This is a genomic window from Cupriavidus sp. 21MJTG02-4, from assembly GCF_057798975.1.
In genome coordinates, this window is the sequence record NZ_JBYOJP010000006.1 from 115,344 (window position 1) to 170,372 (window position 55,029).

Genomic DNA, 55,029 nt, shown 5'->3' on the forward strand with positions numbered 1-55,029 from the left:
AGCTACCGCGTGCCGTTCGTGCCGGGGCTGCGTCTTGGTGTCGATGGCAAGTACACCGGCAATATCAAGGCCAACGCGACCAATACGCTGCAGGCGGGCGGCTATACGGTGTTCAATCTCGGGGCGACCTACAGCACGCGCGTGGCTGGCAAGGACGTGACGCTGCGTGCGGCGCTGAACAACGTGACCAACAGGCAGTACTGGGGGTTCCAGTATGAGAACTACCTGCAGCCGGCGGATCCGCGCAGTGTCAGCCTGACGGCGCGTGTGGCGTTTTGAGTGTTGTGAAGGATGGGGGCGGGGGGTGCGTGGCGTGTCGCGGTTTCGCCCGGGTTAAAGAGATTCCTTCGGCGAATTGTGGCGAGGTCGTTCTTGGCAAGCGCGGCTGTTTCGCAGGCGTAGCCTGCGAGTCACTTTTTGTCCGAGCGACAAAAAGTAACCAAAAAGCGCGTTTACTTGCCCTAACGGGCGAATATTGATCGTAGTGTGCGACGAATTTCGTACGGGTACTCGCTTCAGAGAATGCCCGGCTGCCTGCCGCGTGGTGCGCGTCCGTCTGCAGGCTCTCCAGCAATGATTGAACGAGCCCCGAACCTGTCCGTGGCCCGGCAGTGGCCGCGCTATCGCATCATCGCCTTCGGCTGCTGCGCGGCTCAGTAGTTAGAACGGCAAAACATTGCGCCCGTATCACGCTCGCGAACTAGACTGGTTAGCGTAGCGACGGGGGCTGTCGCCCCCTGCCGGAGACGCCCATGTCTGACCCCGCAAACCGCGCAATCCCCGCTTCCCACCATTCCACGCTCGCGTTCGGCCGCCTGTACGCCGATGCATCCGGCGAATCGCATTTCGGCGCGTTGTCGATGGAAATGTCCGAGCGCAATTTCGCGCCGCCTGCCCCATCGTTCTGGGTTTCACCGATGCCGCCTGCCGTCCGCCAGGGTTTCCTGGTGGTGCCTGCCGGCTGGGCAGGAGACCTGCATACGACGCCGTTGCGAATGTGGATGTTCATGCTGGACGGCGAGATGGAGTTCGAAGCCTCCGACGGCGAACGCCGTTCGCTGGTCCCCGGCAGCGCGCTGCTGCTGGAGGATACGACTGGCAAGGGCCATCGCAGCCGCGTGCTGGGCGGCCTGGTTGCAACGGTGGCCGTGGTCGAACTGCCCTCGACGCAACCATAAGGCCGCCAGACATGGCCCCGCCGGATATCCCGCCGGATATCCCGCCGCAGATGGTGCCCGCAGGCTATCGCCAGGGCATCATCACGGCCATCACCGTGCTGCTGGGCTTTTCGCTCGCCTTCTGGCGCTTCTGGGGCTTCGAGAGTCCGGGGCACTGGAACGCGCGCGCGCTGTTTGCCGCGCTTTCACTGGTCGGGGCGGTCGTCTTGCAGATCGTGGCACTGTTCCGCGCCTTGCGCATCGAGGACGATGCCGTCAGCGAGTATCGGCAGACCGTGCGCTGGTTCATCGCGTCGGCGGTGGCGCTGCTGGTCGGGCTTGCCATTGCCATGCTGGACGCCGCGCTCGGTTAGCCGGCGGACCGAACGCGCCGCCGTCACGGATTTCGCGAGGCTGAAGCCGGCCACGCAGTAGCGGCGCCCACATGGGGGTACGTCCGGCGCTGCCGGTATCTGCCCGGCGCCAACAGCAATGCGGCGCACGATTCAATCGCCGCACAAGCAAGGAAGCAGAGCAAGGCCACGGCGACGAACACTTCGGCGGCATAGCTCATATTGCGCCCGTTGACCTGTGCCGCCAGCGTCGACAGCTCGGTGAAGCCGACGATATAGGCCAGCGACGTATCCTTGGTCATAGACACCCACGTGTTGGCCAGCGAAGGCAGCATCGCGCCATGAATGGCGGGGTTTCTCGGAGCAAATCTGATGAATATGTCGCAACGCCGTCGCGGCGCGGCAACGAAGCCATGACTCGCGTCAGGGCCTTGCGGGGGTCGGCCACCGCACCCGTGCGAAAATACGGCTTCGCGCATCCGCAGTTGCAACCGCGAATTGCGCACCGACTGAGTTTTCCCGGAGGACGGCGCATGTATCGCGGCGAACGATTCAACGGTTACAGCCACCTTGCCGGCGCCATCCTGGCAGCCGCCGGCATGGCGGTGCTGGTGACATCCTCGGCCCTCTACCACGACGCGTGGAAGGTGGTCAGTTCCGTGGTCTACGGCACCACGCTGGTTTTGCTCTACTCCATCTCCACGCTGTACCACAGCCTGCGCGGCCCGGCCAAGGACGTATTCCAGCGGCTCGACCATTGCGCGATCTATTTGCTGATTGCAGGCAGCTATACGCCCTTTGCGCTGGTCACGCTGCGCGGGCCGTGGGGATGGGCACTGTTCGGCATCAACTGGGGACTCGCGGTGATCGGCATCGTGCAGGAACTCTGGATCGGCCGGCGCACGCGCGTGTTTTCGTTGTCGATCTACGTGGTGATGGGATGGCTGGTGCTGATCGCGTTCCAGCCGCTCGCGGCCGCGTTGCCGGCAGCGGGCTTGTGGTGGCTGGTGGCGGGCGGCGCGCTCTATACGGCCGGCATCGGGTTCTTTCTGTTCGACGAGAAGGTCCGGCACTTCCACGGCATCTGGCACCTGTTCGTGCTGGCGGGCAGTACATGCCAGTTTGTCAGCATCCTCTGGTACGTGGGCTGACGCGGCCGGCTAGTAGACGTCGCGCCGGTAGCGCCCCTGCTCGGTCAACTGTCGCAAGACCTGCGCGCCGAGCACGTCGGCCAGCGCATCATTGACGCCGCCTGCCATGCCCTGCAGGCTGCCGCACACATAAATGGCCGCCCCGGCATCGACCCATTCACGCAGCAACTGCGCGCGTTCGCGCAGCGCATCCTGCACGTAGCGCACGGCGCTGCCATCGCGCGAATAGACAAGCTCCAGCCGCTCCAGCACGCCGTCGGCCTGCCACGCAGCCAGTTCATCGGCAAAGAAATCGTCGTGACGCGCCGAACGCTCGCCGAAGATCAGCCAGTTGCGATGCCGTCCGGCCAGCGCACGCGCCTTCAGATGTCCGCGCAGGCCGGCCAGCCCCGTCCCGTTGCCAATCCATATCAGCGCGCAATCCTCGACCGGAGGGTGGAAGCTGCGATTGGTGCGGATGCGCAGCGCAATGCGCGCGCCCACCGGCGCATGGCTGGTCAGCCACCCCGACGCCAGCCCGAGCCGCCCATCGGCATGCCGAGCCTGCCGCACCAGCAAGTCAAGCTGCCCGTCCTGCGGCAGCGAGGCAATCGAATACTCGCGATGCGGCAGCGGCGACAGCGCATCGACAAGCTGTTGCGGCGGCACGGCGCGCATCGTCGCCAGGTGCCCTTCCGGCAGCAGCAGGCGCGTGGCGAGCGCCTCCGACAGCGACATCGCCTGGCCATCGCAGCGAACGGGCGTGGCACCGTCCATCGCCAGCTTGTCGAGCAGCTTGCCGATGTCGGCGGGGTCATGGCGAGGGCCGATCTCGGCGATGTCGCCGGGCTGCCAGTCCGGCATGGCGGCCTCGGGCTTGAGCACGAGGTGGAACGCCGGGGCGCCCTGGCTGCCGGGATTCAAGTGATGGCGCGCCGAAAGCTGCCACCTGCCGTAGCGGGGACGCTCCCAGTCGGCGATCTCCGCACCGCCACTGAGCGCCGACAAATGGTTCTGCCAGTGACGCAGCGCGCCGGCATCGCCATTGTCGACCTCGATCAGATCGAACAACGGACGCGCATGGTGGCGCTGCAGCCAGGCGGACAGCACGTGGCCAAACGCGCAGAAGCGCGCGTAGCTGCTGTCGCCAAGGGCCAGCACGCCATAACGAAGCTGCCGCAATGCATCCGGTCCTGCGCCGGCAAGCAAGCGGCGCGCAAACCCCGAGGCGCTGTCTGGCGCATCGCCTTCTCCGGTGGTGCTGACCACGAACAGCGCCTGCCGGAAGCTGGCGAGGCGGCGCGCATCCAGGTCCGCGAACGAGAGCAGGTGCACCGGCATGCCGGCCCCCTGCAGCGCCGTGGCGGTCTGCATGGCCAGCTGCTCGGCAAAGCCGGTCTGGCTGGCATAGGCCACCAGCGTGGCATCGTCCCGGTCCGTGAACGGGGCAAGCGACGAGACGCGTGCGCGGCGACGGCGGTGATGATCGAAAACAGCGCCACAGAAGCCCGCATAGGCGAGCAACACGCCTGCCACCATGCCGATGCGCGAAGCGCTCAGCATGGCCAGGCAGACGCCGGCCACTGCGGCCAGCCAGCATGTGACAAAGCGATTCACGCCAGCATCGCGGCGAAGGCCGGGGAAAGATGTTCGTCAAAGCCGCCCGGCGTGCGCACCAGGAAGCGTGCGGCAATGCCATGCCGGCGTGCGTGCGCCATGCCGGCCTGCGGGCCAAGCACGGTCAGGGCGGTCGAAAGCGCATCGGCCATCATGCATTCGGCATGCAGCACCGTGACCGAGGCCAGCGCATGGCTGGCGGGATAGCCGGTACGCGGGTCGATGGTGTGCGCATAGCGGCGGCCTTCGCTGTCGAAGAAGCGCCGGTAGTCGCCCGAGGTGGCAACCGACAGGCCGTGCAGCGCCACCAGCGTCTGTTCGTGCGTGGCGGCGCCACCGTCAGGCGGCGTTTCCAGCGCCACCCACCACGGCATGCCGTCCGGCTTGACGCCGTGGCCGCGCAGTTCGCCGCCGATTTCGGTCAGGTGGTGCGCCACGCCGTGGGCTTGCAGGTATTGCGCGACGGCGTCCACCGCGAAGCCCTTGGCAATCGCGCAGAAGTCGAGCGATACGCCGCCGGGCTGCAGCGCGCGCCCCCCGTCGGCATCGAGCTGGACACGGCCCCAGCCGCATTGCCGTCTGGCCTGCACAACCTGGTCGTGTGCCGGCGGCGCGCTGCGCCGCGGCGCAGGGCCGAAACCCCACAGGTCGACCAACGGCCCGGCACTCGGGTCGTAGGCGCCACCACTGTCGCGAGCCACCTGCAGCGCGCAGGCGAGCACGCGCAGGCAGTCTGCCGGCAGCGCGACCCACGTGCCGGCGGCAGCGCGGTTGAAGCGGCTCACGTCCGAGTCCGGCGCCCAGTTGCTCATCTGCGCGATCACGCCCTCCAGCACGGCGCGGATGCCCTGCTCCAGCGCGTCGGCATCGGCCTGCGGCGACAGCATGGCCACCACCGACCACGTCGTGCCCATGGTCTCGCCGGCCCAGCGCTGCGCGCGCGCCTGCACGCCGGGTGGCACCGGCGGCGCGGACAGCGATAGCGGGATCAGGACGCGGTTCAAGCTGGCAAACCCTTCCGGCCGCTTATTGCGGAAGCACTTCGACCGTCACCGCGTAGGTGGCGCGGCGGGTCTTGGCGGCCTTGACCGAGGTCTTCTCGTCGCGGACCTCGGCTTCCATCCAGTACATGCCCGGGGCCGGCCACTTGACGCTGAACTTGCCGTCGGCGTCGGTGGTGGCGCTGAACTCCTGCAGCTGGTCGCGATAGCGGATGCCGCCCGGCACCACGGCCACCTTCAGGTTGGACGCCGGCTTGCCGTCCAGCAGCAGGCGGAAGCTCGCCGTGTCGCCGGCCACGAGGTCGTTCGGATGCGTGATGGGGGCCAGTTCCAGGCCGCGGCCGCTGGCGGCCAGGCTCTTGCTGCTCGGCTTGCCGTTGGTGACGAAGGACTCGACGCGGCCTTCGGCCTGCGTCACCTGCAGGTCCGTGGCGTTAGCGGGCACTTCCTTCGCGAACGCCTCGGCCGTGCCGCGCCAGCGCCTGGTCTGGCCGTTTTCCTTGTAGCTTGCAAACAGGCCCTGGTTGAGCACCGCCACGCGGTAGGTGCCGGGCTGGGTCAGGTGCACGTCGAAGGTGCTGCGGTAACGTCCGGTCGAGGCGTTCTCCGCCTTCAGGGCGGTGCCGTCCGGGCCGGTTACGACCAGGTTGTCCAGGCGCAGCGGCACGTGCTCGAAGTAGAACAGGTCATTGGAGACCGCGGCATCCACGGTCACCCAGGTGTCGTTGCCGGACAGCACGGTGGCCGAGGGCAACAGCCATTGGCGGTGCGCATGGGCGGCCAGCGGGGCCAGGGTCGCCAGGGCCAGCACGGCCAGGCGGGTGGACAGGCGCGCTTGGAAGGTCTTCATCGTCGGTCTCCGGTTGGGATCAGGCATCACGGGCATCAGGGCTTCAGGTCGACGGTCACGCCGCCCAGTTCATGCTCGCCCTTGGCGCGGGCGGTCCGGGCCGATTGCGGCGGCCAGGTGAACGGCACGCGCACCAGTTCGCGGCCACCGACCTCACGCGCGGCCTCGACCACGAGCTGGTAGTCACCTGCCGGCAACTTGCCAAGCGGTGCCTTGCCATCCGTGAAAGTGAGCGTGTGCTCGCCTGGCGCGCGCGTGGCGCCGGAAATGCCATCGGCGGGCATCTGCGTGTCGCGCCCGGCCTTGCGCCACCACTGGCGCATGTCCTTGAGCCACTTGGTGCCTTCCTTGTTCTTGACGTCGTACCAGACCGCCAGCGTCGACACCGGACTCTGGTCGGCGCGCTCCACCCAGACCGAGACATAGGGGCGGTGATACTCCGCCACGTTCAGGCGCGGAATTTCCACCTTCACGTTCATGTCGGCCGCGAAGGCGGGGCCGGCCAGCGGCACGGCGGCCATGCCGGTGAGGGTGACGGAGAGCAGTCGGCGCATATCGGAAAACCTCTTCAGGAAGATGCAGGAAAGATGGGTACGGTGCCGATCGATCAGGTCAGTGGATGAACAGGATGGCCAGCAGCAGCGGCACCACCAGCCCCAGTCCCACCAGCGGCCACGTGGCCACGCGGCCGGCAGCATGCAGCTTGAGCAGGACAAGGCCGGTCACGCAGAAGACCAGGCAGGCCAGCGCGAACACATCCAGGAACAGGCTCCACGCGCGGCCGGTGTTGCGGCCCTTGTGCAGGTCATTCAGGTACGAGATGGCGCCACGCGCGGTGGTCTCGTACTGGGTCTCGCCGGTATCCAGCGCCAGGCTGACCCAGGCGTCGCCGCCCGGACGGGGCAGCGAGACGTAGACCTCGTCGGCGGACCATTCCGCCTCGCGCCCTTTGGCGTCGATAGCGAGTTCGCGCGACAGCCAGTCGGCCAGCACAGGCGGCACGACACTTTTGGCATCGCGCCCGCTGCCCGAGGCCGCCGGCATGGCAGATTTCAGCGCCGAAAGCAGGCTCGCCGGCGCGGTGGACTGGCGCGTCACCACGCTGGGCGACGCCTCGATCTGGGCCGCATGGTTCAGCGTGAAGCCGGTCGCGGCGAACAGCAGCATCCCGATCAGGCAGATCGCGGAACTGATCCAGTGCCACTGATGGAGATGCTTGAGCCAGAAGGCACGTCGCTGCTGGCCGGACGCCGGCTCGGTTTCGGTCATTGCTGTGGACGGGCGGCGCAGGCCGCACAGAGACTGTGACACTGAAGTCACAAATTAATCGCAAGCAAAAAGGATAATCGTTCTCATTTAAAATCGCAACGAGGCGATGCCGGCGACTGTTTACAGCCCGTTACAGCAAGTGGATCTGGAGGGTCAAGCGTTCGCGCCCGGCGCGGGGAGATGGTCGAGATAGCCGCCGACCACGCGCTCCAGCGCGCCGAGCTTTCCGGTAAAGAAGTGATTGGCGCCCGGCACCACCACGACGGGCAGTTCCTGCGGGCGGGCCCAGTCGAGCACGGCGCCGAGGGTCACGCGCTCGTCCTTCTCGCCATGCACGACCAGTGCGGTCGATGGCACGTTTGGCGTCTCGTAGCTCCGGTGCCCGGGAATGGTCCCCCACGGCATGCCGGCGAGGATCAGGAGCGGGCACTGCAGCCCCTCGCCGCTCAGCACTTCCACCGTGCGCGCGATAACGTACGCGCCGAATGAAAATCCTGCGAGGACCAGGGGCAGTCCCGGGTATACCTGTCGAAGGTGATGGATGACGCCAACCGTGTCGGTGGTCTCGCCGTCTCCGTTGTCATGCTCGCCCTCGGTATCGCCTACGCCGCGGAAATTTGGCCGCACCGCGACATAGCCTCTTGCGGCCAGGGCCTTCGCGAGCACGTGCGGGACCTTGTGCGTGGCCGTGCCGCCCTGCAGCGGATGCGGGTGCCCGATGACGGCGATCCCATGTGCCTGCGTGCGCGGCGTATCGACGATCAGTTCGATCTTGCCCGCCTCGCCCGCCATGAACATCTTTCCTGCCTGCAATACCATGCCCTTCCCCACGAATTTCCCGCCGCCGCGCCAGGCGGCCAAGATGCGATGGTACAGGTTGGCGTCCTTCTCCGCTCTCGCGTCATGCTTGCGAAAAGGGGCAGCGAACAGGCGTTGCGAGACGAGCCATTTCGCTACAATCGTCGCCACCGCGTGGCCTTCCAGCGGCTCCGCGGACACGACCCCACAGACGCAATCAGGCGATGGACATCAAGCACCTGCAACTGTTATCCGACATCGTCGAAGCCGGCAGCCTGAGCAAGGTCTGCGCGTCGCGCGGCATCGCGCAGTCCGCGCTCAGCAAGCACATTGCGGGACTGGAGAGCGAGTTCGGCGCGAAGCTGTTCTATCGCACCGGACGCGGCGTGGTGCTGACGGAGTTCGGGCAGTCGATCATGCCGCGCGTGAAAGCGTTGCTCGGCGAATTCGAACTGCTCCGGAACGATATCCGCGACCGGGCCGAAGTCCCGAGCGGCCCCGTCAGGCTCGCCTTGCAGGCGTCGATCACGCAGCAGATCGTCGGCCCGCTGTTCCAGGTCGTGCGCGCGGATTTCCCGAAGATCGAGCTGCGCCTGATGGAAGGGTTCGCGGGCAATATCGAAGAGGCGCTGGCCAGCGGCCGCACCGACGTGGGCGTGTTTTCGCGCTATGGCGAACGCATTCACAAGACCGACGAAAAACTCGCCACCGACGAGCTGTACCTGATCGCGCGCGCGGGCGATCCTAATGTCGCAAAGCCCAGTTGCCGGTTTGCCGATGCCGCGGCGTTGCCGCTCGTGCTGCCCGGCGCGCCCGACGGCTTCCACATGATGCTGCTCGACGAGGCGAAGAAGGCGGGCGTCCACCTGAACACCCAGATCGAGGTCGATTCGCTGACCGCCATGCGCGAGATCGTCGCGAATGGCGCCGCGTACACGATCCTGACGCGCCAGGCCGTGGCCGTCGAGATGCAGCTCGGGCGCATTGCCGTGAGCCGCATCACCGACCCGGTCCTGACGCGCACGCTGGTGCTGGCCACCAGCACGCAACGTCCACTGACCTACGCCAGCCGGACCGTGATCGACCTGATCCGGAAGCTGACGCGCAAGGACTGAGCCCGACGCCCGTTCAGTTCAAGGCAAAGGCCGTGCGGACGATGCCGAGGCCTGCGATGGTGGTGTCGATGACATCGCCGGGTGCAACGGTCACCATCGGCCCGAGCGCGCCGGTCATGATGACGTCGCCCGCGTGCAGCGGCCGGCCCACTTCGGCCATCTTGCGGGCCAGCCACAGCGCAGCGTTGAGCGGATGGCCCAGGCAGGCCGCGCCCACGCCAAGCGAAACGACTTCGCCCTTTCGCTCCATCAGCATGCCGCACGTGCGCAGGTCCACCTCCGAAAGTTTCTTCGGCTGCGTCCCAAGTGCGTACAGTCCGGACGACGCATTGTCCGCCACCGTGTCGAGCAGGCGGATATCCCACTCGCGAATACGGCTGCCGACGATCTCTACGGCAGGCAGTACATAGGCAATGGCCGACATCAGCTGCGACAGCGTGACCGGTTCATGCTTCAGGTCGCGCTCCAGTACCACGGCAACTTCGGCTTCGACCTTCGGCTGCAGCACGCGGCCGAGTGCCACCTCTTCATCGGGCGCCAGTTCCATGTCGGCGAACAGCATGCCGAAATCGGGCGCATCGACGCCAAGCTGCTGTTGTACGGATTTCGACGTCAGGCCGATCTTGCGGCCCGTCAGCCGCCGTCCGGTATCAAGGTAGTAGGCCGTATTGATGTCCTGAACCGCATAGGCGCCCTCGACGCCCATATCGGCCAGTGCTTCACGCACCGGCGCGATCGGCTGGCGCTCCTGTGCCGCATCGCGCAGCGACGTGGCCAGTCTTTGCAGGATGGTGTTATCCATGCTCATGTTCGATCTCACAGTGCAAGGGTCAGGTTGTCGGTGCTCGCGAACACGAGCTTCCAGGGCTTCATGACGATGCCCCTGAACAGCGACGCCTTCGCGAACGGATCATTGGCCGCCAGCTTGCTGGCCTCGTTTTCATTGGCGGCCTCGTACACGAACAGGGCGCCGCTGCCGTCGGCGAACGGACCGGCAATGACCAGGCGTCCCCGTTGCAGCAGGTCCTGCAGATAGGCGCGATGGGCGGGCCGGAACTGCGCGATGCGCTCGGGCTCGTTGGCGTACTCGACGAAGGCTGCGAATTTCATGGGCAATCAGTGATGGAGGAAACCGGTGGAGATCCAGGGCACGGCCGCGACCACGACGGTGCCGATGAACAGGAAAGCCATGTAGCGCCAGATATGCCGTACGCCCTCGCTCGGCTTCGTGCGGCTGATGGCGCAGGCGGCGTAGTAGCCGACCCCGAACGGCGGCGCGAACAGGCCGATGCCCATGGCCAGCACAACCACCATCGAGTAGTGGACATCGTGGATGCCGAGCTGGCGCGCGATCGGGAACAGCAGCGGCCCGAACAGCACGATGGCGGGAATGCCTTCCAGCACGCTGCCCAGCAGCACGAAGGCAAGGATGGAGACCGCCAGGAATGCCGGTGCCCCGCCTGGCAGCTGCGCCATGGCCGCAGCCAGATCGCCGGAGAAGCCGGACTGTGTTAGCGACCAGGCCATGCCGGTGGCGGTGCCGATGATCAGCAGGATCGCGCCGGACAGCGCGGCCGTATCGACCAGCGCCGGCCAGAGCTGGCGCAGATCCAGTTTGCGATACACCAGCAGGCCGACGATCAGCGCGTAGACGATGCCGATCGTCGAGACCTCGGTCGCCGTTGCCACGCCTTCCACCACCGCTGCACGCACGACGAACGGGAGCGCCAGCGCGGGCAGTGCCACCACCAGGCTCTTGCCGATCATGGCGCGCGTGGCTTTCGCACTGCACGCGGCACCCGACTTGCGCGCCTTCCACCAGACCACGAGACCCAGCACCAGGGCCAGCACGATGCCCGGCATCAGGCCCGCCGTGAACAGGTCGGCAATCGAGATGCCCGTGACGGACCCGATGGTGATCAGCACCAGGCTCGGCGGCACCGTCTCGGTCTGCGCGCCCGTTGCGGCGAGCAGCGCCACCATGTCGCCATCATCGGCGCCGCGCTTCTTCATCTCGGGAAACAGCGCCGGCGCGACAGCCGCCATATCCGCCGCCTTGGAGCCCGAGATACCGGAGACGAGATACATCGCCCCGATCAGCACATACGACAGGCCGCCGCGGATATGGCCGAGCAGGTTGGCCAGGAACTGCACCATGGCGCGCGCCATCGAGGTCATCTCGATCAGCACGCCGAGGAACACGAACATCGGCACCGCGAGCAGGATCAGGTGCGACATGCCTTCATCCATGCGGCCGATGACGACGATGGTCGGCGTGGAGGTGGTCAGCGACAGGTAGCCGAAGGTGGCCAGCCCGAACGAGAACGCGATCGGCACGCCGGTGAAGACCAGCAAACCCACGATGCCGACAAAGAAGACCAGCAGGTTGGCATTGCCGAGCCCCTGTAACACGGGCTGCAGCATGACCAGGCCGCCGACCACCGCGCCGCACGCAAGCAGAGCCAGCAGCGCCACACGCAAGGTCGACGTAGACAACAGCCGCACCACGCTCATCAACAGGATCAGCGCGATGCCAAGCGGCAGCGCGGCGGCACGCCAGGCATTGGAGATATCCAGCGCCGGCATGGTCACCACCGCTTCCTCGCTCGCGAACTCCCACGCCGGATGCGCAACCAGCGCGAGCCAGGTCAGCGCGGCGACGGTCGCCACGAGTTCGAACACGGCGCGCCACTTCGGTGTCGCCGCGTCGACGAGCGCGGTCATGCGCATGTGGCTGCCGCGCCGGAACGCGACTGCGGCACCGAGCATGATGAGCCAGATAAACAGCAGCGAAGCCAGTTCATCGACCCACACCAGCGGCGTGTGCAGGACATAGCGGCTGAGCACGCCGCTGAACAGCACGCCGATCTCGGCCACCACCAGCAGCGCGGCCGGCACTTCGGTCATCACACCCAGAGCCCTGTCGGCGAACCGCAGTACGCGCGCGGGGGTGCTGCCCGGTAGTGCCCCCGCATCGGGCTCCATGCGCGGGGCATTGATATCGACCATATGCGTGGACATGTCCCGCCTCCGTCATTGCTGCGGCAAGCCAAGTACGTTGGCCTGGATTTCAGGATCGACGAAGCGCTCCAGCCGTTGCGGGTAGACCGTGACGGTGATCTCGCACGATCCAGTGCCAACGGTCAGCCCGAGCAGGTGGCCGCCGGCGCCCTGGAAGGTGCCATCCGTCACCGTGCCGTGCGCGTGGATCGAAGGCTTGCCTTCCTTCCAAGCGATGGAGCCGGTCATATTGGCCATCTCGACATTGCGGTACGTCTTCGGGTCGAACTGCTTGCGGCCGAAGTCGTAGAAGCCGAACGTGGCCTCCTGCATGAAGCCGATGCCGACGAAGCTGGCGCTCGGGATCTTCTCCTCGCGCGCCAGTTGCTCCAGGTTTTGCAGCACGTTGTCGCCATGACGCAGCACCATCAGGTAGCCGGTCGGCGTCTTCATGTACTTGCCCCTGGTCTCCTGCGCCGCGGCACTGTGCGTGCCCATGCAGGAAAGGGTGAAGCCCAGCGTGATGAGCGATGCCACGCGCGCGATGAATGCCATGATGTCTCCAGGTTTTTTGTGTGTGAGCGCCGGCATGGCGGTGGCGCAGCGCCACCGGCCAGCGGATACCGACAGGGGAACGTTGCCGTGGCTAGACCAGCTTGCCGGCGTACTTTTCGAGCATCGCCCAGGTCTCGGCCGGGAATTTCTTCTGCCAGTCGCGGTAGAAGCCGGCCTGGCTCAGGTAGTCGCGGAAGGCCTTCACGTCCGGCTGGTTGAAGACCATGCCGCGGCCCTTCAACTCTTCGCGCAGGCGGGTATTGAGCGCATCGACGGCCTGGCGTTGCTTGACCGCGTAGGTATCGAACGTGGTGGCGGCGAGCTGGCGCAGGTCATCGGGCAGCGCGTTCCATGTGCGCAGGTTGGCTACGAGCCAGAAACCGTCCCAAACGTGCGATGTCAGCGAGCAGTACTTCTGCACTTCATAGAGACGCTGTGTGCCGAGGATCGTCAGCGGGTTCTCCTGCCCGTCTACGATCTTCGTCTGCAGCGCGGTGTACGTCTCCGCCATATTGATGCCGGCAGGCGCGGCACCGAAGGCCTTGAACATCGACGTGAGCGCCGGGCTAAGCGGCACGCGGATCTTGAAGCCGCTCAGGTCCTGCGGCGTGTTGATCTGCCGGTTGCTGCTGGTGACCTGGCGGAAGCCGTGGTCCCAGATCTTCGGCAGCGGCATCAGGTTGACCTTCGCGAACGCGCCGCGGATATGCGCGCCGAGTTCGCCGTCCATGGCCTTCCAGACCTGCTCGTAGCTCGGGAACGCAAAGCCGATGCCGCTCACGGAAGCGGCCGGCACCAGCGTGCCCCAGATCAGGCCCGCCGTGCTGACAAGGTCGATGGCGCCCGAACGCACCTGCGACACCATGTCGGTGTCGCTGCCGAGCTGGCTGTTGGGAAATACGCGGATGTTCAGGCGGCCGTTGGAGACGCGCGCAATCTCGGCGGCGGCAGCGGTCAGGTTGACCGTGGTCGGGTGCGTCGCGTCCAGCGCGATCCCGAGCTTGTAGTTGTAGGTCTGCCCCGCCGCGCGGGCGGGGGCGTGGAGCATCAGGCCAGAGGCGGCAGAGGCCGCCGCCAGCGCAATACCCTGCTTGAGCGCCAGGCGGCGCCCGCTGTTGATACCGCTCATTCTTTGTCTCCTGCGGTCGGTCTTGTAGTGTCCTGCGCTGTCGCGCGGCGGCGGCCCCGGGGGCCGCCAGGGCGGGTGGCTGCCCGCCTATGCTGCCTTCAACTGCCGGCCGCTGAGGTATTTCGAGAAGCTGCGCGCGCCGTCCCAGTCCTGGATCAGCGTCAGGCGGCGCTTCAGGAACAGCCCGTCGGCCACGCGTTCGGCGAAGGCCTCGAAGGTCTCGGTCGGATCGTCGATCTCGAACACGAAATAGACCTTCGCCTCTTCATTGGACAACCACGGGCCCGCGAGCAGCTTCAGGTCGCCGGGCAGGTTGTGCGGGCGCACGCCCTGGCGCAGGTTTCCGAGGAAGTCCACGACCCCTTGCATGGTCTTGGGCGACATATCGCGCAGCCACACTTCATTGAAAAACTTCGGCATGTTCGTTCTCCTTGTTTCGATGTGGATCAGGCGCTGGCGACGCGGTCGGTATAAGCCTTCATCTGGTCCCAGCCGGACAGCAGCGTCAGCTTGCGCCGCGCGAACAGGCCGCTGACCACGCGTTCGGCGTAGGCATCGAACATCGTCGACGGGTCGTCGATCTCGAAGATGAACATCACCTTGGCCTCCTCGGCCGAGAGCCAGGGGCCGGCGATCATGCGCAAATCGGGCGGGAGGTTGTCGGGCTTGGTGCCGACGCTCAGGTTGCCGAAGAAGGTCACGGCCTCTTCGATCAGTTCGGGCTTGATATCGCCAAGCCAGACTTCGTTCAGGAACAAGGGCATTGATGTCTCCAGTCATCGTTCTCGCCGCGTTTGGAAGGGTGCAGCGCGATGACCGAAGCATATGAAAACGCGAGACCGCGTCCTATGCGAAAAGCGAGATATCAGCCTTTCCGGAGTAGTGGGATGGGGCAAGCCGCAGGCCGCGCGCATGGGCTGCGTGCGCGCGGCTGGTCCGGTGGAAAGGGAATGGAATGTTCTGTGAGACAGCACCCGACAGCCTGCGCCGGGTGCCACATGGACTACGCAAAGTCTGCGTAGCGGTCCGGATCATCCGGCATCGTCCACTTGGTGAACTCCGCCGGCTGCGGTGCTTTCGGCGCGTGGTGCGCTTCGTCCTCCGCGAGCTGCGCAACCTGCGCGGCCAGCGTGGACTGGGGAACGTCGATGACCTCTTCGCCATCTTCCGACCAGCACCTGAGTTTGACCGACATGGCAACCTCCTTCAGGTGATTCCAGGCATGCTCGGGCCCAGGGAAACCCTGTAGCGCCAGGTTTTGACCCTAGGTCAGGTTGTTGACAATTCGCTGACAGGGATGGTTCCGACGAAATCGGCGACGTCGACGGCGCCCTATCCGGCACTCAGAGCCCGCTGGCCCAGCCCACAGCAGCGGCCACCGCCACCACGAGCCAGGGCGGGATGCGCCAGAATACGAGCGCCACCAGCGCCACCACGGCCAGCCCGAAATCAAGCGGCGCATGGACCGCGCTGGTCCACACCGGCTGGTACAGTGCGGCCAGCAGCAGGCCTGCCACGCCGGCGTTCACGCCACCAAGCGCAGCCTGCGCGCGCCGGTTGCGGCGCAGGCTTTCCCAGAACGGCAGCACGCCGATCACGAGCAGCACACCCGGCAGGAAGATGGCCACCAGGCACAGCAGCCCGCCGCCCCAGCCGGACGGCTCGATCTGCATGGCCGCGCCCAGGAATGCGGCGAACGTGAACAGCGGGCCGGGCATGGCCTGCACCACGCCGTAGCCGGCCAGGAACGCATCGCGGCCGACCCAGCCGGTCGGCACCACCGCGGCGTCAAGCAGCGGCAGCACGACATGGCCGCCGCCGAAGACCAGCGCGCCGGAGCGGAAGAACGCATCGAACATCTGCAGCCCGCCCGCGCCCGCTTGCCGCGCAAGCCATGGCAGGCCGGCCATCAGCACCGCAAAGAGCACCAGCGCGGCAAGGCCCGCGCGGTGGCTGACAGGCATCGGCAACGGGTCATGCGCCAGGTCCGCTTGCGGGCGCATCAGCACGAGGCCGGCGATCGCCGTGGCGGCAATGACGGCCACCTGTATCCACGGGCCCGGCACCGCCACGGCCAGGCACGCCGCCATCGCCATGATGGTGACGCGCAGCGTGTCCGGGCACAGGCTGCGCGCCATGCCCCAGAACGCCTGCGCCACCACCGCCACGGCCACCAGCTTGAGGCCGTGGAGCAATCCCGCCGGAACGGCCGCTCCCCACGCCGACAGTCCTCGCGCGAACAGGATCATGGCCACTGCCGACGGCAGCGTGAAGCCTGTCCATGCCGCCAGCGCCCCGGCATAGCCGGCACGCGACAACCCGAGCGCCACGCCGACCTGGCTGCTGGCCGGTCCGGGCAGGAACTGGCACAGGCCGACGAGATCGGCGTAGGCGCGCTCGCTCATCCAGCGCCTGCGCGCCACGAACTCGGCGCGGAAGTACGCCAGGTGCGCCACCGGTCCGCCGAACGAGGTCAGCCCCAGCCGCAGGAACACCAGGAACACCGACAGCGCACCGTGATGGTGCGTGTCGTCGTTGTGCTCGCTGCTGTCGACTGCATCGGGTTGCGTCATCGGGTTGCGTGGCGGCGCTGCCATGCTTTCTCCTTGCCGGAACGTTTGTGATCCGCCAGTTGCGGACCGACGCCGATTGTAGGCGACGCTCGCAGCCTTTGCCGTGACGACGTCTGCACTTCTTGCCGTGCAAATAGACCCTCCCCCTTCCATGGGTGGTTTTACCCCAATCAAGTTAGTAGGACGGCCGCCGATATCGCGGTGACGGACGGCAAAAAGTCCGACTCACCGAGCGTATGGAGGAAGCAAGGCAATGCTGCAAAACATGAGTCTGAGGAAAAAACTACTGCTGCCACTGGTGCTGAGCTGGGTCTGCCTGCTTGGCATCACGCTGTGGAATGCGTGGGAGATGCGTGCGCTGCGCCTTGAGGAGCGCCGCCTGGACCTGGCCCACGTGACCGACACCGCGGTGTCGGTCGTGGCCGAGTATGAAGCGCTGGCCCGGGCCGGCAAGTTGCCGGAGGAAGAGGCACAGCAGCAGGCGTTGGCGCGCGTGCGCGCCATGCGCTTTGGCGCCGATGGCTACTTCACGCTGATGCGCTCCGACACACAGGTGCTGATGCATCCATTCAAGACCGAGATGAACGGCAAGAAGATGGAGGACACCAAGGATGCCAACGGCACCTACCTGTTCCGCGACATGGCCGCGATTGGCAAGGGCGCCGGCAAGGGCTTCGTCGAGTATCTCTGGCCCAAGCCCGGCGCCGCGGAGCCGCAGGCCAAGCTCAGTTATGTGGCGAACTTCCGCCCATGGGACTGGATCTTCGTCGCCGGCTTCTACCTGGACGACATCCAGGCCGAGTTTCGCGTCGCGCTGTACAAGGCGCTGGGCCTGCTGCTCGGCGTGGGCGCGCTGATGACGGTGGTCATGCTGCGCGTGGCGGGCAGCCTGCAGAAGCAGCTCGGCGGCGAGCCCGCGCTCACGTCGCAGATTGCCGCGCGCATCGCCGAAGGCAACCTGGCTACCCACGTCGACGTGCGTCAGGGCGACGAACACAGCGTGCTGTTCGCCATGCAGCAGATGCAGTCTCGCCTGACCGGCGCGATCGGCAGCATCCGCGGCTCGGCGGACGCCATCGCCGGGGCGGCCAAGCAGATTGCCACCGGCAACTCCGACCTGTCGCGCCGCAGCGAGGAACAGGCGGCCTCGCTGCAGGAAACCGCGGCCAGCATGGAACAGCTCACCAGCACCGTGCGCCAGAGCGCCGACAATGCGCGCCAGGCCAGCCGGCTGGCCGAGGGCGCGTCGGAGATCGCGGTGCGCGGCGGCGGCATCGTCAGCCAGGTGGTGACGACCATGGGCGACATCAAGGACGCCTCGGGCAAGGTGGTCGACATCATTGCCGTGATCGAGGGCATCGCGTTCCAGACCAACATCCTGGCGCTGAACGCCGCGGTGGAAGCCGCGCGCGCCGGCGAACAGGGCCGCGGCTTCGCCGTGGTGGCCGGCGAGGTGCGCACGCTGGCGCAGCGCAGCGCCACGGCCGCCAAGGAAATCAAGGCGCTGATCGGCAACTCGGCGCAGCGCGTGGCAGACGGCGCCGTACTGGTGGAAGGCGCCGGCAAGGCCATGGACGAGATCGTCGAGGCGGTCAAGCGCGTCACCGACCTGATGGGCGAAATGCGGGCCGCGACCGAAGAGCAGACCGGCGGCATCGAACAGGTCAACCAGGCGGTGTCGCAGATGGACCAGATGGCGCAGCAGAATGCCGCGCTGGTCGAAGAAGCCGCGGCGGCGGCAGCGTCGCTGGAAGACCAGGCCGCCGCCCTGCACCACGCGGTGAGCCAGTTCAGGCTGGCGGGCGGCTGAACGGCCGAGGCCCCGCAACAGCGCGGACATGCTGCCCGCCTTGGCCGCGTCTATTATGGATCGCAGCGGGCGCCGCTAATGGACCCGGTTCGGACCCGGTTCGGACCCGGTCCGGACCAGGTTTGGACCAGCGCCGCCCCGATCCCTTCCACAAGCCGGAGCAGATCATGATGGCATTCCTTGGCACCGTGTTCGTTGGCCTGATCGTGGGACTGATTGCACGGGCCATCAAGCCTGGCGACGACAAGATGGGCTGGATCATGACGATCCTGCTGGGCATCCTGGGTTCGGTGGTGGCCGGCTTCATCGGCCGCTCGCTGGGCTGGTACCAGCCAGGGCAGCCGGCCGGCTGGATCGCGTCGGTGATCGGCGCGATCATCCTGCTCGTGCTTTATGGCATGGTGCGCCGCAGAGGCTGATCGACCTTCACGAGGTCCGCCGAGGCGGTGGCGCCTTCGGGCGCCGGCGCCTGGGCCTCGGTCCGCGGCAGGCGCATCTCCTGCGACCAGTCGCGGCAACGCAGCAGCGCCTGGTCACCGCCCGGTGCGGCCATGGACGCCACCTGCGGCGCCAGGTAGCGCAGCACCCGCACCGCCAGCGCGCTGGTGAAGCTGTAGCGCGCGGCATAGGGCTCCTTCACGTTCAGGGTCACGGTGCCGAAGAAGCGCTCGCCGAGCGTGAAGACGAAGGTGGCCGAACGATTGACCGAGCGCGACGAGATCAGCCGCCCGCCGGGACCATAGGTCTGGAAGCGCTGGTCGCCCGTACCGGTCTTGCCGGCGATGGGAATCGGCGCGCCGCCCTTGCCCGGTGCCACGAAGGCGCCGGCAATCGACTTGGCCGTGCCGCGTTCGACCACGTCCAGCATCGAACGCCGCACCAGCGCCGTAATCTCCGGCGCCAGCAGCCTCTTGCCCGGCTCGGGCTGCAGCACGAAGCGGCTCTGGTACGGGGTATTGGCGGCAAAGTCCAGGCTGCGCACGGTCGCCGTCTGCGTGGCCATGCCGCCGCTCAGGATGATGCCGGCCAGTTCCGCGAGCGCGGCCGGGCGGTCGCCGGATGCGCCGATCGCGGTGGCGTAGGAAGGCGTGAGCGCGTCGAACGGATAGCCCAGCCGCTGCCAGCGCTTGGCGATGCGCTGGAAGGCCTCCTGCTCCAGCAGCGTGCGGATGCGGTTGTCCTGCCCGTACTTGCTGTGCGAGCGGAACAGCCAGCGGTACACGTACTGGCGCTGGTCCTTGCTGGCGTCCAGGATCTGCGACAGCGTGGCGTCCGGGTTCTTGCCCATGTACTCGACCATCCACAGTTCGAGCGGATGGACGCGCGACAGGTAGCCGCGGTCATTGAGGTTGAACTTGTCGTGGCCGTACTTGCTGTACAGCGCCGACAGGTCTTCGCCGGCGAGCTGCCTGGCCGTCATGTGCGCGCGCATGATGCGCTCGAAGTTTTCCTCGTCGAGATCCGGACGCGCGCTGAGCAGCGTCACGGACATGCGCACCGCCGTATAGTGCGGCGTACTGACGCGCACGCGGCTCAGCAACGTGGCCAGGCGCTGGTCGGCGTCCTTGCCGCGGTAGCGCTGGTAGAAGTTCGTCATGTAGGCGCTGCCTTCCTGGTCGGCAAAGCGCTCCAGGTAGACGCGCCGCTCTGGCGAGTTGCGGTCTTCGAAGATGTCGCTCATGTCCACCTTGCCGTGGAACAGCTCATAGCGCACGATGTCGCGCATCATGCGGATGAAGACCAGGTTGACCGAGTGCTGGAAGCCCACGCGCACGGTCATGATGCGCTCGCCTTCCCAGCGCTCGAAGTTGGTGAAGCTCTGCAAGCCGCCGCCGGTGTAGAAGCCTTCGCCGGCGCTGCCCGAATACTTGCGTTCCATGGCGGCGTCCAGCATGGCCGCCAGCGTGCGGTCCTGCGGCGCGCGCGCCTTGGACAGGTAGTCGATCGCCCAGCGGCTGAGCGCGTCCGGCTTCGCCACTTTTACGCCGGCCAGCTCTTCCTTGCTCATGCCAACATAGCGCGCATGCAGCTCGCTCAGTATCTCCAGGTAGGTCACCAGCGTACGCAGCTTGGCCGTGGAACCCAGGTTGAGCCGGGCGCCGCTATTGATGTCGAACGGCTGGTCGATATTGTCGGCCTGCACGCGCACCACGCTGGCGTTGCCGACCCGCTCGAACAGCGTGAAGCTTGCCATCAGCTTGGACGGATCGTCCTGGTCGCGCAGCAGGTTGTGGCCGTACAGCCCCATGGCGCGCGCGACGTTCTTGTCGCTCATGCGCAGCAGCGTATCGGTGACGACACGCTGCGCCTCGCGGTTGATGGTGCTGTCGGCGGTCAGGTCCAGGCGGTCCATGTCGTAGCGGCTGTCCACGCCGGTCAGGCGCCCGATGTCGGCGCGCACGCGGTTGACCGCCTTGCGCGTGACAAATGGCTCGCGCTCCGGCCTGGCCGGTGGCGCGGCCTTGTCCAGCGGCTGCCGCAGCGCCGCGTCGCGCAGTTCGGGCGTGATGATGCCGTTGGCCGCCAGCAGCCGCAGGTAGCTGCCGGTGAGCGCGTCGAGGTTGGTATCGTCGCGCCGCAGGTGATAGGACGGCCGGCGCTGCGAGATGATCAGCGACAGCGCGCGCTTGTACGCCTGCGCCTGGCGGTCGGTCGGCGCGCGCGGATCCATCTGCTTCATCAGGCGGTTGGCTTCGCCGAAGTCCTCGCCGTACCAGACCCACAGCGCATCGCCGATGCCGTTGACTTCACCGAAGCGGACCCGCGCCGACAGCGGCACGGTATTGAGGTAGTCCATCACGATGCGTTCGCGCGCACGCTGCGTGTCGGGGCCGTCCATGTAGGCGCGCAGCGACGCAGAGGCCATCTGCCGGAATTTCTCCGGGATGGACTGGGTCCGGCCTTCGGGCGAGTGCCGGTATTTTTCGATCTGCGTGGCGAGCGTACTGCCGCCCGGCGAATCATGCGAATGGTCGGCCAGCCGGATCGCGCGGTCGATCACCGCGCGCGACAGCCGCTTCCAGTCCAGCGCCGGATTCATGCTCGGGTACTCGGGATTGAGCAGGCCCTGGTTCTCGACGTACAGCAGCGAGTTCACCAGCACCGGCGGGACCGCGGCGAAATCGTCGTACTGGCGCTGCGGATAGCGCTCGAACGCCAGCGTCATGCCGTTGCAGTCGCGCAGCACCAGGCCGGCCTGGTTCTTTTCACGGTAAGGGGGAAAGATGCCCTGGTCCATCAGCCGGACCATTTCGGGCGACATGCGTGCCTGTTCGGCGGGCACGTAGCCGCGCGCGCCCAGGCGCTTGGCAAACAGCGGCAGCCGGCCATAGCCCATGCGGTCGTCGTACGGTCCGGAATGCGGGAAGCGGATGCTGTCGCTGGCCCCGGGCTGGACGTCGAACGTCAGTTCGCTGGCAAAGCGGCCAAGGTAGCGCGCCTGCCATTGCGAATTGCGCACTTCATTCGAAACAAGGCTGAACACGACATACCCGCCCCCACAGAGGGCGACTGCCAAGCCAGCGAAGATCCAGCCACGTCGTGCCACGTTTTGGCCATCCCGTTCTTCTACCGGCACTCTCGGCGCGGTCTTCACGCCGGTCCCGAGTGCAAGGGCAGCGGGTCTCCTATCGCGGAACCCGCTCTAACTGAATATTAGTAGGAACGGGCGCGCAGCGCTGTAGGAGCAAGACGCTTTGCGCGACTGTTGCCACAGAACATCGCCAGCCCCGGGCCACGCATCGTCCACTTGATCGCTGGTGTCAGGCGGATGGCGCTTCGGCGACGCTTACCGGCCGGCCCGAGAACGGGTAGTTCGGATCGTTGTAGCCATGCGTCGAGGCATGTCCGCGCGGAACGAGACCATCCACCAGGCTCTCTTCTTCCGGCGAAATGGTCACGTTCAGCGCGCCGAAATAATCTTCGAACTGCGCCAGCGTGCGCGGCCCCGCGATCACGGACGAAATAATGGGATTGGCCAGCACCCACGCCGTGGCGAACTGTCCCGCCGTGAGGCCGCGCGCCTCGGCATGCTTCTTGAGCAATTGCGCGATCAGCAACGATTCCTCGCGGAACTCGGTCTCCATCATGCGGCGGTCGGCGCGGCCCGCGCGCGTGCCGGTGCCAGGCGCCTGGCCCGGCAGGTACTTGCCGGTCAGCACGCCGCGCGCAATCGGACTGTACGGCACCACACCCAGGCCGAAGTGTTCGCACGCCGGCAGGATTTCCACTTCCGGCATGCGGTTGAGCAGGTTGTAGTAGGGCTGGCAGGCCACCGGTCGCGGCACGCCGAACTGGTCGCACAGCCGGGCGATCTCCGCAATGCGCCAGCCGCGGAAGTTCGACACGGCCCAGTAGCGGATCTTGCCGGCACGCACGAGGTCGCCCATGGCGCGCACGGCTTCCTCCAGGTTTTCTTCCGCGTAGTCGCGATGCAGGTACAGGATGTCGAGATAGTCCGTCGCCAGGCGGCGCAGGCTCTCCTCGACTTCGCGCAGGATCCACACGCGCGAATAGTGCGAATGGTTGGGACCCGGCTGCATGGGGTTGCCGAGTTTGGAGGCTAGCACCCAGTCGTGCCGGGTGTCTGTCAGCAAGCGTCCTACCATCTGCTCGGATGCGCCCTTGCTGTAGACGTCCGCGGTGTCGATGAAATTCACGCCGTGCTCGCGCGCGCTGCCGATGATGCGCGCGGCTTCGGCTTCATCGGTCTGGTCGGCGAACATCATGGTGCCCAGGCACAGTGCGGAGACCTTGAGGTTGCTGGCGCCAAGGCGGCGGTAGGGCATGTCGGGCGTGGCAATGGCAGGCATGGAGAATTCCCTGTGGGGTGGATCGGGTGGATCGATGTCCGGATTGGCGAGATTCGCGGCAGTGTGCCGGCCTTGCATTTTGCCGTGATTGCGTGAATCGCGCAGGCGGGCGATATGAAATCCCCATCGCCTCCGCGCAGCCGATGTTCACCATAAATCGAGCCGGCGATTTGCGCCGTGATAAGTGGTGTGACATGCGGCCCTTACACATTCTTACAGCAGTGATGCGGCAACTTGCATAGCCTTGAAACGCTCCGGGCAGCAACGTCGCGCTGCAACAGTCCCGGGGATCAATGGCGTTCGCGCCTCGCTCTTCCTGCTCGCACGATTCACTGCGGTGTTCATTGTGGTGATGACGCGGGCAACTCCAGGACCGGCTGGCCCGGTCCGATACGCAGGTCCGTTCCGTGCCGAGACAGGCTCCGGGACGCGGTGCATAAAAAAATGTGTTGGGGGATGACGACTGCGCTTGCGCGCCAGCCTGCGGGCCACGTGCGCCGACAGCGCTCGCCCATGCTGCCCGGTGCCTGCCGAGGCGGCGCGGACCAGCTTTATTTGCCAGAGGAAACCATGGACAAGAAGCCCGAGAAGCCGGACCCGAAAAATACCAGGCACTTGTTGCCGACGAAGATGCCGCAGTCGCGTCTGTCCCGGCAGGAAGAAGCGCTGGTGCGCCGACGAAGCCGCGAAATCAGCCTGCGTCCGCTGTGGCAGATCGCCCCGCGCCTGGCCAGCTACGGGATGGTCGCCTTCATCATCTGGATCATCCTGTCGGTGATGTTTCCACCGGTGTTCAACCGGTCTTCGGAACGCGCCGTCGTCAACAGCCCCGTGAATCTTGTGACCACGCCCGTCGAAGGCGTCATCACGCGCCAGACGGTCGCGGTGGGCGGCACGTTTGCAGCCGGACAGCCGCTCATGACGCTGCAGAACTCCAACCTCGACCGCGCGCTGCTGACGGAGCTGACCGGCAAGCAGCTCGACAACCAGACGCGCCTGGAAGCCGCCAGGGCCAAGCTCGCTTCGGACCAGGCCCGTCTCGCATCGACGGGCCAGGACATCCAGCGCTATCAGTCGGCGGCGCAGCGCGAACACTCGGCGCGCGTCAAGGGCATCGAAGCGAAGCTGGCCGTCGCGCGCCAGCAGATCGACCAGCAGGAAGACGTGGTCAACCGCAACCAGGCCATGCAATGGGCCGGCGCGGTCAGCGAGGCCTACACCAATGCGTCGCGTAACCAGCTGACCGTGCTGTCGGGCCAGCGTGATGCCATCCAGGCGGAACTGGACAGCGCGCGCGGCAGCAGCGAAGCCGCACGCAGCAAGGTCTACATGAGCAGCGCGGACGGTGCCGTCGGTGCGCTCGTGCAGCGCCAGGATGAACTGCGCGCCAGCATCGCGCAGCTGCAGTCCGAGATCACGCAGCTGCAGGAGTACGGCGCGTCCGTCGACAAGATGGTCGGCACCGAACAGGAACGGCTGGAGCGCGTGTCCAACCTGGAGATCAAGGCCTATACCGGCGGCGTGGTCGAAGACGTGCTGGCGCCCCCGGGCACGCGTGTCGCCGCGGGCGCCACGCTCATGCGCACCACCACCTGCAGCCAGCCGCGCGTGGTTGCGGTGTTCCCGCGCAGCCTGAGCAAGGACCTGCTGCCGGGCGCCCGCGTCACGGTGAAGGTGGATGGTGTCGCCAGGCCCGTACCGGGCTCGGTGGCCGAAGTCCTGCCGCGCGCGCCGGACGGCGACCAGGCCCGCTATTTCGTGCCGTTCCCGCCGATCGAGAAGAACGAGGTGTACCTGATCGCCCGCCTCGACAAGCCGCTGCCGGACCTGCCCGCGACCGGCACGCACCAGACCGACCGGTGCGCACTGGGGCACTGGGCCAAGGTCAGCCTGGACCGCTCCTGGCTGCGCAGCCTGATCTGATCCGATCAACCCAGGGTGGAACGAGCGCCCGCAGGATGGAGATCACCGTGCAGCGTTATCCGATTCCACGCTTGCCTGCGCGCAGACCGCCGCATCGTGGCCCGCGCCACGTGCGGCGCCTGGCAGCGGCGCTGGTGGCTTGCTCCGCATTGGGCACGGCCATGGCAGCGCCTCCGAATGCTTCCGATCCGTCATCGCGCGAGCAGCTGCTGCGCGACGGCTGCAAGGCGCTGAGCGCGCGCGTGGCCGCCATACCGGGCAAGGGGCCGGCGATGGTCGGCAGCTATGAACCCGCACCGGGCGGCGAGCCGCTGCCACCGCCGCTGCAGCAATCCGCCTTCGTCTACGACAACGCGCTCGCAGGCGTCGCGCTGATTGCGTGCGGCCAGCCTGACGCCGCGCGCCGCATCGCCGACGGCGTGGTGGCGGGCGTCACGCGCGACCGGCATTACCACGACGGCCGCGTGCGCAATGCCTATCGCGCCGGCGCCGTGCCGGATGGGCCCGTGCCGATGCCCGGCTGGTGGGACGCCCCCAGCCAGCGCTGGTTCGAGGATGCCTACCAGGTCGGCACCGCCACCGGCAATGTCGCGTGGGCGGCGCTGCTGCTGCTGGCCACCTACGAAGCCACGCATGAGCGCCGCTACCTCGACACCGCGGCGACGCTGATGACCTGGATCGACAAGCAGACCTTCGGCAGCGAAAGCCCGGCCGGCTATATCGGCGGCTTCTTCGGCCACGAGCCGACGCCGCGGCGCCAGGGCTGGAAATCGACCGAGCACAATGTCGACGCCTATGCCGCGTTCCGCTGGCTCGCGCTGCGCACCAGCGACCCGCGCTGGGACGCCGCCGCGCAGCGCGCGCGCCGCTTCGTCGATGCAATGTGGCAGCCGGGCGACGGCCGCTTCGTGATCGGCACGCGCGACGACGGGCGCGCGCTCAACAGCGAGCCGTCGGCACTCGATGCATCGCTGTGGCCGCTGATCGCGGTGCCCGAGTCGGCGGCGTCATGGCGGCGCGCGCTGGACTGGGCCCGCGCGCACCACACGGTGGGCGGCGGCTATGGCTTCAAGGCGCGGCCCGACGGCGTGTGGACCGAGGGCACGGGCCAGGCCGCGCTGGTGCTGCGCGCCAGCGGCCGCGACGGCGAGACCCGCGCGCTGTGGCCGCTGCTGCTGGCGCAGCGCGCGCCGTCCGGCATGCTGTTCGCCACGCCGCAAGCCCGCATCAGCACGGGCCTGTCGATCGGTCCGGATTCGACCACCGAAGACTTCTACTACTTCCACCTGCCACACCTGGGCGCGACGGCCTGGGCCGTGCTGGCGGCCGCGGGCTGGAATCCGTTCCAGCCTGGTGGCGCCTGCCCGGCCTGCAAGACCGGCACGGCACAGGCGCAGGCTTCACCCGACGACATCCGCAGGGAGTGACGATGTTCGCCTACTTTCTTGAAAACCGCATGCTGGTGGAGATCAACGCCGGCGCCTTCCTGATCGCGGTGCTGTGCCTGCGCGGCGACCGCCACCGCGCCGCCGACCGGTGGCTGTTCGGCGCCGCGGCGGCGGTCCTGCTGATCGTGTACTACTTCTGGCGCTTCTCGCAGACGCTGCCCGACTGGCGCATGGATTTCCCGAGCCTGTGGGCCTATGTGTTCTTCGGCTTCGAGACCATGACGATCGCCTATACGCTGATCTCCATCGTCACGCTGACCCGCACCTCGGACCACAGTGCCGACGCCGATGCCGGCGAGGCCGCGCTGCGGCGCAACCGGCGCGCGCCCGCGGTGGACATTTTCATCGCCACCTACAACGAGGGCCTGGACGTCCTGGAAAAGACCATCGTCTCGGCGCAGGCGATCGACTACCCGAACTTCCGCGTCTGGGTGCTCGACGATACGCGGCGCGACTGGCTGAAGGACTACTGCGAGCGCGTCGGCGTCAACTACGTGACGCGACCCGACAACGCCCACGCCAAGGCCGGCAACCTCAACAACGGCCTGCAGCACAGCTCGGCGCAGCCGGACGGGGGCGCGCCGTTCATCATGGTGCTGGACGCGGACTTCGCGCCCAACCGCAATATCCTGCTGCGCACGGTCGGCCTGTTCAAGGACCCGGAGGTCGGCGTCGTGCAGACCCCGCAGTTCTACTACAACGCCGACCCGATCCAGTACAACCTGCGCTCGACCGAATGCTGGGTCGACGAGCAGCGTGCCTTCTTCGACATCATGCAGCCGGCCAAGGACGCGTGGGGCACGGCGTTCTGCATCGGCACCTCGTTCGTGGTGCGGCGTGAAGCGCTGGAGGCCATCGGCGGATTCCCGACCGGCACCGTCACGGAAGACATCCACCTGACCTACCGGCTCATGCCGCACGGCTACGTCACGCGCTGGCTCAACGAGCGGCTGAGCGTGGGCCTGTCCGCCGAAGGCCTGCCCGAATACATCAGCCAGCGCAGCCGCTGGGGCCTGGGCACGATCCAGGTGGCGCTGACCGCCGACGGGCCGCTGCGCGGTCGCGGCTACACGGGCTTGCAGCGCCTGCATTACATCCACGGGCTGCTGCACTGGCTCAGCCGTCCGTTCACGCTGATGCTGCTGGCCGGGCCGCTGCTGTACTGGTACCTGAATGTCCCCACGCTCTATGGCGATCCGCTGCAGTTCCTGGCCTACGGCGTGCCGGCCTTGTTGATGTACTGGGCCTACAGCATCTGGGTGACCGGTTCGCGCGCGATGCCGATCTTCACGGAGGTCACGCAAATCGTCGCCGCGGTCGCGGTCACTGCGACCCTGGCCAGTGCGGTGATCAAACCCTTCGGGCGGCCCTTCAAGGTCACCAACAAGGGGCTCGACCGCTCGAAGGTGGTCGTGCACGGCAAGTTCGCCGTGCTGTATGGCGCGCTGTTCGTGCTGGCCGGCATGGGACTGGCACGCGCCGTGGCCGCCGATGCCGACGCGCAGGGCGTGGCGTTCAACATCACGTGGACCATCGTATCGATGGTGCTCTACCTGGCGTCGCTGCTGGTCTGCTTCGAGCTGCCGCGCCCGCGCAAGGAAGAGCGCTTTCCGTACCAGGCGCGGGCCCTGCTTCGGCTGCACGGCACCGATGGCACGGCACGCGAGTTCGTCGGCGTCACGCGGGATCTTTCCTGCAACGGCGCGGCGCTGCTGTGCCCGCACGCGGGAAGCGCAACGGACGGTGCAGAAGGTGCGTTCTGGCTGGCGCCATTGGGCTGGGTGCCCTGCCGCGTCGCGCGCACGCGCAAGGGGCTGATCGGCATAGCGCTGCGGCCCGACATGGCCGCACGGCACCGGCTGATCCGCCTGCTGTTCAGCGAGCCCCCCCACAACATCGCCTACCAGGGCAGCCCGCGCGTCGCCATCGCGCAATTGCTGCGCCGCGCCTTTGCCGGTTGACCACGGATGAACTCTATGAAATCACGACAGATGCGGACCTTCTTTCCCTTGCGGCGTATTGCGGCGGCCGCGGTACCCCTTGCCCTGGCGGCCTGCACGCTGGAGCCGACCTATCAGCGGCCCGACCAGCCGGTGCCCAATGCCTGGCCGACGGGTCCGGCCTACGTCCAGGGCACGGGCGCGCAAGGTGGGCAGGCAGGCAAGACGCTCGCCGAAACGCAGACGCCCGCGGCCAGCCTCGGCTGGGAAGATTTCTTCACCGATCCGCGCCTGCGCCGGCTGATCGAACTGTCGCTGGCGAATAATCGCGACCTGCGCATGGCGACCCTGGCCATCGACCAGGCGCGCGCGCAGTACCGGATCCAGCGCGCCGCGCAGTTCCCGTCGATCAACGCCAGTGCCAACATGGTCGCCACGCGCGTGCCCGGCGCGTTGGTGGGGGGCGGACAGTCATCGGTGATCCATGCCTACACCGCCGGCGTTGGCTTCAATGCCTTCGAACTCGATGTATTCGGCCGCGTGCGCAGCCTCAAGCACGAGGCGCTGGAGCAGTACCTGGCGGTGCAGGAAGTGCGCCGCAGCGCGCAGATCAGCCTGGTGGCGGAAGTCGCCAGCGCCTACCTGACGCTGCAGGCCGACAAGGAGTTGCTGAAGATCTCGCAGGAGACGCTGGACGTGCAGCAGTCGGCCGTGCAGATGGTCGAGCGCAGCAAGCGTGCCGGCGGCATGGCGCAGATCGACATGCACCGCGCGCAGACGCAGCTGGAAACGGCACGCGTGGGCGTGGAGCAGTACACACGCCAGGTCGCGCAGGACGAGAACGCCCTGGCGGTGCTGGTCGGCACGCAATTGCCGGCAGACCTGCCGCCGCCGCAGCCGTTCGAGAACACCTCGTTCGTCGCCGAGTTGCCGGCCGGTTTGCCGTCGGCGCTGCTCGAACAAAGGCCCGACATCATGGCTGCCGAGCACCGGCTGAAGGGGGCCAATGCCGATATCGGCGCGGCCCGCGCGGCCTTCTTCCCGAGCATTTCGCTGACCGCGGCGATCGGCGTGGCCAGCACCGCGCTGGCGGGGCTGTTCTCGAGCGGCATGGCGTGGGCGTTCGCACCGGCCATCACCATGCCGATCTTCAATGGCGGGGCCAACCAGGCCAGGCTCGACGCGTCCAAGGTGCAGAAGGACATCAACGTCGCCGCCTACGAGAAGACGATCCAGCAGGCCTTCCGCGAAGTGGCTGACGGACTTGCCGCGCGCGGGACCTATGATCGCGAAGCCGCCGCGCAGGAAACGCTCGCGCGCGAGATCGGCGAGACGCGGCGCCTGTCGGAAATGCGGTTCCGCAATGGCGTGGATGACTACTTCCCGGTGTTCGACGCGCAGCGCCAGCTTTATTCGGCGCAGCAGTCGCTGGTCACCATCCGGCTGGCGCGGCTGACCAGTCGTGTCGATCTGTACAAGGCCCTCGGCGGTGGCTGGTCGCAGCGCACGGCAACGGCGCAAGCAGCGCCCGCGCAATCGGCAAAGCCGGCTTCCGCGGCCGCCGGCACGACGGCCAGTGCGGGCACCGCTTCGCGTTAGCCAGCACGGTCAGGGGCGATCACGCAAAACGGGCACCGGCGACAATTGCCGGTGCCCGTTTTGCAGACACTCTGTTCTCTACCCCACGCGATCTCAATAGCGCGGCGAAGTCGACGAGGTGCCGCCAGAGGTGGCGCCACTGGATGTAGCCCCGCCCGATGTGGAACGCGGGGCGGTGCCGTACCCTGAGCGGCCGGTATTGTCCGAGACGGAGCCCGAACCCGTCACCGTGCCCGTACCGGCGCCAGACCCTGAAGCCGTGCCGGTTGCGCTGCAGCCCGCCAGCGAGCCAAGGGTGGTCGCCACCATCATGCAGATCAGTATCTTCTTGCTCATGCTTTCCTCCATCTGAGCCGTTGGCGATCGGCACCGCAGGCCAGCCTTCAGCCGGGCCTGCTCTCCAAGCCGGTCCTGCTTGGCACAGGCAACTGCCATACCAACGCAGGAAGGCCGGCCTATGTGCACTGTCTTACCTTTTCCAGGTCAGGCTATGCTCGGGCAAGAAACGTAATTACTGCTTTCAATGTAGAAAATGCATCATCTGGCGACACCCCTCACTGTAAAAGCGCAGAGAGGCGATCTTCGGTACCGGGAGATTGGTATGTCTGTTGCATCGGAATCAAGGCCGCTTCCGCGGCGATACGGCATGAGCAACGCGACGCGGCCGCCGCATGCACTACTATGCCCAACTGAATCGGGTACGAAAGAACCAGCGAGGCAACCATGAATTCCGCAGACGACGAACGCGCCATCCGTGAACTGGTGCAGAACTGGTTCTCCGCCAGCCAGCGCGGCGATACCGACACGGTGTTGAGCCTGATGACCGACGACGTCGTCTTCATGGTTCCTGGACAGGAGCCCTTCGGCAAGGCCGCTTTTGCGCAGGCGGCGGCGGGGATGAAGTCGGTGCAGATGCACGGCCGCTATGACATCCAGGAAGTGCAAGTGATGGGGGATTGGGCTTACCTGCGGAATTTCATCGAGCTGACGGTGACGCCGCCCGGTGGTCAGGCCGTGCACCGCTCGGGCTATACGCTCACGGTGCTGCGCAGGGAGGCAGATGGCGATTGGCGGCTTTGCCGGGATGCCAATTTGCTTGGGGGGTGAGATTTGGTGGGGCGCTGGTAATGAGTGGCTCGTCGTGCTTGGCATGCGCGGCTGTTTCGCCGGCGTAGCCGCCGGGCATGCACTAACGGCGCTGGCCCGGTGTACGTGCAATCCCCACAACAAACTCCCCGTCCAGCCCTTCCGCCGCATTGCTTACTCGCACCAGCGGCGGCGCGCTGCCCGCAATCGGATCCTGCGCGTTCACCCGCGTCGGCGCCCCGCGCGCGCGGTACGCCGGATGGCTGCCCAGCACTTCGCGATTGAGCGCATCGCTGAAGTAGAGCTGGCTGGTCAGCACTTCGGCATTTCCCATCAGCACCTTGAAATGGATGTGCACGGCGCGTGGCCGGTACCAGCCGGGATAGATTGTGACGAAGTTGGCTGCGCCATCCGCGCCGGTCGGTTGCACCCCGCGCAGGAAACGCGTGGCATCGCGTGGTCCCTCTTCTCCGCTGTAACTGCCTTGAGCATCGCAATGCCAGATGCTGACCAGCGCGCCCGGGACTGCGGCACAGCCACGGTCCGCGTCGACAAGGAGCAGCCGCAGGCGCAGCGGCTGGCCAGGACGGCCATCGCGGATGTCACTGCGCACCTGCGCATCGCCAAGATAAAACGGGCCTTCCGTCGCAGCAGGAGTCAGCAGGCACGCGGCCGGCGCGCCCTGCGCCGCGCCGGCTGCAGGTGTCACGCTTGCCATGGCAGTCAGGCCCCCAAGCTCGCGAAGGAAATGGCGGCGGGTGGTCATCACGGGACGGTCGGGAGGCGATGTGCTCATGTGAAGTTCCCCTCGGACATGCTCACACCAGTCTATGCGCCCGGAGACTCAGACTGAAGCCCCTGTGGGGCGCGGATACAGGGCCTTACGCTCCGACAGGGCCAGGCCTTGAGGATCACAAGTCCTGCAGTGCCTGGAATTCGTTGCACCACGTAATTTATGTAGCTACAATAAATAGCCTGCGCACCCTCTACGAGCCTGGCAAGGAGGTGGCCAACAAGATCAAGCACGGTGTATCGCTGGCGTTGGCTGTTGCAATCGGCTGGGCTGCTGTCTGGTGTGCGCCGGATGACCGCCGGGACTACGGGGAGTTGCGCGAAATTGGCTATGCGGCCATCAGTTGACGTCTGTACTGCGTGGTATTCACGCAGCGCGGCAACATAGTCCGGGTAATCAGCCTGCGCAAGGCAAACAACCGCGAGATCGAACGCTATGAGCAAGCTACTTCGAAACACCCCTCAGGAAGAGACAGCGATTGCGCGTGGAATCGCAGCCGACACTGACACCTTCGTCCCCAGCGACGAGCAGTTCGGGCAGATGAAGCCACGGCGTGGCCGCCCCAGGCTGGAGGTGCGCAAGGAACTCGTCAGCGTGCGCTACGACGTGGAGGTCCTGGAAGCGTTCCGCGCCATGGGCGACGGATGGCAGACCCGCATGAACGACGCCCTGCGCGATTGGCTGCGCACCCATCAGCCATAACCGATGGCCGGCGATGCGCAGCGGTCAGCGTCAGCGCGCGGAATGACGCCGTTGAAGCTCTTCAAATGAAACCAGCTCACCCGCGATCGCGCTCGCCGCGACCGTGGGCGGACTGGCCAGCCACACCTGCCCCGGGCCCGAGCGGCCCGGGAAATTCCGGTTGATCGAACTGACCGTGACCTGGTCCGCGCTGGTGGACGAGCCCGGGCCGCAATTGGCGCACGCGCCGCACGATGGCTGCAGGATGCGCGCGCCCACCGCATCGAACGCCGCCAGGTACCCGTTGCGCTGGCAATAGTCCCGCACATCCGTCGTGCCGAACTGCAGGTACAGCGTCACGTGCGCGGGAATCTTCAGGCCGCGCCCGGCCGCCCACGCGAAGACGGCGTGATACTGGTCGAAGTCCTCGCGCTTGCCCGCGGTGCATGAGCCGCCGTACGCGATATCCACACGCACCTGACAATCGAGATCCGCGAGCGGCAATCCGTTGCCCGGGTCGCCGGGCCGAGCCACCATTGGCGCGAGCGCGCTGCAATCCACCTCCAGCGTTGCGGCATAGACGGCGCCGTCGTCGCTGCACATCCACGACTCCAGCACGAAATCGATGCCGCGCCGCTCGCGCAGGAAGCGCACGGTCTCCGCATCCGGCGCGACGATTCCTGTAAAGCCGCCCAGTTCGGCACACATATTGGTGAGCGTGGCGCGCTCGTCCACGCTCATGGCGCTGACCACCGGCCCCGTGAACTCGAACACCTTGCCGACGCCCGCTCCTGCCCGGATGGCCGGCTGCGCTAGCAGGTGCAGCACCACGTCCTTCGCCGTGACGCCAGGCGGCAAGGGACCATGCAAGTCGACGCGGATGGATTCGGGCAGCGTCATGCGCACCGCGCCCGTGACGAATGCGTTGGCCATGTCCGTGGTACCGACCCCGAAGGCCACGCAGCCGAGCGCGCCGCTGTGCGGCGTGTGGGAATCCGTACCGACGACAACCTGCCCCGGCAGCGCGTACCGCTCCGTCATCATCGCGTGGGAAATCCCGGCCACGTTGCTGCCGTCATCGCTGCCAAGCTCGTCTTCGGACAGCGTGCGGTGGAACCGCAGGCCATGGTCGCGCACGAAATCGCGCTGCGCATGCCGCATCTGCACCACGTTCTCGACCAGCCCGTTGCGCACATGTGCGGGACTCTCGCCAACATAGGAGGTGTGATCCTCGAACACGACGATATGGTCGGCCTGCTTGAGGGGGACCGGCTTGCCGAAGGTGTCATGCAGCATGTGCGCGCACATGCCCGTGTAGTACTCGTGGATGAAGCGCCAGTGGGCCTGCACGAAGATGCCATCACCCGGTTCCGGCGTGGCGGGCGTCACCGGCGTGGCCAGCAGGTTGCGGCGCACGATCTTCTCGAACAGCGTTTGCGCACGCGTGCTTTCGGCCTGCCCCGCCGGTGCGACGCTGCTCAGGTACTTCTGGCCGAAGCGCAGCAGGCCGCCTTGGCGGAGGATCGACGCGGCGAGCGGGTCCCGTCCCGCGACGAGTTCGTCGGCCGTGACAGGCTGCCCCGCTTCGATCCGGTCGATCAGGCTGAAATCCGTGGAGGTGTAGAGCCCGATGTTGTCCGCGTTCTGCCGGTAGATGCGTTCGAAGCTTTTCGCGACCACCAGCCGGATGCCCGCAAGCTTTTCCGCTGCCGGGCTATGTTCGCGCGAGGAGCCCTTGCCGTACCGGCTACCCGCGACCGCTACCGAGAATCGCCCGTTGCGCACCGCATCCGGCGCGAACGGCAGGCTGCCGCCGGCCTTGTAGCCGGTGTAGGGATACCGGCCCAGCGCGTCGTCATAGTGCGTCAGGATCGGCACCGGCGTGATCTCGTCGGTCGAGACATCGTCGCGCAGCGGACCGGCGGTCTCGAGCGTCATCGCGTGGCCTTCCAGCTGCTGCGCCATGATGGCCGGCGATTCGGCCAGGTACAGGACGCGGCACGGGGGCTCGATGACGTTCATGGGGGTCTCCTTTGGGCGATGCATGGACTTTACGTGGCCCCGCGCCGGAATACGAAGCCCTGATGTAGCATGGCCGCTATCGTCTGACGAGATATCCGGGTGTTCGCACACCCGCTCCGCCCACGCCATGCAGCGCATCGACCCCGTCAACATTCAACTCTTCCTGGCTGCCGCGCGCGAAGGCTCGATCAAGCGTGCCGCCGAGACCGAACACATCGCACAGTCGGCGCTGAGCCGCCGTATCGCGGAACTGGAGCGCAGCCTCGGCGTTGTGCTGTTCGTGCGCTCGCCGTCCGGGGTGGTGCTCACGGATGCCGGCTCGCGCGCCCTGGAACTGGGGCGCAAGCTGAACGAGGATATCGAGGCGTTTGCGCGCGAGGTCCAGGACCTGGGCGACCGGATTGCGGGCGTCGTGCGGCTGTCGGCCAGTCCGTCCGCCATCGTCGGGTTCCTGCCGGAGCGCCTGCACGCCTTCAAGCTGGCGCATCCGCTGGTGGAGATCGCGCTGTACGAGCGGTCGACAGCCGAGAGCCTGCGCGCCTGCATGGACGACCGCGTCGATATCGGCATCGGCGTGGCGGCCAAGGCGCCGGCGGGGCTCGAGTCCTGGGACTTTGCCAGCGATCCGCTCAATGTCGTGGTGCCCGCGCAGCACCCGCTGGCCAGGCGGCGGCACCTGCGCTACGCGGAGGTGCTCGACCATCCGCTGGTCGTCGTGCAGCAGGGCGGCGCGCTGGACCAGGAACTGCGCGAGCAGGCCGCAAACTTGCGCCTGCCGCTGCGGCAAAGCGTGGCGGTATCGAGCTTCGAGGCGGGATGCCGGATGATCGAGGCCGGGCTGGGCATCGCGGTGCTTCCCACCAGTGCCAGTGCGGCCTATGCGGGGGCGCGCCGGTTCGCACGCATCCCGCTGAACGAGTCATGGAGCCATCGGCGGCTGCTGGTCTATGCGCCGGTCAAGCACCCGCGGCTGCGCGCCATCTCCGCGTTGATCGAGGCGCTGCGGCAATCCGGCGACACCCGGGCTATGCCGGATTGAGATAGCCGATCCAGCGGATTAGCACTCTTTTTGCCGCCATGGGCGGCACTACACTCCGTCCGACACAGGGCCTCGCCGGCATTGGCGATGCCGCACAACAGACGGAGACATGGAATGCCAATCTCATTGCCCCGGCAGGCGCGACGCGCGCTTGCCGCGCTCACCGCCTTTGCACTGGTCGCTGCCCCCGCCGTTTCCGCGCAGGCCCAGTCCCCTGACGGCAAGCCGGTGCGCCTGATCGTGCCGACCCAGGCGGGTTCCCAGGCCGATGCCGTCGCGCGGGCCATGAGCCAGTCCCTTTCCCGCAACCTCGGGCACCCGGTGGTCGTGGAGAACCTGCCAGGCGCCGGCGGCGTACCCGGCACGCAGCAGATTGTCCGCGCGCCCAGGGATGGCTCGACGTTGGGGCTGATCTCCTCGAACCACGTGATCAATCCGTTCATCTACAAGAGCATGCCGTACGATGCCCTGAAGGACATCACGCCGATTGCGGTGATCGGCACACTGCCGCTGGTCCTGGTCGTGAATCCGTCCGTGCACGCGAATACGACGAAGGAGCTGGTTGCCTTGCTCAAGGCAAAGCCGGGCGAATTCAACTACGGTTCGTCGGGTAACGGCACGGTTCTGCATCTGGCGGGGCAACTGTTCGCGAGCGAAGCCAAGGTCAATATCAGCCACGTGCCGTACAAGGGTGCCGGCAACTACACTACCGATCTCATCGGCGGCCAGGTGCAGATCGGGTTCCTGACCGTGCAGACCGTGCTGCCGCTGATCAAGGCAGGCAAGCTGAAGGCCATAGCCGTGTCGACCACGCAGCGCGTGCCGGCCTTGCCGGATGTGCCGACGCTGGCGGAATCCGGGATCCCGCAATACAACTTCGATGCCTGGCTGGCGATCGTCGGGCCGGCCGGCATGTCGCCGCAGAACGTCGCCAGTCTTCAGGCGAAAATCCGGGCAACGCTGCAGGAGCGCAGCATGCAGGACTTGCTGGCCCAGCAGGGCGTGCTGGTCTCGACGTCAGGCCCGGACACGGCCGTTCCGTTCTTCAGGAGCGAACTCGACAAGCATGCCCGCATCGTCAGGCAGGCGGGCGCCACGCTGAACTGAGCGCTGGCCCATGTCCGATACCATCACCGCCTTCACGAGCGATCTGGCGGATCGCTTTCCTGACCGCGTCCAGGGGTTTTCGAATCCCTTCACGCACTACGGTGGACGCAGGGCCTTCCACGGCGCGATCGAAACCTTGCGATGCCACGAAGATGCCGGCCCGATCCGTTCTTGCCTGGCGCAACCCGGCCGAGGCAGGGTGCTGGTCGTCGATGCCGGCGGCTCCCTGCGCGTTGCCGTGCTTGGCGACAAGATGGCCACGCTGGGTCTTCACAATGGCTGGGCCGGCGTCATCGTGATCGGAGCAATCCGCGACTGCGAGGCACTGGGCCGGATGGATTTTGGCGTGCTGGCGTCGGCAACGGTGCCGGTCCGTGGAAGCCTGGACGGCACAGGCGAACGCGGGGTGGAACTGGCTATCGCGGGTATCGCGATCCGCCCTGGCTGCCATGTCTATGCCGACGCGGATGGCATCCTGATTTCCAGCGATGCGTTGCCGCATGGCTGAAGTGTTTCTGCGCTGGCAGCACTGGGCTGCCCCACTTCTATACTGAGCTTACGAGCGTGCGAGACGCCCGCGTGAGCCGGTACCACCACACGCGCGGCGACAATGTACGCGTCGACTCACATTTTTCCCCGGGATTCCGGCAAGGAGAATGTCATGGACAACCATCAAGGACAACTCGTCTCTACGCTGAACCACCTCATCGAAGTCGGCAAGGACGGCGAACTCAGTTGCATGACCGGTGCCAAGGAAGTGGACAACGCCGAGATGCGCGGCATCCTGGCGGGCACCGCAGAAACCTGCCGCCACTCCGTGACCGAATTGCAGGCCCTGGTAAGCGCCCTGGGCGCCGTGCCGCGCGACCGCGGCACCATGACAGGCACGATGCATCGCGCCTGGATGGGCGTGATGCACATCATCGCCCCGCACAACGATGACGCGGTGCTGCAGCTGTGCGAACGCGAAGAGGAAGCCGCCACGCGCGAGTACCGCTCGGCGCTGATGAAGGACATGCCCGAGGAAATCCGCTCGGTGGTCCTGCGCCAGTACGAGGGCATGCAGAAGCATCACGAACGCATCCACGCCATGCGTGGCATGCAGATTCACTGACGCGCGCAGCGGCTACGCCGCGGCCGCCTCTTCGCGCAGGCGGCGGGCTTCGTCGCGCAGGAACTGCTGGTAATCGTCCAGATCGCCGTCGAAGGGCTCGACGCCGCCCTTGGTGACCAGCCAGAACTCGTCGCACACCGCGCGCAGCAGCGCGCGGTCGTGGCTGACCAGCATCACGGTGCCTTCGAATTCGTTGAGCGCCATGCCCAGCGCTTCGCGTGTCGACAGGTCGAGGTGGTTGGTCGGCTCGTCGAGCAGCAGCAGGTTGGGGCGCTGCCACACGATCATGCACAACACCAGCCGCGCCTTTTCGCCGCCGCTCATCGTGCCAACCGCCTGGTGAACCATGTCACCCGTGAAGTTGAAGGTGCCGAGGAAGGTGCGAAGGGATTGCTCGGTGCCACTCTGGCCGGGCGCGCGCAAATGCGGCGGCGTGTCCTTGGCCAGGCGGATCATGTGTTCCATCGGCGTGTCGAGCGGGCGCAGCACGTCGAGTTCCTGCTGGGCGAAGTAGCCGATGTTCAGGCCCTTGCCTTCGCTGATCTCGCCGGCGATCGGCGCCAGCGCGTGCGCCACCGTCTTCACCAGCGTGGACTTGCCCTGGCCGTTGGCACCCAGGATGCCGATGCGCTGCCCCGCCATCACGGAACGGTTGATGCCCCGCACGATGACCGTGGGCGGCGTGCCCGGCAGTGCGCCGGTCGGCGCCGGGTAGCCGAAGGTCGCGTCCAGCATCGACAACAGCGGGTTCGGGACATTGAGCGGCTCCTTGAACTCGAAGTTGAACTCGGCGTCGGCAAGCACCGGTGCAATCTTCTCCATGCGTTCAAGCGCCTTGACGCGGCTCTGCGCCTGCTTCGCCTTCGAGGCCTTGGCCTTGAATCGGTCGATGAATTTCTGCAGGTGGGCGATCTTGTCCGCCTGCTTTGCCATCGCGGCCTGCTGCAGGACGAGCTGTTCGGCGCGCATGTCTTCGAACTTGCTGTAGTTGCCGCCATAGCGCACGAGCTTGGCGTTGTCGACGTGCACCGTCACCTGCGTCACCGCGTCGAGGAATTCGCGGTCGTGGCTGATCACTACCATGGTTCCCTGGTAGCGCTTGAGCCACGCCTCCAGCCAGACCAGCGCGTCGAGGTCGAGGTGATTGGTCGGTTCGTCCAGCAGCAGCAGGTCGGACGGGCACATGAGCGCGCGCGCCAGTTGCAGCCGCATGCGCCAGCCGCCGGAGAAGCTGTTGACCGGCTGGTCAAGCTGCGCGGCGCTGAAGCCAAGGCCCAGGATCAGCGCCTGGGCACGTGCGGGGGCATCGTGTGCGCCGGCATCGTGCAGGGCCATGTAGGCGTGCGCCATGCGCATGCCGTCGTCGCTGGCCTCGGCGGCGGCGACTTCGGCCTGTGCGGCCAGCAGCACGGTGTCGCCTTCGACGACGAAGTCGGTCGCGCTCTGTTCGGTCTCCGGCATGTCCTGCGCGACCTGGCCCATCCTCCATGCCGCGGGAATCGAGAACTCGCCGCTGTCTTCGTGCAGCGTGCCGTTGAGCAGGCCGAAGAAAGACGACTTGCCGGCGCCATTGCGGCCGACCAGACCGATCTTTTCACCGGGGTTGAAGGTGGCCGACGCGCGGTCGAGCACGACATTGACGCCACGGCGCAGCGTGACATTACGGACGGAAATCATAGGGAGCGGCTTCAGGGAGGATTGGCATGATAGCCGAGTGGGCGTGCGGAGCCGTCTCTTTCTGGCGCTGCGGGCATTGGATGCCGCTGTTTTTCCCGGCGTAGCCGGCGGTGAAGAAGTGGAAGCACCAGCATCTGCGCCGTTGATGCCCCCCGACCAACCGACTACTGAGCCGCGCAGCAGCCGAAGGCGATGATGCGATAACGCGGGCAGTGTCGAGCCACGGACAGGTTCGGGGCTGGTTCAATCATTGTGGGAGAGCCTGCATACGGACGCGCTCCACGCGGCAGGCAGCGGGGCAGACTCTGAAGCGAATACCCGTACGAAATTCTTCGCACGCTACGATCAATATTCGCCCGTTAGGGCAAGTAAACGCGTTTTTTGGTTACTTTTTGTCGCTCGGACAAAAAGTGACTCGCAGGCTACGCCTGCGAAACAGCGGCGCCTGCCAAGAACGAGGCTAAAAAAAACCGGCACCCCAAAGTGCCGGTCTTTTCATGCCGCTGCGTCATCACGCAGCACCATCACAGCCCGTCCATTCAGTCTTCCAACTTCGGCAGCGAAGCACTGACCGACGACGACAGCAGCCCCGTCTTCGCATACGTCTGCAGCTTCTCGCGTGTATCCACGATATCCAGCGTGCGCATGGTCAGTTGGCCGATGCGATCCAGCGGGGTGAACATCGACTCGCCCTTCTCCATGGTCAGCCGTTCCGGCTTGTAGGTCAGGTTCGGCGAGGTGGTGTTGACGATCGAGTAGTCGTTGCCGCGGCGCAGTTCGATGGTGACTTCGCCGGTGACGGCGCCCGCCACCCAGCGCTGGGCGGTTTCGCGCAGCATGATGGCCTGCGGGTCGAACCAGCGGCCCTGGTACAGCAGGCGGCCCAGGCGGCGGCCGTTGTCGCGGTACTGCTCGATGGTGTCTTCGTTGTGGATGCCGGTGATCAGGCGCTCGTAGGCGATGAACAGCAGCGCCAGGCCCGGGGCTTCGTAGATGCCGCGGCTCTTGGCTTCGATGATGCGGTTTTCGATCTGGTCGCTCATGCCCAGGCCATGGCGGCCGCCGATGCGGTTGGCTTCCATGAACAGGTCGACGGCGTTGGCGAAGGTCTTGCCGTTCAGCGCGACCGGCTGGCCTTCTTCGAAGCGCACGGTGACTTCCTCGCGCTTGACTTCGACGTCATCGCGCCAGAACTGCACGCCCATGATCGGCTGCACGATGCGGATGCCCGAGTCCAGGTGCTCCAGGTCCTTGGCCTCGTGGGTGGCGCCCAGCATGTTGGAGTCTGTGGAGTACGCCTTCTCGGCCGACATCTTGTAGTCGAAGCCGTTCTGGCGCATGAACTCCGACATCTCGGCGCGGCCGCCCAGTTCGTCGATGAACTGCTGGTCCAGCCACGGCTTGTAGATCTGCAGGCCCGGGTTGGTCAGCAGGCCGTAGCGGTAGAAGCGCTCGATGTCGTTGCCCTTGAACGTGCTGCCATCGCCCCAGATATTGACGCCATCTTCCTTCATCGCGGCGACCAGCATGGTGCCGGTCACGGCACGGCCGATCGGGGTCGTGTTGAAGTAGGTGATGCCGGCGGTCGAAATGTGGAAGGCACCGCACTGCAGCGCGGCAATGCCTTCGGCGACCAGCTGGGTGCGGCAGTCGACCAGGCGGGCTTCCTCGGCGCCATAGGCCTTGGCACGGCGCGGGATGTCGTCGTAGTCCGGCTCATCCGGCTGGCCCAGGTTGGCGGTGTAGGCGTAGGGGACGGCGCCCTTCTGGCGCATCCAGAGAAGCGCCGCGCTGGTGTCCAGGCCGCCAGAGAACGCAATGCCGACGCGCTGGCCGGAGGGAATGTGCTGAAGGATGGTAGTCATCGCCAGTAAATCTATGTGAATTTGTCGGCTCTTGGAGCGGCTTTCGGCCGGGGCCGGAAGCACGGGGACTGCGGCCGGCCGAGTCGCGTGCCGAGTCAGGTGCCAAACGCGAATTGTGACACGGCAGCGGGCTGACGCCAAACCCGGCGTCCGGCAAGGCCATGCCGGAGCGTTCAAAACTGGCGAACGCGCCTTTAAAAACTCTCGACTGGATTGGGCCCGGGGCCCCTCCCTATACTGCGCCGCATTGTCTGGCGAATGCGGAGTTGTCATGCTTGAACGCGCCCTTGAAGGCGTCCGGGTCCTGGACCTGTCGCGCATCCTGGCCGGTCCCTGGTGCACCCAGAACCTGGCCGATCTTGGCGCCGAGGTGACCAAGGTCGAACACCCGGAGCGCGGCGACGATACGCGCGGCTGGGGCCCGCCCTACCTGCAGGCGGCCGACGGCAGCGACACGCGGCTGTCCGCCTACTTCATCAGCTGCAACCGCGGCAAGCGCTCGGTAGCGATCGACTACAGCACGCCCGAGGGCGCCGCGCACGTGCGCGAACTGGCGCGCCAGGCCGATGTGCTGGTGGAGAACTACAAGGTCGGCACGTTGCGGCGCTACGGGCTGGACTACGACAGCCTCAAGGCGATCAACCCGCGGCTGGTCTACCTGTCGATCACCGGCTTCGGCCAGGACGGCCCGATGGCCGACAAGCCCGGCTACGACTACGTGTTCCAGGGCATGGGCGGGCTCATGAGCTATACCGGCCAGCCCGACGGCAGCCCGGGCGCCGGCCCGCTGCGCACGGGCGTGGCGGTGGTGGACCTGAGCACCGGCATATACGCGACCTCCGCCGTGCTGGCGGCGCTGTACCAGCGCCAGGCCACCGGCGCCGGCCAGCACCTGGACATCGCGCTGCTCGACGTGGCGGTGGCGCTCAACGCCAACCAGGGCGCCAACTACCTGGTGTCCGGCCAGAGCCCCCAGCGCAGCGGCAATGCGCATCCCAATTGCGCGCCGTATGAAGTGTTCCGCTGCGCCGATGGCTACCTGATCCTCGCCATCGGCAACGATGGCCAGTTCGCCCGCTTCTGCACGGTGGCCGGCATGCCGGAGCTGGCACAGGACGCGCGCTACACCACCAATTCCGCTCGCATCGAGCATCTGCCGCAACTGCGCGCATTGCTGACGGAGATCTTCCCGACGCGCACGCGCACCGCATGGACCGACGCATTCGACGCCGCCGGCGTGCCGTGGGGGCCGATCCACACGATGGAAGAGGTGTTCGCGCATCCGCAGGTGCGCCACCGCGGGCTGCAGCAAATGGCCGAGCACCCGGTGATGGGTGTCGTGCCGATGGTGCGCAACCCGATGCTGGCCGGCCACAGCGGACCATTGCAGCCGCCCCCCCTGCTGGGCGAACACACCGCGGCGGCCTGACGCCATCGCGCCCATATGGCACCGATACCCCTGACACGGAGACATCCCATGAAAACCACCCTTACCGCTGCGGCCCTGCTGGCCGGCCTTGGCCTGGCCAGCACCGCGCAGGCCGCCTGGCCGGACCGCCCGATCAAGCTGATCGTGCCCTATGCGGCCGGCGGCACCACCGACATCATCGCGCGCATCGTCGGCACGCGGCTGGGCCCGGTGATCGGCCAGCCCGTGGTCGTGGAAAACCGCCCGGGCGCCGGGGGCGCGGTGGGCAGTGCCTACGCGGCCAAGCAATCGCCCGATGGCTACACGCTCGTGATGGAGGTGGAGAGCTCGCACGCGGTGAACCCGAACGTGTACCTGAAGACCGCCTATGACCCGGTGAAGGACTTCGATCCGATCAGCAACCTCGCCGACGTGCCCAACGTGCTGGTCGTGAACCCGGCCTTCCCGGCCGCCGACCTGGCGGCGTTCATCAAGCTGCTGAAGGCCAACCCGGGCAAGTATTCGTTCGGCTCGTCCGGCAACGGCGGCCTGAGCCACATGAACGGCGAACTGTTCATGAACGAGACCGGCACGCGCATGCTGCACGTACCGTACAAGGGCCTGGGCCCGGCGCTCAATGATGCGGTGGCGGGCCAGATCCAGGTGGTGTTCGACAATATCCCGTCGTCGTCCGGACTGATCCAGGGCGGCAAGCTCAAGCCGCTGGCCGTGGCGGCGAAGCATCGGCTGAAGGTGCTGCCGAACGTGCCGACTTATGCCGAAGCCGGCCTGGGCGCCATGAACAACCCGTCGTGGTTTGGCCTCGGCGCGCCCGCGGGCACGCCGGCCCCGATCCTCGACAAGCTCAACGATGCCGTGCGCCAGGTGCTGGCCGAGCCGGAAGTGATCAGCGCCATCGGGAAGCAAGGCGCAATCCCGGCATGGACCTCGCGCAAGGCCTTCGCCGACCTGATCCGCACGCAGAACGCGCACTGGAAGAAGGTGGTCGAGGACATCCACTTCACCAAGCTGCAATAAGGAACGCATCATCATGAGCGAACACGCATCCCACGCTACCCCCGCATCGCTTGCGCACGCCGGCGTCGAGATCGACGAACGCGGCGTTGCCACGCTGACCATCCGTGAAGCGGGCTCGCTGAATATCCTCGGCACGCCGGTGATCGCGGACCTGACCCGCGCGATCGGCGCGCTGGCCGCCAACGACGCCGTGCGCGTGCTGGTGGTGCGCGGCGCGGGCGAGAAGGGCTTCATCGGTGGCGCCGACATCAAGGAGATGGCGGCGCTGACACGCGCAAGCGCCGAGGTCTTCATCAGCGGCCTGCGCGGCCTGTGCGACGCGCTGCGGCATTTCCCGGCACCGGTGATCGCGCGCATGCCGGGCTGGTGCCTGGGCGGCGGGCTGGAACTGGCGCTGGCCTGCGATCTGCGCATCGCGGCGGATAACGCCCAACTCGGCATGCCCGAGGTCAAGGTCGGCATTCCGTCGGTGATCCACGCCGCGCTGATGCCGCGACTGGTTGGCAACGCCCGCGCCGCGTGGATGCTGCTGACGGGCGAACTGTGCGGCGCGGAAGAAGCGCTGTCGTGGGGCCTGGTGAACCGCGTGGTGCCGCTGGCCGAACTCGACGCGGAAATCGAACGCGTCGCGGCGCTGTTCGCGGGCTTCGGCCCACAGGTGGTGCGCCAACAGAAGCGCCTGCTGCGCGAATGGGAAGAAGCGCCGCTCGATGTCTCGATCAACAACAGCGTGACGGAGTTCGGCCGCGCGTTCGATACCGGCGAGCCGCAGCATCACATGGCGACGTTCCTCAACCGCAAGCGGTAATCCTCGGGGTCGTTACGGTGCGGTCACCGCGACCGCACCGCCTTCGCGCGTGGCCGCCACGCGCGGGTCGTTGAGCAGGAACTGCACGAATGCAGCGGCAAACCCAGGCAGCTTGCCATCGGCGCGCACGATCAGGTTGAGTTCGCGCAGTGCCCACGGCTCGGCCAACCGCACGCCCACCACGCGCGCATCGCGCAACGCCGCCGCCGCGACACTGCGCGGCACCAGCGCCACCCCGACACCCGCCTCCGCCAGCGACAGCACCGCGTCGAAACTGTGCGCATGCAGCCGCACGTTCGGGCTCTTGCCCGCGCGCTGCGCCATGTCGCGCAGGAACAGGAAGTTGCTGCTGGTGCGGCTCATGCACACGAAGTCGAACGCCAGCGACGCGCCGAAGCGCACCTCCGCCTCGCGCGCGAGCGGATGGTCCGCGGCTACGGCCAGGATCAGCTCGTCGACGGCATAGCGGACCGAGCGCACGCCAGTCGTGTCGAAGTCACCGGCAAGAATGCCGACGTCCGCTTCGTGCGCGGCCACCGCCGTCAGGATGGACTGGCTCGCGCGTTCCTCCAGGTCGATATTCACGTCCGGGTTCGCCGCCAGGAAGCGGCTCACGCTGGGGATGATGAAACCATTGAGCGAACTGCTGTTGGCCAGCAGGCGGATGTGGCCCTTGAGGCCGGCGGAAAAACGCCCGACCTCGCCATGCATGCGCTCCACGCCGAGCAGCAGCTCGCGCACGTGCACCAGCAGCGTCTCGCCCGCCGGGGTCAGCTCCATGCCGCGCGCATTGCGCACGAACAACGGCGTCCCCATCGCATGTTCCAGGTTCTTCAGCCGGTAACTCGCGGCCGAGGCCGTGATATGCGTGGCCGACGCACCGCCGGACAGGCTTTGTGCATCGGCAATTGCCTGGAACAGGCGCAGGTCGGTGAGTTCGTAACGCAATGCAACCCCATTTGTCGGTTGGTGCCCGCCGTGCCAGATTGGAATGCGAGAGCCAGGCGGCGCGGCCATTCTATGTCACGGCACCGACGGCGGCCGGCGGCGCACGGCCTCGGCAAGGCGACGTGGACGTCGTCCATTTTCTTTGCTAAGGTATTGTGGACGGCGTACACAAACGCAGTGTCGCCGCTGCTCCCGACCGGTGCCGCGGGCCCGGTTCCAGACTGTTCCAGACTGATTTCCAAGGCTGTCCGCCAGGACCGCCACACCAGGAGATGTCCATGCTAGTCCAGCCTTACCTGTTCTTCGAAGGCCGTTGCGAGGAAGCACTGGAGTTCTACAAGAAGACAATCGGCGCCCAGCCCGGCATGCTGATGCGATTCAAGGACAACCCCGACAAAGACAAGGCCGGCGCCGGCGAAGGCTGCGGCCCCACGGCCGCCATGGACGACAAGGTCATGCATGCCGAGTTCACCATCGGCGACAGCCGCATCATGGTGTCCGACGGCCGCTGCAGCGGGAAGCCGAATTTCGAGGGCGTGGCCCTGTCGATCACCTACGAAGACGCATCCGCGCTGGAAAAAGCCTTCAACGGCCTGACCGACGGCGGCCAGGTCATGATGCCGCTCACCCAGACCTTCTTTGCCGAGAAATTCGGCATGGTGACTGACCGCTTCGGCGTGCTGTGGATGCTGATCAAGCCTGCAGCCCATCACTAAGGCGTCAGCCGGCGGATAGATCCGGCAGGACCCGGGCGCCTGGCCTCGCTTACAATGCGCGGCTCGGCGCCCTTGCCGGAGATGAAGCCGGAGACACACGCCCATGGATGACCACCTCATAGAACTGGAAATCAAGCTCGCCTTCCAGGAAGACCTGCTCGAAACGCTGAACCTGACCGTCGCGCGCCAGCAGCAACAGCTGGACCTGCTCCAGGAGCAGTTCCGCGCGCTCTACCAGCAGGTGCACAGCGCCGCGTCGACAGCAGCCGAGTCCAACCCGCAGCACGAAATCCCCCCGCACTACTGAAGCCGATGCCGGGACACGGCGGCGGTGTTGCCCATGCGCCGGAACGTTGCCGTGCCGATCCGTGTCTGACAGGCACCTGCAGACAACGTTGCGCCAATGCGCGCCCATCGCCACATGCGCCTTCATCGACGCTTTCTTCCTCGCCACCTGATGCTCGCCGCGGCGACCCTTGCCGTGGCCACCGCCGCCCACGCCGGCTACAACATCTGGACCGGCGATTACACCTTTACCAGGCAGGAGCTGCAGCAAGCCGTGGACAAGCGCTTTCCGGCCACGCTGCGCTACGCGCAGGTGGTCAGCGTGCAGCTTACTCATCCGCGCCTGGTGCTGGACGACGCCAATAACCGCATCACCACGCAGATGGATGCCCAGCTCACCAATGGGCTGGCCGCCTCGCCGCCGGTCAACGGTACGCTCTCGCTGAACAGCGGCCTGCGCTACGACAGGACCCAGCGCGCCGTGCTGCTGGACAACCCCACGGTGCAGGACGTGCAGGTGCAAGGCATGGCGCTGTACAAAGAGCAGCTCAATGCCATTGGCGCCGTGGTCGCCCAGCAGTTGCTGAAGGATTACCCGATCTACACGTTCAGGCCGGACGAATTGCGCTTCGGCGGCAAGGAAGTCGAGCCGGGCGCGATCAAGGTGGAACCCGACGGCATCCGCGTCGAGGTGAAGGACCGATAGCGCTCAGCCACCCGGCGGCAACCCCGCGCACTGCGGCTATATCTGCGACGTCAGCATGCCGACCTTCCCGCGGATACGGCACGGCTCTATGGGCTCACCGACCGCGGCACGCTGCGGACGGGCATGAAGGCGGACGTCAACGTGATCGACCACGACGGGCTGCGGCTGCACGCGCCGCGCATGGCGTTCGACCTGCCCGCAGGCGGACGGCGCCTGGTGCAGGAGGCCGATGGCTACCTGGCAACGCTTGTGGCCGGCGTGCCGATCTTCGAGCACAAGGCAGCCACCGGCGTCCTGCCCGGCAAGCTGCTGCGAGGCAAGGCGGCGGCCTGAGTCACCGACGTTCAGTGTTCCGGCCTGCGCCGGAACACGACGGCCAGTCCTGCCAGGATGGCCCCCATCCCGGCGATCGCCATCGGCGCCAGCCGGTTGCCGAGCAGCAGGTAGTCGAACACGGCCGTGCCCGCCGGCACGAGGTAGAACAGGCTCGTCACGTTGACCAGGTTGCCGGTGCGGATCAGCCGGTAGAACAGCAGCGTCGCGGCCACGGAGATCACCAGCGCCAGCCACAGCAGCGGCACGAAGAACGCCAGCGTGACATCGAAGGCGAACGGCTGGAACGTCAGGCATAGCAGGCACGCCAGGGTGCTTGCGCCGTACTGCAGTGGCAGCACCTGCGTCGGGCTACTGGCGAGCCGCTTCTGCACGATCGCGCCGACTGTCACACTCATCAGCGAGGCCAGTGCGAACAGCACGCCGGCCGGCGACAGCCGCGCCGTCAGCAGGCTGTCCGCCACCACCATCGCCAGGCCCCCCAGCGCAAGGGCCAGTCCGGCCATGCGCGCCGCGCCAAAGCGCCGTTCGGTCAGCAGCAGCGTGAGCATCGGTTGCGCGCCGAGGATCGTGGCCAGCACGCCCGGCGTCAGGCCGCGCTCCAGCGCAAGGAAATAGCCGATGGAATACCCGGCAATCATCAGCAAGCCCGCTAGCGCGGCCAGCCCACGCTCGCCGCGCGGCGGCAGCAACGGCCCGCGCGCGAGCGCGATGGCAACCAGCACGGCAAGCGCCAGCGCAAAGCGCAGCGTCAGCAGCGCGAACGGCGTGGCATGGTCAAGCGCCCAGCGGGCAAAGATGGCGCCGCTGCTCCACAGCAGCACGAAAAGGGGCGTGGCGCCCAGCGAGGCCAGCGTGCGCTGGCCGGAAGCGGCACGGGTCCGTGCCGCCAGGTTGTTGTCGATACGCATGGTGTTGCACCTGTCGAATGCATGGCAGGCTCCGGCACGCGCGCGCGTCGTCGGCGCAATCGTGCGCCAACAATGCGGATGCCGGAGACGTCAGGAGGTGCTGCGGGAAGAACCCGTCAGCCGAGCAATGCCGGCGGCGGAGGCGCGCCGGCGGTCGCCGGGGGTGGCGATGCGACAGGAGGAGGGGGAGCGACCGAGACCCTCGCAGCCAGGCCGCGTGCGCGCGCGCCGGCCGCTAGGGCGGACAGGGCGTGGCGATGGCGGGCTGCGTTCATGGACTCGGAAATTTGGAAAACACGAAACAATGCGACGATGCTATCGGCCGAAGACGCGTCGGTCAATCACCTGGCCGTTGCGAGTTGCGCCGCCAGCTCGGACAACGCCTGCGCGCACGGCGCTTCGACCTTGAGCGCGAGCATCGGATCGGCACGCGTCACGCCAAGATTGACCACGGCCACCGGCTTGCCCATCTGGGCGGCCCAGACGCAAAAGCGATAGCCCGAATACACGACCAGCGACGAGCCGACCACGAGCACCGCGTCGGATTGCGCCAATGCCGCGCGTGCATCCTCCACGCGATCACGCGGCACGGATTCGCCGAAGAACACCACATCGGGCTTGAGCAGGCCGTCGCAGCGTTCGCAGGACGGCACGCGGAAATGCGCGAACAGCGGCGATTCAAAATGGGCATCGCCATCGGCGGCGGGCTCGGCGATCACATCGCGCATCTCGCCGTTCTGCTCGGACAGCCAGCGCTGCACGCCGGCGCGGTCATGGCGCGTGCCGCACGACAGGCAGATCGCGCTGCCGATGCTGCCGTGCAGCTCGATCACGTCTTCACTGCCGGCACGCTGGTGCAACCCGTCCACGTTCTGCGTCACCAGCCGCGTCACATGCCCCTGCCCGGCCAGCGCCACCAGCGCGTGATGGCCGGCATTGGGCTGGGCGCCGGCCGCCACGGGCCAGCCGATCATGCTGCGCGCCCAGTAGCGCTGGCGCGCCGCGTGCGAACCGAGGAAGGCCTGCAGCGTGATCGGCTGCGAACGCTGCCACTGGCCGTTCGCGTCGCGGTAGCCCGGGATGCCGGAATCGGTGCTGATGCCGGCGCCGGTCAGCACGAACAGGCGCGGATGCTGCCGCACGAAATCGCCAAGCGCGCTCAAGTGGACGAATCCTCGGCGGCGGCCTGGCGCGCCTCCCACGCCTTCAGCTCGTCGCGGTAGCGCTCCAGTTCCTGGTAGTAGTAATCGAAGATGCAGGGGTCGCAGCCGGAGCCACAGCATTCGTTGTCGCCGGGCCGCTCGGGCGGCAGGGGACGGGGGTCGTCTTGATGGGAATGGTCGGACACGGAACCGCTCGAAGTCGCAAAGCCGGCAACGCCGGTGTTGGCGACAGTATATGCCGGGGGCGGGGAACGAGCCGGGGTGCTGTTTTCTTGGCGTGCAGGCGGCCTGCCGCTCTTGGCGCCCTGCGACGGGCCCGGCATCACTGCCAGCGACTGAACCGGCAAATTTTTTCACTTTATTGAACCAAAACAACGTCTAAGTATTTGTCTATAATAGATAAATAAATTTTCTTAACCGGCATATCAACCGGCAAAAAAACCGGAATGTCATCTGCATCCAGCACGAAGATCGCGGCGTACGACAGCCCTCATCACTTTGAACCCCTGCTTCCCCAGGCGAGGCTTGGGACACTCATCGTGAAAACGCGCGCAGTGTTCGAAAAGGCGCATTCGCTAAAGGGTGCGCTATGCCTGCCCGCCCGGGATGCCCTGCGCGAACTCGTTCGGGAAATGAATTCGTATTACTCGAACCGGATCGAGGGGCAAAGCACGCATCCACAGAACGTCAGCAGGGCGCTAAAACATGACTTCTCCGCCAACCCCGAGATCGCGCAGCGTCAGCGCATCGCCATCGCGCACATCGAGGCTGAGCGGGAACTCGAGGCGGTCGATGACCTGAGCGAAGCCCAGATCCTCGGGAGTGAATTTCTGCTTCGCGCCCATGAAAGCCTCTACGGACGGCTGTCGATTGATGACCGGACAACGCCCGAGGGACGCATTGTCGAGCCGGGCAGGGTTCGGACTGAGGATGTTTCGGTTGGTCGTCACCACGCACCGGCGTTCTCGGCACTACCGAAGTTCATGTCGCGCATGGACCAGGTGTACGGGCGTGTGCAAGGAGTGGATGCCCTCCTCTATACAATCGCGGCGGCGCACCACCGCACGGTCTGGACACACGCATTCGTGGATGGCAACGGCCGTGCGGCACGGCTTCAGACCCACACCGCGCTGAGCCGCCTTAGCGGAGGACTCTGGTCGGTCAATCGCGGCCTCGCACGGGACCGGGACACCTATTACGCCATGCTGTCGAATGCTGACATGGCACGACAGGGCGATCTGGATGGCCGGGGAAACCTCAGTGAGAGGATGCTCTGGAAATGGTGCGACTACTTTATCGACCTCTGCGACGACCAGGTCGGCTTCATGACGAAGATGTTCGACGTGCCTGGCTTGCGAGATCGCGTGAAGGGCCTGGTATTGGTCCGTAGCCAGTCATCCGAATACCAGCACTATCGGAGCGAAGCTGTATTGCCTTTGCTCCATGTGCTGCTTGCGGGCAGCGTCTCGCGCAGCGACTTCTCGCAGATGACCGGGATGGGCGAGCGGGGAGCCCGCAACGTTATCTCGCAGTTGCTCAAGGATGGCCTTCTGGTCAGCGATTCGCATCGGGCGGAATTGCGGATCGGATTCCCATTGGATGCTCTGAACATCCTATTTCCGAACCTGTATCCGGAAGCTGCTGCCGCGAATCTCGGTTAGCGCTGTGGCAGCGATCGCCGCAGCGCCTTGCCGTTGTTGACAGCCTAGTGATTCAGCAACCCGTTCCCAACCGGAATCACCAGCCTGTCGCCACCCAGGCAAGCGATATCATCGCCCGCCAGCCAGCGCGCCACGACATCCGCCAGCTTGCCGCCGATCCGCGCGAGTTCGGCCGCGTCAGCCACATAGACCGCGTCGATCACGTCCTGGTCGAACTGCAGCGCCGCGCCGTGACGCGGACGGCCGCCGGAGTCTGGCGGCTCCGCCTGCCAGACCACCTGCACCTGGCTGCCGCTGCCACGGCTGTACTGCGCCGACATCGGAAAGAGACGACAAGTATGCTCACGCGCCCAATCGACCAGTGCAGTCATGGCGGTTCCCTCCATCGGGCGCCGGCATCCCGGCGGGCCGCTCAGCGGCTCAACACATGGTAGAGCCAGTCGTGCGCTCGCCTGGGAATCCCCAGGCCCCTGGCGTCCAGTGGCCGCCCGCGCACCCGCAAATCGCCCTCGTGAAGGGCATCCACCGCAGCCTGGGCATCCGGATAGCGTCCGACGACGCCATTGCCCAACATCAGCATCCAGTCTTTTTCCCGAGGAATCAGGGTCAGTTGCCCCGCGGCGGTCTGGCAAAAAAAATAACCGTGCATGCGGTCCCCAGAGCCTTGCCTGTTCTATCGATAGTAGCCGTTCCGCGCGCCCGGCGCCCGGCATGTTGTGGTGCAGTGCGGCGATCTGAACGCTTCCGCGGGCCATGATGAATTGTTTCGACGGCGGGCTCAGTGCCGCCGGCTTTGCGCCAAGATACCTTCAAGCATCGCCGGCCCGTCAGCGTCACCCTTCCCTGGCCGGGCGACCCGAGCCATAACTCCCGGCGCCTGCGGACCTGTCCCATGAACGTTGCGACGCGATCCCTGTTGGCTGCGCTGCCCGCTGCCGCACTGCTGCTGGGGCTGGGCAATGCCTGCGCGGCCGAGGCCGCGGGCGAGCCAACGCCCGCGCCAGGCCCCGCGCCCGCCGTCACGCCGCCGTCGCCGCCCGGGGTGCCGGCCCCGGGCCTGGGCCGCCCGCGCATCTGCCTGGTGCTGTCGGGGGGCGGAGCGCGCGGCGCGGCGCATATCGGCGTGCTCAAGGTGCTGGAAGCGATGCGCGTGCCGGTCGATTGCATCGCCGGCACCAGCATGGGCTCGCTGGTCGGCGGCGCCTATGCAAGCGGCATGTCGCCGGCCGACATGGAAAAGCTCGTGGGCGGCCTGACGACCGCGAAGATCTTCAAGGAACGCCCGCCGCGCCAGGACCTGACGGTGCGCCGCAAGCTCGACGACTACACCAACCTGTTCACGCCCGAGATCGGCCTCAAGGACGGGAAGATCCAGTTGCCCAAGGGCGCGGTCTCGGGCGTGCAGCTGGAAACGGTGCTGCGCCAGCTGGCCCAGGTGCCGGGCTACCGCGATTTCGACAAGTTGCCGATTCCCTACCGGGCCGTGGCCACCGACCTGGTCGCGGGAACGCCGGTCGTGTTCAGCGACGGCGAACTTGCGCAGGTGATGCGCGCCAGCATGTCCGTGCCGGGCGCGGTCGCGCCGGCCGAGTACGAGGGGCGCCTGCTGGTCGACGGCGGACTCACGGACAACCTGCCGGTGGACGTGGCGCGGACGATGGGCGCCGACATCGTGATCGCCGTGAACCTGGGCACGCCGCTGATGCGGCGCGACGAGCTCAACTCGATCCTCGGCGTGACGGGGCAGATGCTCAACATCCTGACCGAGCAGAATGTGCGCAGCTCGCTGGCCTTGCTCAAGCCCACCGATGTGCTGATCCTGCCGGAGCTGGGCGATTTCTCGGCCAGCGATTTCGACCACCTGACCGACACCATCCCCATCGGTGAAGCCGCCGCGCGCAAGGTGGCGGACCGCCTCGCGCCGCTGGCGCTGCCGCCGGAGCAGTACGCGGCACTGCGCACGCGCCAGCAGAACCTGGCGCCGCCGGACCTGCGGCCTGTCGATGAAATCCGCTTTGCGCCGATGGAACGGGTCAATCCCGCCTTTGCCGCGGCGGCGATGGAAACCAAGCCGGGGCAGCCGATCGACCAGGCGCAGCTCGACCTCGACATGCGGCACCTGTTCGGGACCGGCGACTTTGAACATGTGAACTATGGCTTCCTGGAAGAGCCGGGCCGGCACATCATGACCGTCGATGCCGTGGAGAAGTCCTACGGGCCGAACTACCTGCGCTTCGGCCTGGGCCTGAACACGGACTTCCGCGGCGATGCGTACTTCAACCTCGTCGCCAGCCACCGGCGCACGTGGCTCAACTCGCTAGGCGCCGAATGGCGCAATGACGTGCAGGTCGGCCAGACCTCCGCGCTGCACAGCGAGTTCTACCAGCCGCTGAACATCCGCCAGTTCTTCTTCGTGGCGCCGCGCATCGATATCGAACGCAGGCCCGTCAACATCTTCCAGGGCACCACGCGGATCGCGCAGTACGACGTGCGCAGCTACACCGCGTCGCTGGACTTCGGCAGCCAGTTCACCAAATACGGGGAGGCCCGCATCGGCGTCCAGGCAGGTGCCGCGGATGCCTCGCTCAGCACGGGACCGGCCCAGCTCGCGCCAGGGCCCGGGCATATCCGGATTGGCGCCATTACCGGACGGATCTTCCTGGACCAGATCGACAGTACGTCGTTCCCGCGCACGGGCTATGCGGGCTGGCTCAAGATTTTTGCTTCCCAGCCCGGTCTTGGCGCCGACCAGACCTATGTCAAGGGCACCATCGACGGCAACTACGCGATTTCATTCGGCAACAACACCTTCAACCTGGGCTTCCGGGCGGGCAGCAAGATCGGCAGCAACCCGCTGCCGCGCTACGACCTGTTCCAATGGGGCGGCTTCCTGCAGCAATCGGGCTACAGCACGGGCCAGCTGCTTGGCGAGAACCTGCAGTTCGCGCGCATCGTCTACTACAACAAGCTGGTCAAGCAAACCCTGCTGGAAGGCGTCTATGCCGGCATGTCGCTGGAAGCCGGGCACGTGGGCGGTCCGCTCGTGCCCGGCAGCCCCACGGGCATCCTGAAGTCAGGCTCGATCTTCCTTGCGCTCGACAGCCCGATCGGTCCCCTTTACCTGGCCTACGGCCGGGCGACGGCAGGCGTCTACAGCTTCTATCTGTTTCTCGGCAGACCCTATTGAAGCGACGGTTGCGTTGCTTCTTAATTGTTGCCCAACGAAACCCCACTAAAGTTGTATGTAATGTCTTAATACATAACCTATAATGTTCTTGTCGTTGAGACCCCCATCTTGACTGACAGACCCCTTCCCCATCGCCGCCGCAAGCGGCGATTTTTTTTGGGCGAGAAGCTTTTCTTGACCGCCGGCAGAGATCAGCCCACGCGTTGCGCCTGAGCCCACGCCAGGTCCGCCACGCGTGCAAAGCGCTCGCCCATGGCATGCGCCTCGGCACTGGACGCCGTGCCGCGTGCAGCGCGCCCCTTGACGCCATGCAGGATCGCCGCGAAGCGGAACATGTTGAAGGCGATATAGAAGTCGAGATCGGCAATGCCGTCACGTCCCGTGCGACGGCAATAGGCCTCAA

56 protein-coding genes and 1 pseudogene (2 of these 57 running past the window's edge) are annotated in these 55,029 nt (G+C 66.5%); 27 read left to right on the forward strand and 30 right to left on the reverse strand.

Annotated features, from left to right (window positions below; all coding sequences use genetic code 11):
• From AC3FKH_RS14225 to AC3FKH_RS14235, 3 genes are all read left to right on the forward strand, one after another.
• Positions 1–279: the end of a TonB-dependent siderophore receptor gene (locus AC3FKH_RS14225; protein WP_488676453.1), read on the forward strand. It extends 1,887 nt beyond the left edge of the window; 279 of the gene's 2,166 nt are visible here — the last part of the coding sequence; its start codon lies off the left edge, out of view; its stop codon occupies positions 277–279.
• A 473-nt stretch (positions 280–752) separates the two neighbouring features.
• Positions 753–1,178, forward strand: a complete 426-nt coding sequence (locus AC3FKH_RS14230) for a cupin domain-containing protein (RefSeq protein ID WP_488676455.1) — start codon at positions 753–755, stop codon at positions 1,176–1,178.
• 11 nt (positions 1,179–1,189) lie between these two features.
• Complete coding sequence (locus AC3FKH_RS14235; protein ID WP_488676456.1) at positions 1,190–1,531, forward strand: hypothetical protein; 342 nt, start codon at positions 1,190–1,192, stop codon at positions 1,529–1,531.
• Positions 1,532–1,554: 23 nt separating this feature from the next.
• On the opposite strand, the gene AC3FKH_RS14240 is transcribed toward AC3FKH_RS14235, so the two are convergent.
• Entirely contained in the window at positions 1,555–1,812 is a 258-nt protein-coding gene (locus AC3FKH_RS14240; RefSeq protein WP_488676458.1) for a hypothetical protein, read from the reverse strand.
• A gap of 231 nt (positions 1,813–2,043) precedes the next feature.
• On the opposite strand from AC3FKH_RS14240, the gene trhA reads away from it, so the two are divergent.
• Positions 2,044–2,661, forward strand: a complete 618-nt coding sequence (gene trhA / locus AC3FKH_RS14245; RefSeq protein ID WP_488676460.1) for a PAQR family membrane homeostasis protein TrhA — start codon at positions 2,044–2,046, stop codon at positions 2,659–2,661.
• Between the two features lie 9 nt (positions 2,662–2,670).
• Here trhA and AC3FKH_RS14250 read toward each other — a convergent pair whose 3' ends face one another.
• The 6 genes from AC3FKH_RS14250 to AC3FKH_RS14275 all read right to left on the reverse strand — a co-directional run bounded on the left by AC3FKH_RS14250 (position 2,671) and on the right by AC3FKH_RS14275 (position 8,196).
• Positions 2,671–4,203, reverse strand: a complete 1,533-nt coding sequence (locus tag AC3FKH_RS14250; protein ID WP_488676784.1) for a sulfite reductase subunit alpha — start codon at positions 4,201–4,203, stop codon at positions 2,671–2,673.
• Positions 4,204–4,253: 50 nt separating this feature from the next.
• A complete protein-coding gene (locus tag AC3FKH_RS14255) occupies positions 4,254–5,261 on the reverse strand; it encodes an FAD:protein FMN transferase (RefSeq protein ID WP_488676462.1) in 1,008 nt (335 codons plus the stop codon).
• A gap of 22 nt (positions 5,262–5,283) precedes the next feature.
• Complete coding sequence (locus AC3FKH_RS14260) at positions 5,284–6,108, reverse strand: DUF4198 domain-containing protein (protein ID WP_488676464.1); 825 nt, start codon at positions 6,106–6,108, stop codon at positions 5,284–5,286.
• A 35-nt stretch (positions 6,109–6,143) separates the two neighbouring features.
• Positions 6,144–6,662 (reverse strand): DUF2271 domain-containing protein, encoded by a 519-nt coding sequence (locus tag AC3FKH_RS14265; protein ID WP_488676466.1) that lies wholly within the window; start codon positions 6,660–6,662, stop codon positions 6,144–6,146.
• 58 nt (positions 6,663–6,720) lie between these two features.
• Positions 6,721–7,377 (reverse strand): PepSY-associated TM helix domain-containing protein, encoded by a 657-nt coding sequence (locus tag AC3FKH_RS14270; protein WP_488676468.1) that lies wholly within the window; start codon positions 7,375–7,377, stop codon positions 6,721–6,723.
• Positions 7,378–7,530: 153 nt separating this feature from the next.
• Positions 7,531–8,196, reverse strand: coding sequence for an alpha/beta hydrolase (locus tag AC3FKH_RS14275; protein ID WP_488676785.1), 666 nt, complete (start codon positions 8,194–8,196; stop codon positions 7,531–7,533).
• Positions 8,197–8,399: 203 nt separating this feature from the next.
• Here AC3FKH_RS14275 and AC3FKH_RS14280 point away from each other — a divergent pair, with 203 nt between their 5' ends.
• Positions 8,400–9,290 (forward strand): LysR substrate-binding domain-containing protein, encoded by an 891-nt coding sequence (locus AC3FKH_RS14280; RefSeq protein WP_488676470.1) that lies wholly within the window; start codon positions 8,400–8,402, stop codon positions 9,288–9,290.
• Between the two features lie 13 nt (positions 9,291–9,303).
• On the opposite strand, the gene mhpD is transcribed toward AC3FKH_RS14280, so the two are convergent.
• The 9 genes from mhpD to chrA form a co-directional block, all read right to left on the reverse strand.
• Positions 9,304–10,092: a 2-keto-4-pentenoate hydratase gene (gene mhpD / locus AC3FKH_RS14285; RefSeq protein ID WP_488676786.1), complete on the reverse strand. Its 789-nt coding sequence runs from the start codon at positions 10,090–10,092 to the stop codon at positions 9,304–9,306.
• A 14-nt stretch (positions 10,093–10,106) separates the two neighbouring features.
• Positions 10,107–10,400 (reverse strand): YciI family protein, encoded by a 294-nt coding sequence (locus tag AC3FKH_RS14290; protein ID WP_488676472.1) that lies wholly within the window; start codon positions 10,398–10,400, stop codon positions 10,107–10,109.
• 6 nt (positions 10,401–10,406) lie between these two features.
• A complete protein-coding gene (locus AC3FKH_RS14295) occupies positions 10,407–12,311 on the reverse strand; it encodes a TRAP transporter large permease (protein WP_488676474.1) in 1,905 nt (634 codons plus the stop codon).
• Between the two features lie 12 nt (positions 12,312–12,323).
• On the reverse strand, positions 12,324–12,845 hold the full coding sequence (locus tag AC3FKH_RS14300; RefSeq protein WP_488676476.1) for a PPC domain-containing DNA-binding protein: 522 nt from the start codon (positions 12,843–12,845) through the stop codon (positions 12,324–12,326).
• 91 nt (positions 12,846–12,936) lie between these two features.
• The gene (locus AC3FKH_RS14305) at positions 12,937–13,974 is read right to left on the reverse strand and encodes a TRAP transporter substrate-binding protein (protein WP_488676478.1); all 1,038 of its coding nucleotides are present in this window, start codon (positions 13,972–13,974) and stop codon (positions 12,937–12,939) included.
• Positions 13,975–14,061: 87 nt separating this feature from the next.
• Positions 14,062–14,394, reverse strand: coding sequence for a hypothetical protein (locus AC3FKH_RS14310; RefSeq protein WP_483733459.1), 333 nt, complete (start codon positions 14,392–14,394; stop codon positions 14,062–14,064).
• 26 nt (positions 14,395–14,420) lie between these two features.
• Positions 14,421–14,738: a hypothetical protein gene (locus AC3FKH_RS14315; protein WP_224080921.1), complete on the reverse strand. Its 318-nt coding sequence runs from the start codon at positions 14,736–14,738 to the stop codon at positions 14,421–14,423.
• Positions 14,739–14,977: 239 nt separating this feature from the next.
• The gene (locus tag AC3FKH_RS14320) at positions 14,978–15,169 is read right to left on the reverse strand and encodes a hypothetical protein (protein ID WP_488676481.1); all 192 of its coding nucleotides are present in this window, start codon (positions 15,167–15,169) and stop codon (positions 14,978–14,980) included.
• Positions 15,170–15,317: 148 nt separating this feature from the next.
• Positions 15,318–16,571 carry a chromate efflux transporter gene (gene chrA, locus AC3FKH_RS14325; RefSeq protein WP_488676483.1) on the reverse strand — a complete coding sequence of 418 codons (1,254 nt, stop codon included), beginning with the start codon at positions 16,569–16,571 and terminating at the stop codon, positions 15,318–15,320.
• Between the two features lie 229 nt (positions 16,572–16,800).
• Between chrA and AC3FKH_RS14330 the strand changes: the two genes are divergently transcribed.
• Together AC3FKH_RS14330 and AC3FKH_RS14335 are read left to right on the forward strand one after the other, a co-directional pair.
• Positions 16,801–18,357: a methyl-accepting chemotaxis protein gene (locus AC3FKH_RS14330; RefSeq protein WP_488676485.1), complete on the forward strand. Its 1,557-nt coding sequence runs from the start codon at positions 16,801–16,803 to the stop codon at positions 18,355–18,357.
• Positions 18,358–18,524: 167 nt separating this feature from the next.
• Positions 18,525–18,776 (forward strand): GlsB/YeaQ/YmgE family stress response membrane protein, encoded by a 252-nt coding sequence (locus AC3FKH_RS14335; protein WP_483712954.1) that lies wholly within the window; start codon positions 18,525–18,527, stop codon positions 18,774–18,776.
• On the opposite strand, the gene AC3FKH_RS14340 is transcribed toward AC3FKH_RS14335, so the two are convergent.
• Positions 18,749–21,904: a transglycosylase domain-containing protein gene (locus AC3FKH_RS14340; RefSeq protein ID WP_488676488.1), complete on the reverse strand. Its 3,156-nt coding sequence runs from the start codon at positions 21,902–21,904 to the stop codon at positions 18,749–18,751. The two genes, AC3FKH_RS14335 and AC3FKH_RS14340, sit on opposite strands and share 28 nt — an antisense overlap.
• 214 nt (positions 21,905–22,118) lie before the next feature.
• A complete protein-coding gene (locus tag AC3FKH_RS14345; RefSeq protein WP_488676490.1) occupies positions 22,119–23,168 on the reverse strand; it encodes an aldo/keto reductase in 1,050 nt (349 codons plus the stop codon).
• 630 nt (positions 23,169–23,798) lie between these two features.
• Here AC3FKH_RS14345 and AC3FKH_RS14350 point away from each other — a divergent pair.
• From AC3FKH_RS14350 to AC3FKH_RS14365, 4 genes are all read left to right on the forward strand, one after another.
• Positions 23,799–25,091, forward strand: a complete 1,293-nt coding sequence (locus AC3FKH_RS14350; RefSeq protein WP_488676787.1) for an HlyD family secretion protein — start codon at positions 23,799–23,801, stop codon at positions 25,089–25,091.
• A gap of 161 nt (positions 25,092–25,252) precedes the next feature.
• A complete protein-coding gene (locus AC3FKH_RS14355) occupies positions 25,253–26,518 on the forward strand; it encodes a hypothetical protein (protein ID WP_488676788.1) in 1,266 nt (421 codons plus the stop codon).
• A gap of 2 nt (positions 26,519–26,520) precedes the next feature.
• A complete protein-coding gene (locus tag AC3FKH_RS14360) occupies positions 26,521–28,500 on the forward strand; it encodes a glycosyltransferase (RefSeq protein ID WP_488676492.1) in 1,980 nt (659 codons plus the stop codon).
• A 15-nt stretch (positions 28,501–28,515) separates the two neighbouring features.
• Complete coding sequence (locus AC3FKH_RS14365; RefSeq protein ID WP_488676494.1) at positions 28,516–30,078, forward strand: efflux transporter outer membrane subunit; 1,563 nt, start codon at positions 28,516–28,518, stop codon at positions 30,076–30,078.
• Between the two features lie 93 nt (positions 30,079–30,171).
• On the opposite strand, the gene AC3FKH_RS14370 is transcribed toward AC3FKH_RS14365, so the two are convergent.
• Positions 30,172–30,414 carry a hypothetical protein gene (locus AC3FKH_RS14370; RefSeq protein WP_488676496.1) on the reverse strand — a complete coding sequence of 81 codons (243 nt, stop codon included), beginning with the start codon at positions 30,412–30,414 and terminating at the stop codon, positions 30,172–30,174.
• Positions 30,415–30,801: 387 nt separating this feature from the next.
• Here AC3FKH_RS14370 and AC3FKH_RS14375 point away from each other — a divergent pair, with 387 nt between their 5' ends.
• A complete protein-coding gene (locus AC3FKH_RS14375; RefSeq protein WP_488676498.1) occupies positions 30,802–31,185 on the forward strand; it encodes a YybH family protein in 384 nt (127 codons plus the stop codon).
• A gap of 82 nt (positions 31,186–31,267) precedes the next feature.
• On the opposite strand, the gene AC3FKH_RS14380 is transcribed toward AC3FKH_RS14375, so the two are convergent.
• Positions 31,268–31,960, reverse strand: a complete 693-nt coding sequence (locus AC3FKH_RS14380) for an intradiol ring-cleavage dioxygenase (RefSeq protein WP_488676499.1) — start codon at positions 31,958–31,960, stop codon at positions 31,268–31,270.
• Between the two features lie 239 nt (positions 31,961–32,199).
• Here AC3FKH_RS14380 and AC3FKH_RS14385 point away from each other — a divergent pair.
• Positions 32,200–32,463, forward strand: a pseudogene (locus AC3FKH_RS14385) (BrnT family toxin).
• On the forward strand, positions 32,393–32,659 hold the full coding sequence (locus AC3FKH_RS14390; protein WP_488676501.1) for a BrnA antitoxin family protein: 267 nt from the start codon (positions 32,393–32,395) through the stop codon (positions 32,657–32,659). The pseudogene AC3FKH_RS14385 and the gene AC3FKH_RS14390 overlap by 71 nt, the downstream one beginning before the upstream one ends.
• Positions 32,660–32,689: 30 nt before the next feature.
• Here AC3FKH_RS14390 and AC3FKH_RS14395 read toward each other — a convergent pair whose 3' ends face one another.
• Positions 32,690–34,660, reverse strand: a complete 1,971-nt coding sequence (locus AC3FKH_RS14395) for an aconitase family protein (RefSeq protein WP_488676503.1) — start codon at positions 34,658–34,660, stop codon at positions 32,690–32,692.
• Positions 34,661–34,787: 127 nt separating this feature from the next.
• Between AC3FKH_RS14395 and AC3FKH_RS14400 the strand changes: the two genes are divergently transcribed.
• The 4 genes from AC3FKH_RS14400 to AC3FKH_RS14415 all read left to right on the forward strand — a co-directional run bounded on the left by AC3FKH_RS14400 (position 34,788) and on the right by AC3FKH_RS14415 (position 37,920).
• Positions 34,788–35,699 (forward strand): LysR family transcriptional regulator, encoded by a 912-nt coding sequence (locus AC3FKH_RS14400; protein ID WP_488676504.1) that lies wholly within the window; start codon positions 34,788–34,790, stop codon positions 35,697–35,699.
• 114 nt (positions 35,700–35,813) lie between these two features.
• A complete protein-coding gene (locus AC3FKH_RS14405; protein WP_488676505.1) occupies positions 35,814–36,806 on the forward strand; it encodes a tripartite tricarboxylate transporter substrate binding protein in 993 nt (330 codons plus the stop codon).
• A gap of 10 nt (positions 36,807–36,816) precedes the next feature.
• Positions 36,817–37,314 (forward strand): ribonuclease E activity regulator RraA, encoded by a 498-nt coding sequence (gene rraA / locus AC3FKH_RS14410; RefSeq protein WP_488676506.1) that lies wholly within the window; start codon positions 36,817–36,819, stop codon positions 37,312–37,314.
• Positions 37,315–37,467: 153 nt separating this feature from the next.
• Positions 37,468–37,920 carry a PA2169 family four-helix-bundle protein gene (locus tag AC3FKH_RS14415; protein ID WP_483712938.1) on the forward strand — a complete coding sequence of 151 codons (453 nt, stop codon included), beginning with the start codon at positions 37,468–37,470 and terminating at the stop codon, positions 37,918–37,920.
• A 12-nt stretch (positions 37,921–37,932) separates the two neighbouring features.
• Here the strand turns inward: AC3FKH_RS14415 and AC3FKH_RS14420 are convergent, their stop codons facing one another.
• Both AC3FKH_RS14420 and argG read right to left on the reverse strand, forming a co-directional pair.
• The gene (locus tag AC3FKH_RS14420) at positions 37,933–39,597 is read right to left on the reverse strand and encodes an ABC-F family ATP-binding cassette domain-containing protein (protein ID WP_488676509.1); all 1,665 of its coding nucleotides are present in this window, start codon (positions 39,595–39,597) and stop codon (positions 37,933–37,935) included.
• 539 nt (positions 39,598–40,136) lie between these two features.
• A complete protein-coding gene (gene argG / locus AC3FKH_RS14425; protein WP_483712934.1) occupies positions 40,137–41,462 on the reverse strand; it encodes an argininosuccinate synthase in 1,326 nt (441 codons plus the stop codon).
• A 271-nt stretch (positions 41,463–41,733) separates the two neighbouring features.
• Here argG and AC3FKH_RS14430 point away from each other — a divergent pair, with 271 nt between their 5' ends.
• The 3 genes from AC3FKH_RS14430 to AC3FKH_RS14440 are packed head-to-tail and all read left to right on the forward strand — an operon-like array spanning position 41,734 to position 44,716.
• The gene (locus AC3FKH_RS14430) at positions 41,734–42,891 is read left to right on the forward strand and encodes a CaiB/BaiF CoA transferase family protein (RefSeq protein WP_488676511.1); all 1,158 of its coding nucleotides are present in this window, start codon (positions 41,734–41,736) and stop codon (positions 42,889–42,891) included.
• 48 nt (positions 42,892–42,939) lie between these two features.
• The gene (locus AC3FKH_RS14435; RefSeq protein ID WP_488676512.1) at positions 42,940–43,908 is read left to right on the forward strand and encodes a Bug family tripartite tricarboxylate transporter substrate binding protein; all 969 of its coding nucleotides are present in this window, start codon (positions 42,940–42,942) and stop codon (positions 43,906–43,908) included.
• Between the two features lie 13 nt (positions 43,909–43,921).
• Positions 43,922–44,716 (forward strand): enoyl-CoA hydratase, encoded by a 795-nt coding sequence (locus AC3FKH_RS14440; RefSeq protein WP_488676513.1) that lies wholly within the window; start codon positions 43,922–43,924, stop codon positions 44,714–44,716.
• Positions 44,717–44,728: 12 nt separating this feature from the next.
• On the opposite strand, the gene AC3FKH_RS14445 is transcribed toward AC3FKH_RS14440, so the two are convergent.
• A complete protein-coding gene (locus AC3FKH_RS14445; protein WP_483733438.1) occupies positions 44,729–45,664 on the reverse strand; it encodes a LysR family transcriptional regulator in 936 nt (311 codons plus the stop codon).
• 278 nt (positions 45,665–45,942) lie between these two features.
• Between AC3FKH_RS14445 and AC3FKH_RS14450 the strand changes: the two genes are divergently transcribed.
• The 4 genes from AC3FKH_RS14450 (at position 45,943) to AC3FKH_RS14465 (ending at position 47,704) form a co-directional block, all read left to right on the forward strand.
• Positions 45,943–46,380, forward strand: coding sequence for a VOC family protein (locus tag AC3FKH_RS14450; RefSeq protein ID WP_488676515.1), 438 nt, complete (start codon positions 45,943–45,945; stop codon positions 46,378–46,380).
• Between the two features lie 103 nt (positions 46,381–46,483).
• Entirely contained in the window at positions 46,484–46,687 is a 204-nt protein-coding gene (locus AC3FKH_RS14455; protein ID WP_483712922.1) for a SlyX family protein, read from the forward strand.
• A gap of 114 nt (positions 46,688–46,801) precedes the next feature.
• Entirely contained in the window at positions 46,802–47,371 is a 570-nt protein-coding gene (locus AC3FKH_RS14460) for a DUF1439 domain-containing protein (RefSeq protein WP_488676517.1), read from the forward strand.
• Between the two features lie 123 nt (positions 47,372–47,494).
• Positions 47,495–47,704 (forward strand): hypothetical protein, encoded by a 210-nt coding sequence (locus tag AC3FKH_RS14465; protein ID WP_488676519.1) that lies wholly within the window; start codon positions 47,495–47,497, stop codon positions 47,702–47,704.
• An 11-nt stretch (positions 47,705–47,715) separates the two neighbouring features.
• Here the strand turns inward: AC3FKH_RS14465 and AC3FKH_RS14470 are convergent, their stop codons facing one another.
• The 3 genes from AC3FKH_RS14470 to AC3FKH_RS14480 form a co-directional block, all read right to left on the reverse strand.
• Positions 47,716–48,615 (reverse strand): DMT family transporter, encoded by a 900-nt coding sequence (locus AC3FKH_RS14470; protein WP_488676521.1) that lies wholly within the window; start codon positions 48,613–48,615, stop codon positions 47,716–47,718.
• A gap of 341 nt (positions 48,616–48,956) precedes the next feature.
• Positions 48,957–49,778 carry an NAD-dependent protein deacetylase gene (locus AC3FKH_RS14475; protein WP_488676523.1) on the reverse strand — a complete coding sequence of 274 codons (822 nt, stop codon included), beginning with the start codon at positions 49,776–49,778 and terminating at the stop codon, positions 48,957–48,959.
• Positions 49,775–49,963, reverse strand: a complete 189-nt coding sequence (locus AC3FKH_RS14480; protein ID WP_488676525.1) for an oxidoreductase-like domain-containing protein — start codon at positions 49,961–49,963, stop codon at positions 49,775–49,777. The genes AC3FKH_RS14475 and AC3FKH_RS14480 overlap by 4 nt, the downstream gene beginning before the upstream one ends.
• A 354-nt stretch (positions 49,964–50,317) precedes the next feature.
• Here AC3FKH_RS14480 and AC3FKH_RS14485 point away from each other — a divergent pair, with 354 nt between their 5' ends.
• Positions 50,318–51,439: a Fic family protein gene (locus AC3FKH_RS14485; protein WP_488676527.1), complete on the forward strand. Its 1,122-nt coding sequence runs from the start codon at positions 50,318–50,320 to the stop codon at positions 51,437–51,439.
• Between the two features lie 44 nt (positions 51,440–51,483).
• Here AC3FKH_RS14485 and AC3FKH_RS14490 read toward each other — a convergent pair whose 3' ends face one another.
• Both AC3FKH_RS14490 and AC3FKH_RS14495 read right to left on the reverse strand, forming a co-directional pair.
• On the reverse strand, positions 51,484–51,810 hold the full coding sequence (locus tag AC3FKH_RS14490) for a hypothetical protein (protein WP_488676529.1): 327 nt from the start codon (positions 51,808–51,810) through the stop codon (positions 51,484–51,486).
• A gap of 41 nt (positions 51,811–51,851) precedes the next feature.
• Positions 51,852–52,088, reverse strand: a complete 237-nt coding sequence (locus AC3FKH_RS14495; protein WP_488676531.1) for a hypothetical protein — start codon at positions 52,086–52,088, stop codon at positions 51,852–51,854.
• A gap of 243 nt (positions 52,089–52,331) precedes the next feature.
• Here AC3FKH_RS14495 and AC3FKH_RS14500 point away from each other — a divergent pair, with 243 nt between their 5' ends.
• The gene (locus AC3FKH_RS14500) at positions 52,332–54,626 is read left to right on the forward strand and encodes a patatin-like phospholipase family protein (protein ID WP_488676533.1); all 2,295 of its coding nucleotides are present in this window, start codon (positions 52,332–52,334) and stop codon (positions 54,624–54,626) included.
• 191 nt (positions 54,627–54,817) lie between these two features.
• Here the strand turns inward: AC3FKH_RS14500 and AC3FKH_RS14505 are convergent, their stop codons facing one another.
• Positions 54,818–55,029, reverse strand: the final stretch of a protein-coding gene (locus tag AC3FKH_RS14505) for a phosphotransferase (protein ID WP_488676535.1). The gene runs 850 nt beyond the window's last position; 212 of the gene's 1,062 nt are visible here — the last part of the coding sequence; its start codon lies beyond the right edge, outside the window; it ends in the stop codon at positions 54,818–54,820.

Excerpts from the sequence above, each read along its gene's own strand:
- AC3FKH_RS14230 (WP_488676455.1), top strand. The coding sequence starts at position 753 with ATGTCTGACCCCGCAAACCGCGCAATCCCCGCTTCCCACCATTCCACG.
- AC3FKH_RS14235 (WP_488676456.1), top strand. The coding sequence starts at position 1,190 with ATGGCCCCGCCGGATATCCCGCCGGATATCCCGCCGCAGATGGTGCCC.
- AC3FKH_RS14240 (WP_488676458.1), bottom strand. The coding sequence starts at position 1,812 with ATGACCAAGGATACGTCGCTGGCCTATATCGTCGGCTTCACCGAGCTG.
- trhA (WP_488676460.1), top strand. The coding sequence starts at position 2,044 with ATGTATCGCGGCGAACGATTCAACGGTTACAGCCACCTTGCCGGCGCC.
- AC3FKH_RS14250 (WP_488676784.1), bottom strand. The coding sequence starts at position 4,203 with ATGCTGAGCGCTTCGCGCATCGGCATGGTGGCAGGCGTGTTGCTCGCC.
- AC3FKH_RS14260 (WP_488676464.1), bottom strand. The coding sequence starts at position 6,108 with ATGAAGACCTTCCAAGCGCGCCTGTCCACCCGCCTGGCCGTGCTGGCC.
- AC3FKH_RS14265 (WP_488676466.1), bottom strand. The coding sequence starts at position 6,662 with ATGCGCCGACTGCTCTCCGTCACCCTCACCGGCATGGCCGCCGTGCCG.
- AC3FKH_RS14270 (WP_488676468.1), bottom strand. The coding sequence starts at position 7,377 with ATGACCGAAACCGAGCCGGCGTCCGGCCAGCAGCGACGTGCCTTCTGG.
- AC3FKH_RS14275 (WP_488676785.1), bottom strand. The coding sequence starts at position 8,196 with ATGGTATTGCAGGCAGGAAAGATGTTCATGGCGGGCGAGGCGGGCAAG.
- AC3FKH_RS14280 (WP_488676470.1), top strand. The coding sequence starts at position 8,400 with ATGGACATCAAGCACCTGCAACTGTTATCCGACATCGTCGAAGCCGGC.
- mhpD (WP_488676786.1), bottom strand. The coding sequence starts at position 10,092 with ATGGATAACACCATCCTGCAAAGACTGGCCACGTCGCTGCGCGATGCG.
- AC3FKH_RS14290 (WP_488676472.1), bottom strand. The coding sequence starts at position 10,400 with ATGAAATTCGCAGCCTTCGTCGAGTACGCCAACGAGCCCGAGCGCATC.
- AC3FKH_RS14295 (WP_488676474.1), bottom strand. The coding sequence starts at position 12,311 with ATGTCCACGCATATGGTCGATATCAATGCCCCGCGCATGGAGCCCGAT.
- AC3FKH_RS14300 (WP_488676476.1), bottom strand. The coding sequence starts at position 12,845 with ATGGCATTCATCGCGCGCGTGGCATCGCTCATCACGCTGGGCTTCACC.
- AC3FKH_RS14305 (WP_488676478.1), bottom strand. The coding sequence starts at position 13,974 with ATGAGCGGTATCAACAGCGGGCGCCGCCTGGCGCTCAAGCAGGGTATT.
- AC3FKH_RS14310 (WP_483733459.1), bottom strand. The coding sequence starts at position 14,394 with ATGCCGAAGTTTTTCAATGAAGTGTGGCTGCGCGATATGTCGCCCAAG.
- AC3FKH_RS14315 (WP_224080921.1), bottom strand. The coding sequence starts at position 14,738 with ATGCCCTTGTTCCTGAACGAAGTCTGGCTTGGCGATATCAAGCCCGAA.
- AC3FKH_RS14320 (WP_488676481.1), bottom strand. The coding sequence starts at position 15,169 with ATGTCGGTCAAACTCAGGTGCTGGTCGGAAGATGGCGAAGAGGTCATC.
- chrA (WP_488676483.1), bottom strand. The coding sequence starts at position 16,571 with ATGGCAGCGCCGCCACGCAACCCGATGACGCAACCCGATGCAGTCGAC.
- AC3FKH_RS14330 (WP_488676485.1), top strand. The coding sequence starts at position 16,801 with ATGCTGCAAAACATGAGTCTGAGGAAAAAACTACTGCTGCCACTGGTG.
- AC3FKH_RS14335 (WP_483712954.1), top strand. The coding sequence starts at position 18,525 with ATGATGGCATTCCTTGGCACCGTGTTCGTTGGCCTGATCGTGGGACTG.
- AC3FKH_RS14345 (WP_488676490.1), bottom strand. The coding sequence starts at position 23,168 with ATGCCTGCCATTGCCACGCCCGACATGCCCTACCGCCGCCTTGGCGCC.
- AC3FKH_RS14350 (WP_488676787.1), top strand. The coding sequence starts at position 23,799 with ATGCCGCAGTCGCGTCTGTCCCGGCAGGAAGAAGCGCTGGTGCGCCGA.
- AC3FKH_RS14355 (WP_488676788.1), top strand. The coding sequence starts at position 25,253 with ATGGCAGCGCCTCCGAATGCTTCCGATCCGTCATCGCGCGAGCAGCTG.
- AC3FKH_RS14360 (WP_488676492.1), top strand. The coding sequence starts at position 26,521 with ATGTTCGCCTACTTTCTTGAAAACCGCATGCTGGTGGAGATCAACGCC.
- AC3FKH_RS14365 (WP_488676494.1), top strand. The coding sequence starts at position 28,516 with ATGAAATCACGACAGATGCGGACCTTCTTTCCCTTGCGGCGTATTGCG.
- AC3FKH_RS14370 (WP_488676496.1), bottom strand. The coding sequence starts at position 30,414 with ATGAGCAAGAAGATACTGATCTGCATGATGGTGGCGACCACCCTTGGC.
- AC3FKH_RS14375 (WP_488676498.1), top strand. The coding sequence starts at position 30,802 with ATGAATTCCGCAGACGACGAACGCGCCATCCGTGAACTGGTGCAGAAC.
- AC3FKH_RS14380 (WP_488676499.1), bottom strand. The coding sequence starts at position 31,960 with ATGAGCACATCGCCTCCCGACCGTCCCGTGATGACCACCCGCCGCCAT.
- AC3FKH_RS14390 (WP_488676501.1), top strand. The coding sequence starts at position 32,393 with ATGAGCAAGCTACTTCGAAACACCCCTCAGGAAGAGACAGCGATTGCG.
- AC3FKH_RS14395 (WP_488676503.1), bottom strand. The coding sequence starts at position 34,660 with ATGAACGTCATCGAGCCCCCGTGCCGCGTCCTGTACCTGGCCGAATCG.
- AC3FKH_RS14400 (WP_488676504.1), top strand. The coding sequence starts at position 34,788 with ATGCAGCGCATCGACCCCGTCAACATTCAACTCTTCCTGGCTGCCGCG.
- AC3FKH_RS14405 (WP_488676505.1), top strand. The coding sequence starts at position 35,814 with ATGCCAATCTCATTGCCCCGGCAGGCGCGACGCGCGCTTGCCGCGCTC.
- rraA (WP_488676506.1), top strand. The coding sequence starts at position 36,817 with ATGTCCGATACCATCACCGCCTTCACGAGCGATCTGGCGGATCGCTTT.
- AC3FKH_RS14415 (WP_483712938.1), top strand. The coding sequence starts at position 37,468 with ATGGACAACCATCAAGGACAACTCGTCTCTACGCTGAACCACCTCATC.
- AC3FKH_RS14420 (WP_488676509.1), bottom strand. The coding sequence starts at position 39,597 with ATGATTTCCGTCCGTAATGTCACGCTGCGCCGTGGCGTCAATGTCGTG.
- argG (WP_483712934.1), bottom strand. The coding sequence starts at position 41,462 with ATGACTACCATCCTTCAGCACATTCCCTCCGGCCAGCGCGTCGGCATT.
- AC3FKH_RS14430 (WP_488676511.1), top strand. The coding sequence starts at position 41,734 with ATGCTTGAACGCGCCCTTGAAGGCGTCCGGGTCCTGGACCTGTCGCGC.
- AC3FKH_RS14435 (WP_488676512.1), top strand. The coding sequence starts at position 42,940 with ATGAAAACCACCCTTACCGCTGCGGCCCTGCTGGCCGGCCTTGGCCTG.
- AC3FKH_RS14440 (WP_488676513.1), top strand. The coding sequence starts at position 43,922 with ATGAGCGAACACGCATCCCACGCTACCCCCGCATCGCTTGCGCACGCC.
- AC3FKH_RS14450 (WP_488676515.1), top strand. The coding sequence starts at position 45,943 with ATGCTAGTCCAGCCTTACCTGTTCTTCGAAGGCCGTTGCGAGGAAGCA.
- AC3FKH_RS14455 (WP_483712922.1), top strand. The coding sequence starts at position 46,484 with ATGGATGACCACCTCATAGAACTGGAAATCAAGCTCGCCTTCCAGGAA.
- AC3FKH_RS14460 (WP_488676517.1), top strand. The coding sequence starts at position 46,802 with ATGCGCCTTCATCGACGCTTTCTTCCTCGCCACCTGATGCTCGCCGCG.
- AC3FKH_RS14465 (WP_488676519.1), top strand. The coding sequence starts at position 47,495 with ATGAAGGCGGACGTCAACGTGATCGACCACGACGGGCTGCGGCTGCAC.
- AC3FKH_RS14470 (WP_488676521.1), bottom strand. The coding sequence starts at position 48,615 with ATGCGTATCGACAACAACCTGGCGGCACGGACCCGTGCCGCTTCCGGC.
- AC3FKH_RS14490 (WP_488676529.1), bottom strand. The coding sequence starts at position 51,810 with ATGACTGCACTGGTCGATTGGGCGCGTGAGCATACTTGTCGTCTCTTT.
- AC3FKH_RS14495 (WP_488676531.1), bottom strand. The coding sequence starts at position 52,088 with ATGCACGGTTATTTTTTTTGCCAGACCGCCGCGGGGCAACTGACCCTG.
- AC3FKH_RS14500 (WP_488676533.1), top strand. The coding sequence starts at position 52,332 with ATGAACGTTGCGACGCGATCCCTGTTGGCTGCGCTGCCCGCTGCCGCA.